The organism is Ancylomarina salipaludis, from assembly GCF_004122035.1.
Taxonomy (GTDB): Bacteria; Bacteroidota; Bacteroidia; order Bacteroidales; family Marinifilaceae; genus Ancylomarina; species Ancylomarina salipaludis.
This window is the reverse complement of the sequence record NZ_SAXA01000007.1, coordinates 115344-173014: the sequence shown is the minus strand read 5'-3', so window position 1 is coordinate 173014 and position 57671 is coordinate 115344. Positions and strand designations below refer to the sequence as shown.

The 57671-nt window shown below is 36.1% G+C and carries 50 protein-coding genes (2 of these 50 cut by a window edge); 16 read left to right on the top strand and 34 right to left on the bottom strand.

Annotated elements, in window-relative coordinates; genetic code table 11:
* Nucleotides 1-136, top strand: partial view of a putative quinol monooxygenase gene (locus tag EO244_RS09530; protein ID WP_129254441.1) — the 3' end only. 530 nt of this gene lie to the left of the window's left edge; only the last 136 of its 666 coding nucleotides appear in the window; its start codon lies beyond the left edge, outside the window; the stop codon is at nucleotides 134-136.
* Between the two features lie 75 nt (nucleotides 137-211).
* On the opposite strand, the gene brnQ is transcribed toward EO244_RS09530, so the two are convergent.
* The 11 genes from brnQ to EO244_RS09475 form a co-directional block, all read right to left on the bottom strand.
* The gene (gene brnQ, locus EO244_RS09525) at nucleotides 212-1501 is read right to left on the bottom strand and encodes a branched-chain amino acid transport system II carrier protein (protein ID WP_164977454.1); all 1290 of its coding nucleotides are present in this window, start codon (nucleotides 1499-1501) and stop codon (nucleotides 212-214) included.
* Nucleotides 1502-1622: 121 nt separating this feature from the next.
* Entirely contained in the window at nucleotides 1623-2249 is a 627-nt protein-coding gene (locus tag EO244_RS09520) for a carbonic anhydrase (protein ID WP_129254439.1), read from the bottom strand.
* Nucleotides 2250-2508: 259 nt separating this feature from the next.
* Nucleotides 2509-2727, bottom strand: a complete 219-nt coding sequence (locus EO244_RS09515) for a YwbE family protein (protein ID WP_129254438.1) — start codon at nucleotides 2725-2727, stop codon at nucleotides 2509-2511.
* Nucleotides 2728-2774: 47 nt separating this feature from the next.
* Nucleotides 2775-3320 carry a DUF1697 domain-containing protein gene (locus EO244_RS09510; protein ID WP_129254437.1) on the bottom strand — a complete coding sequence of 182 codons (546 nt, stop codon included), beginning with the start codon at nucleotides 3318-3320 and terminating at the stop codon, nucleotides 2775-2777.
* A 30-nt stretch (nucleotides 3321-3350) separates the two neighbouring features.
* Nucleotides 3351-5381, bottom strand: coding sequence for a PAS domain-containing sensor histidine kinase (locus tag EO244_RS09505; RefSeq protein ID WP_129254436.1), 2031 nt, complete (start codon nucleotides 5379-5381; stop codon nucleotides 3351-3353).
* A gap of 302 nt (nucleotides 5382-5683) precedes the next feature.
* A complete protein-coding gene (locus EO244_RS09500) occupies nucleotides 5684-7396 on the bottom strand; it encodes a dipeptidase (RefSeq protein WP_129254435.1) in 1713 nt (570 codons plus the stop codon).
* Nucleotides 7397-7717: 321 nt separating this feature from the next.
* A complete protein-coding gene (locus tag EO244_RS09495) occupies nucleotides 7718-8128 on the bottom strand; it encodes a T9SS type A sorting domain-containing protein (protein ID WP_129254434.1) in 411 nt (136 codons plus the stop codon).
* Between the two features lie 435 nt (nucleotides 8129-8563).
* A complete protein-coding gene (locus tag EO244_RS09490) occupies nucleotides 8564-9346 on the bottom strand; it encodes a LytR/AlgR family response regulator transcription factor (protein WP_129254433.1) in 783 nt (260 codons plus the stop codon).
* A gap of 72 nt (nucleotides 9347-9418) precedes the next feature.
* Complete coding sequence (locus EO244_RS09485; RefSeq protein ID WP_129254432.1) at nucleotides 9419-10462, bottom strand: histidine kinase; 1044 nt, start codon at nucleotides 10460-10462, stop codon at nucleotides 9419-9421.
* Between the two features lie 56 nt (nucleotides 10463-10518).
* Nucleotides 10519-11568, bottom strand: coding sequence for a sensor histidine kinase (locus tag EO244_RS09480; protein WP_129254431.1), 1050 nt, complete (start codon nucleotides 11566-11568; stop codon nucleotides 10519-10521).
* A 137-nt stretch (nucleotides 11569-11705) separates the two neighbouring features.
* Nucleotides 11706-13148 carry a coatomer subunit gamma family protein gene (locus tag EO244_RS09475; RefSeq protein WP_129254430.1) on the bottom strand — a complete coding sequence of 481 codons (1443 nt, stop codon included), beginning with the start codon at nucleotides 13146-13148 and terminating at the stop codon, nucleotides 11706-11708.
* A gap of 286 nt (nucleotides 13149-13434) precedes the next feature.
* Between EO244_RS09475 and EO244_RS09470 the strand changes: the two genes are divergently transcribed.
* Both EO244_RS09470 and EO244_RS09465 read left to right on the top strand, forming a co-directional pair.
* A complete protein-coding gene (locus EO244_RS09470; RefSeq protein WP_129254429.1) occupies nucleotides 13435-13812 on the top strand; it encodes an ISAon1 family transposase N-terminal region protein in 378 nt (125 codons plus the stop codon).
* Nucleotides 13790-14773, top strand: a complete 984-nt coding sequence (locus EO244_RS09465; protein ID WP_129254428.1) for an ISAon1 family transposase — start codon at nucleotides 13790-13792, stop codon at nucleotides 14771-14773. The genes EO244_RS09470 and EO244_RS09465 overlap by 23 nt, the downstream gene beginning before the upstream one ends.
* 166 nt (nucleotides 14774-14939) lie before the next feature.
* On the opposite strand, the gene rplI is transcribed toward EO244_RS09465, so the two are convergent.
* The 3 genes from rplI to rpsF are packed head-to-tail and all read right to left on the bottom strand — an operon-like array spanning nucleotide 14940 to nucleotide 16030.
* Nucleotides 14940-15383, bottom strand: coding sequence for a 50S ribosomal protein L9 (rplI, locus tag EO244_RS09460; RefSeq protein WP_129254427.1), 444 nt, complete (start codon nucleotides 15381-15383; stop codon nucleotides 14940-14942).
* A 24-nt stretch (nucleotides 15384-15407) separates the two neighbouring features.
* On the bottom strand, nucleotides 15408-15677 hold the full coding sequence (rpsR, locus tag EO244_RS09455) for a 30S ribosomal protein S18 (RefSeq protein ID WP_129254426.1): 270 nt from the start codon (nucleotides 15675-15677) through the stop codon (nucleotides 15408-15410).
* Between the two features lie 2 nt (nucleotides 15678-15679).
* Complete coding sequence (rpsF, locus tag EO244_RS09450) at nucleotides 15680-16030, bottom strand: 30S ribosomal protein S6 (protein WP_206734523.1); 351 nt, start codon at nucleotides 16028-16030, stop codon at nucleotides 15680-15682.
* A gap of 330 nt (nucleotides 16031-16360) precedes the next feature.
* Between rpsF and EO244_RS09445 the strand changes: the two genes are divergently transcribed.
* Complete coding sequence (locus EO244_RS09445; RefSeq protein WP_129254425.1) at nucleotides 16361-17488, top strand: universal stress protein; 1128 nt, start codon at nucleotides 16361-16363, stop codon at nucleotides 17486-17488.
* An 80-nt stretch (nucleotides 17489-17568) separates the two neighbouring features.
* Here the strand turns inward: EO244_RS09445 and cysK are convergent, their stop codons facing one another.
* From cysK to modA, 5 genes are all read right to left on the bottom strand, one after another.
* On the bottom strand, nucleotides 17569-18480 hold the full coding sequence (cysK, locus tag EO244_RS09440) for a cysteine synthase A (protein ID WP_129254424.1): 912 nt from the start codon (nucleotides 18478-18480) through the stop codon (nucleotides 17569-17571).
* 23 nt (nucleotides 18481-18503) lie between these two features.
* Complete coding sequence (epsC, locus tag EO244_RS09435) at nucleotides 18504-19343, bottom strand: serine O-acetyltransferase EpsC (RefSeq protein ID WP_129254423.1); 840 nt, start codon at nucleotides 19341-19343, stop codon at nucleotides 18504-18506.
* Between the two features lie 378 nt (nucleotides 19344-19721).
* On the bottom strand, nucleotides 19722-20810 hold the full coding sequence (modC, locus tag EO244_RS09430; protein WP_129254422.1) for a molybdenum ABC transporter ATP-binding protein: 1089 nt from the start codon (nucleotides 20808-20810) through the stop codon (nucleotides 19722-19724).
* The gene (gene modB, locus EO244_RS09425; protein WP_129254482.1) at nucleotides 20807-21511 is read right to left on the bottom strand and encodes a molybdate ABC transporter permease subunit; all 705 of its coding nucleotides are present in this window, start codon (nucleotides 21509-21511) and stop codon (nucleotides 20807-20809) included. The genes modC and modB overlap by 4 nt, the downstream gene beginning before the upstream one ends.
* A complete protein-coding gene (modA, locus tag EO244_RS09420; protein ID WP_129254421.1) occupies nucleotides 21504-22310 on the bottom strand; it encodes a molybdate ABC transporter substrate-binding protein in 807 nt (268 codons plus the stop codon). Before modA ends, modB begins: the two co-directional genes overlap by 8 nt.
* 524 nt (nucleotides 22311-22834) lie before the next feature.
* Between modA and EO244_RS09415 the strand changes: the two genes are divergently transcribed.
* Both EO244_RS09415 and EO244_RS09410 read left to right on the top strand, forming a co-directional pair.
* Nucleotides 22835-23494, top strand: coding sequence for a tRNA (guanine-N1)-methyltransferase (locus tag EO244_RS09415; RefSeq protein ID WP_129254420.1), 660 nt, complete (start codon nucleotides 22835-22837; stop codon nucleotides 23492-23494).
* Between the two features lie 179 nt (nucleotides 23495-23673).
* Complete coding sequence (locus EO244_RS09410; protein ID WP_129254419.1) at nucleotides 23674-24315, top strand: ferric reductase-like transmembrane domain-containing protein; 642 nt, start codon at nucleotides 23674-23676, stop codon at nucleotides 24313-24315.
* Nucleotides 24316-24433: 118 nt separating this feature from the next.
* Here EO244_RS09410 and EO244_RS09405 read toward each other — a convergent pair whose 3' ends face one another.
* Nucleotides 24434-26866 carry a TonB-dependent receptor domain-containing protein gene (locus EO244_RS09405; protein ID WP_129254418.1) on the bottom strand — a complete coding sequence of 811 codons (2433 nt, stop codon included), beginning with the start codon at nucleotides 26864-26866 and terminating at the stop codon, nucleotides 24434-24436.
* Between the two features lie 378 nt (nucleotides 26867-27244).
* On the opposite strand from EO244_RS09405, the gene ovoA reads away from it, so the two are divergent.
* Nucleotides 27245-29380 carry a 5-histidylcysteine sulfoxide synthase gene (gene ovoA / locus EO244_RS09400; RefSeq protein WP_129254417.1) on the top strand — a complete coding sequence of 712 codons (2136 nt, stop codon included), beginning with the start codon at nucleotides 27245-27247 and terminating at the stop codon, nucleotides 29378-29380.
* A gap of 160 nt (nucleotides 29381-29540) precedes the next feature.
* A complete protein-coding gene (locus tag EO244_RS09395) occupies nucleotides 29541-30038 on the top strand; it encodes a GtrA family protein (RefSeq protein ID WP_129254416.1) in 498 nt (165 codons plus the stop codon).
* A gap of 267 nt (nucleotides 30039-30305) precedes the next feature.
* On the opposite strand, the gene EO244_RS09390 is transcribed toward EO244_RS09395, so the two are convergent.
* Nucleotides 30306-30998, bottom strand: a complete 693-nt coding sequence (locus tag EO244_RS09390) for a DNA-binding domain-containing protein (RefSeq protein WP_129254415.1) — start codon at nucleotides 30996-30998, stop codon at nucleotides 30306-30308.
* 326 nt (nucleotides 30999-31324) lie between these two features.
* On the opposite strand from EO244_RS09390, the gene EO244_RS09385 reads away from it, so the two are divergent.
* Nucleotides 31325-32467, top strand: coding sequence for a saccharopine dehydrogenase family protein (locus EO244_RS09385; protein WP_129254414.1), 1143 nt, complete (start codon nucleotides 31325-31327; stop codon nucleotides 32465-32467).
* Nucleotides 32468-32544: 77 nt separating this feature from the next.
* Here EO244_RS09385 and EO244_RS09380 read toward each other — a convergent pair whose 3' ends face one another.
* Together EO244_RS09380 and EO244_RS09375 are read right to left on the bottom strand one after the other, a co-directional pair.
* Nucleotides 32545-32916, bottom strand: a complete 372-nt coding sequence (locus EO244_RS09380; protein WP_129254413.1) for a hypothetical protein — start codon at nucleotides 32914-32916, stop codon at nucleotides 32545-32547.
* Between the two features lie 188 nt (nucleotides 32917-33104).
* Nucleotides 33105-35582 (bottom strand): FAD-dependent oxidoreductase, encoded by a 2478-nt coding sequence (locus EO244_RS09375; RefSeq protein ID WP_129254412.1) that lies wholly within the window; start codon nucleotides 35580-35582, stop codon nucleotides 33105-33107.
* A gap of 405 nt (nucleotides 35583-35987) precedes the next feature.
* Between EO244_RS09375 and EO244_RS09370 the strand changes: the two genes are divergently transcribed.
* Nucleotides 35988-36677, top strand: coding sequence for an HAD family hydrolase (locus EO244_RS09370; RefSeq protein ID WP_129254411.1), 690 nt, complete (start codon nucleotides 35988-35990; stop codon nucleotides 36675-36677).
* A 67-nt stretch (nucleotides 36678-36744) separates the two neighbouring features.
* Here EO244_RS09370 and EO244_RS09365 read toward each other — a convergent pair whose 3' ends face one another.
* A complete protein-coding gene (locus EO244_RS09365; protein ID WP_129254410.1) occupies nucleotides 36745-39684 on the bottom strand; it encodes an FAD-binding and (Fe-S)-binding domain-containing protein in 2940 nt (979 codons plus the stop codon).
* Between the two features lie 251 nt (nucleotides 39685-39935).
* Between EO244_RS09365 and pta the strand changes: the two genes are divergently transcribed.
* The 3 genes from pta (at nucleotide 39936) to EO244_RS09350 (ending at nucleotide 42779) form a co-directional block, all read left to right on the top strand.
* A complete protein-coding gene (pta, locus tag EO244_RS09360; protein WP_129254409.1) occupies nucleotides 39936-40937 on the top strand; it encodes a phosphate acetyltransferase in 1002 nt (333 codons plus the stop codon).
* A gap of 53 nt (nucleotides 40938-40990) precedes the next feature.
* Nucleotides 40991-42196, top strand: coding sequence for an acetate/propionate family kinase (locus EO244_RS09355; protein ID WP_129254408.1), 1206 nt, complete (start codon nucleotides 40991-40993; stop codon nucleotides 42194-42196).
* Between the two features lie 130 nt (nucleotides 42197-42326).
* The gene (locus EO244_RS09350) at nucleotides 42327-42779 is read left to right on the top strand and encodes a nuclear transport factor 2 family protein (protein ID WP_129254407.1); all 453 of its coding nucleotides are present in this window, start codon (nucleotides 42327-42329) and stop codon (nucleotides 42777-42779) included.
* Between the two features lie 55 nt (nucleotides 42780-42834).
* Here EO244_RS09350 and EO244_RS09345 read toward each other — a convergent pair whose 3' ends face one another.
* Nucleotides 42835-43716, bottom strand: coding sequence for a lysophospholipid acyltransferase family protein (locus tag EO244_RS09345; RefSeq protein WP_129254406.1), 882 nt, complete (start codon nucleotides 43714-43716; stop codon nucleotides 42835-42837).
* A gap of 218 nt (nucleotides 43717-43934) precedes the next feature.
* Here EO244_RS09345 and EO244_RS09340 point away from each other — a divergent pair, with 218 nt between their 5' ends.
* Nucleotides 43935-44756, top strand: coding sequence for a YecA family protein (locus EO244_RS09340; protein ID WP_129254405.1), 822 nt, complete (start codon nucleotides 43935-43937; stop codon nucleotides 44754-44756).
* A 55-nt stretch (nucleotides 44757-44811) separates the two neighbouring features.
* Here EO244_RS09340 and EO244_RS09335 read toward each other — a convergent pair whose 3' ends face one another.
* Nucleotides 44812-45792, bottom strand: coding sequence for a chorismate synthase (locus tag EO244_RS09335; RefSeq protein WP_129254404.1), 981 nt, complete (start codon nucleotides 45790-45792; stop codon nucleotides 44812-44814).
* A 280-nt stretch (nucleotides 45793-46072) separates the two neighbouring features.
* On the opposite strand from EO244_RS09335, the gene EO244_RS09330 reads away from it, so the two are divergent.
* Both EO244_RS09330 and EO244_RS09325 read left to right on the top strand, forming a co-directional pair.
* Entirely contained in the window at nucleotides 46073-48199 is a 2127-nt protein-coding gene (locus EO244_RS09330; RefSeq protein WP_129254403.1) for a M3 family metallopeptidase, read from the top strand.
* A 195-nt stretch (nucleotides 48200-48394) separates the two neighbouring features.
* Complete coding sequence (locus EO244_RS09325) at nucleotides 48395-49972, top strand: beta-N-acetylhexosaminidase (RefSeq protein ID WP_129254402.1); 1578 nt, start codon at nucleotides 48395-48397, stop codon at nucleotides 49970-49972.
* 14 nt (nucleotides 49973-49986) lie between these two features.
* Here the strand turns inward: EO244_RS09325 and EO244_RS09320 are convergent, their stop codons facing one another.
* From EO244_RS09320 to EO244_RS09290, 8 genes are all read right to left on the bottom strand, one after another.
* Nucleotides 49987-51387 carry a bifunctional cytidylyltransferase/SDR family oxidoreductase gene (locus EO244_RS09320; RefSeq protein ID WP_241687966.1) on the bottom strand — a complete coding sequence of 467 codons (1401 nt, stop codon included), beginning with the start codon at nucleotides 51385-51387 and terminating at the stop codon, nucleotides 49987-49989.
* Nucleotides 51388-51441: 54 nt separating this feature from the next.
* Nucleotides 51442-52539: a CDP-glycerol glycerophosphotransferase family protein gene (locus EO244_RS09315; protein ID WP_129254401.1), complete on the bottom strand. Its 1098-nt coding sequence runs from the start codon at nucleotides 52537-52539 to the stop codon at nucleotides 51442-51444.
* A 96-nt stretch (nucleotides 52540-52635) separates the two neighbouring features.
* Nucleotides 52636-53433 (bottom strand): glycosyltransferase family 2 protein, encoded by a 798-nt coding sequence (locus EO244_RS09310; protein WP_129254400.1) that lies wholly within the window; start codon nucleotides 53431-53433, stop codon nucleotides 52636-52638.
* A 25-nt stretch (nucleotides 53434-53458) separates the two neighbouring features.
* Nucleotides 53459-54406 carry a UDP-glucuronic acid decarboxylase family protein gene (locus EO244_RS09305; RefSeq protein ID WP_129254399.1) on the bottom strand — a complete coding sequence of 316 codons (948 nt, stop codon included), beginning with the start codon at nucleotides 54404-54406 and terminating at the stop codon, nucleotides 53459-53461.
* Between the two features lie 12 nt (nucleotides 54407-54418).
* Nucleotides 54419-54607 carry a hypothetical protein gene (locus tag EO244_RS16925; RefSeq protein WP_164977453.1) on the bottom strand — a complete coding sequence of 63 codons (189 nt, stop codon included), beginning with the start codon at nucleotides 54605-54607 and terminating at the stop codon, nucleotides 54419-54421.
* Nucleotides 54568-55614 (bottom strand): CDP-glycerol glycerophosphotransferase family protein, encoded by a 1047-nt coding sequence (locus EO244_RS09300; protein ID WP_129254398.1) that lies wholly within the window; start codon nucleotides 55612-55614, stop codon nucleotides 54568-54570. The genes EO244_RS16925 and EO244_RS09300 overlap by 40 nt, the downstream gene beginning before the upstream one ends.
* Nucleotides 55615-55693: 79 nt before the next feature.
* Nucleotides 55694-56440: a lipopolysaccharide kinase InaA family protein gene (locus EO244_RS09295; RefSeq protein ID WP_129254397.1), complete on the bottom strand. Its 747-nt coding sequence runs from the start codon at nucleotides 56438-56440 to the stop codon at nucleotides 55694-55696.
* Nucleotides 56441-56509: 69 nt separating this feature from the next.
* Nucleotides 56510-57671, bottom strand: the 3' portion of a protein-coding gene (locus EO244_RS09290; protein WP_129254396.1) for a capsule assembly Wzi family protein. The gene runs 329 nt beyond the window's last position; 1162 of the gene's 1491 nt are visible here — the last part of the coding sequence; its start codon lies beyond the right edge, outside the window — the gene reads right to left on this strand; the stop codon is at nucleotides 56510-56512.

Here is a 57671-nt window from a genome sequence, read left to right as displayed (position 1 = left end):
GCGTTGGAGTAAACCAGGGCGTATAAATTTTTCTGATGAGCATCGAAAACTTTTGGAGTCTATTCTGCCTGATGCTGTTTTAAGTTTTCGAACATTTCGTATTCTTAATCCTTTAGGAAATTGGGTAAGCGTTTAAGTTCTGCATGATAGAGAATTGTAAAGCCATTCTACAGGATGAAATATTAGTGCCTGTAGAATGCTTTACTGTTCTTTAGGCAGCTCGGCTTGTTTTAATTTTATAAGTCATAGAAGTTGCTAGTCCACCAATTATAGCTGGTAGCAACCATCCCATTTCGTAGGTACTCATAGGAAAGGATAATAACCAATTCCGGGTTTGTGATAAAGCATCAAAGGATTGGCAGATAAATATAAGTATACTGAAAGCCAGAGTGCCACCTACAACACCAGAATAAACACCCTTGAAACGAATGTATTTATCAAACAGATTAAGAATGATCAGGACCAATATGGCTGGGTAGATCATATTTAAAATCGGACCAGAAAAGTAGACGATTTGTTCTACACCCAAATTGGCAAGCAGGAAACTGATTAGGGTGATGGTGATCACATTAAAACGATAGCTTAGTTTGTTGTTGGTCAGTTCGTTAAAGTATTCGGCAACAGTTGTTGTTAGACCTACTGTTGTGGTAAAACAGGCAAATATAACTGTCACGGCAACCATCCAAACCCCATATTGTCCGAACATTCGGTCAACCAGAGCCATAAAGGTTTCGGTTCTATTCATTCCTTCCGGAATATTGGCAGCACCATTGGCGCCAAGATATATTAAACCACCATATACAAAACCGATAATGCTCAAGGCAATCAGGCCGGACTTGATGGTCATTTTTATTTGTGATGAAGTATCAGTGTAGCCTTTTTCTTTTAAGCTTACAAGAATAATACCCGCAAATATAACTGCTCCTAAACCATCCAGGGTTTGATAGCCTTCGAGAAATGCATAGGTGTATACGTTTGTTAATTGTGCCTCTGCCATTGTTTCTACTGGCATTAGCATATTTTTTACAATAATCGATACCAAGGCAATAAGTAAGACAGGTGTCAGGTAGACGGCTATCTTATCGATAATACCCTTAGGATTGATTACAAAGAGTAGGGAAATACCAAAATAAATCAATGTAAAGATATATTGAGGCATTCCAGGAAAGATTGGGACTATACCCATTTCATAACTGACTGCGCCTGTTCTTGGTAGTGCCAATAGGGGACCTATAATTAGCATGATGATGATCCCCATGATGATACTAAACTTTGTTCCAACTTTGGAAGCAAAGGAATTGAATGTACCTCCCGATTTTGCAATGGCAATAATTGCCAATATTGATAAACTTACATCAGTCGTAAAAAATCCCATGATGGCTTGTAACCAGGAATCACCACTTAAAACACCCAACTGAGGTGGAAATATTAAATTTCCAGCACCAAAAAACATAGCAAACAATGCTACACCAATCACCATCACATCCTTAAGCTTCTTCATCATCATTTGTTATTAAAAATAGAGCGCGAATGTATCAAATGATTGATGAAAAAAAACAAACAATTATCAGTTATTTTAAATTCATAAGGAAAAATGGGGTGTGATAAACTAAGGGAGAAAATTACTCAAGACGGTATATTTCCATAATGTCTTTTAATATCTTATTAAAATCAATTTTCATATCGATAATATGGCCTGTGTGGATATCGAAAACCCAACCATGCACAGTGATTTGTTGATGTCTGAGTGCTTTTTGGACTTCTGCTGTTTTGATTAGATTCACGCATTGTTCCTGCACATTCAGTTCAACCAATCGGTTGTATTTTTGCTCTTCATCGGTTATGGCATTCAACTCATCTTTGTGCAAGCGGTAAACATCGCGAATATTTCTGAGCCAGGGATTCAGAATTCCCATGTCTTCAGCCTGCATAGCAGCTTTTACACCGCCGCAATTGTAATGTCCGCAGATCACCACATGTTTTACTTTAAGGTTGTTTATGGCATAATTGATGACAGACATGGCACTTAAATCGGTATTGGATACCATGTTGGCAATATTGCGATGGACAAACATATCGCCGGGTTCTATGCCCATTAAATCACCGGTTGTGACACGACTATCAGAACAGCCGATATATAAAATTTCAGGATTTTGTTCGCTAGCTAGTTTTTTGAAATATTCAGGATCTTTATTCAGCTTTTCAGCAATCCATTGCCGATTGTTATTAAAAATATGTTCGATATTCACCTCAGAAAATTTTGGTTAATGAATTTTGTTTTGGAGTGATGTTGTTGTCATTATTAAATCTTTTAATGTTGACAAGTTTGTGGTTTTCACTCTTCTGAGACTAAATATAGTAAAGTTCTTTTTGGTTAAGGTGAATTGATGTGATAAAAAGAGGAGATGGTCTTTTATAGTTTTTTGAATTACTAAAAGAACTGGAATTTGATACAAGAGAAAAAAACCGCTTTGCATATGCAAAACGGTCGATTGTTTTCATTATGAATTAATCTTCATCATCAAGAATATTTTTTACGCGCCCCACTTCACCTGTTTCCAATTGGACCTTGATGCCGTGAGGATGAGTGGGGGATTTAGTCAGGATGCGTTTCACTACACCTTCGGTTAATTCGCCAGTACGCTGATCTTGTTTTTGTACAATTTCAACATATAAGCCTATTTTGATGTTTTTTCTTTTTTTACCATCCTGGTGAAAATCTGCCATAATTCTGTTTTTTTGTTTGGATTGGCAAGATAGCTTTTCTATCCTTTTTATTCAGTACCGAGTTCTGAAAGTTTCAAAACGGTTTTCCAATTCCGTGTTGTAGCCTGGCAATCGAGTTTTTTTTCAAATAGGGTATTTGTTAATTTTGATTGGCTGTATTTTCCCTTGCAACAGATGAAAACATCCTGTCCAATAACGACGAATTCATCGTCACCCAAATCCATCGTTCTTAATTTGCTAATTAGCTCTTCTTCGGGACTTTTGTCCAGCAGTGTTAAATGAAGCTGATCTATGCTGATGCTGCTGTCATTAAAAAAAGGATTTTCTTTAATGGTTTGTGTCCACTCATTAAGTTTTCTGACCATTACAGGTACTTCGAATTGATAGTGATCCAATATTGCTTTTTGAATTGTTTCAGCGAGTTGTGAGTTATTTTTTTGTCCATCAGTATCAAAAATAATATTTCCACTTTGGATATAAGTGATACAGTTTGAAAAGCCAAGCTTTGAAAAGATAAGACTTAAATCTGCCATAAGTACTTTGCGCTTGCCACCTACATTTATACCCCTCAAAAGGGCGATGTATTTTGTCATGAGTTTTATTTTATAATCAAAAGTTTGTTATTAAGATTGATGGGGGAGTGTAAAATAAAAGACACTACCTTTTTCGTCTTCTGATTCCACCCAAATTTGACCTTCATGTTTTTCTACAAAATCTTTGCATAGAAGCAAGCCTAAACCCGTTCCTTTTTCACCTGAAGTGCCATAAGTTGTTAAATAATCAGTCGATTTAAAAAGTTTGCCTAAATTTTCAGGACTAATTCCAACGCCCTCATCTTTTACGCTAATGGAAATGTGTTTACTCGTATCAACAGCTGACAAATAAATATTCTTATTAGGATGTGTGAATTTTATTGCATTGGATATTAAATTCCGAAGAATGGTCATGAGCATGTTTTTATCAGCGTAGGCCAATTGATCTGCTGAGACTTGATTGTGAACCGTAATGTTCTTACTTTTCGCTGTTTCTGCTAACATGAACGTACAAGTATCAATAATTTCAGATAAATTGATATTCGCAGGCATAAACACGACTTCATTTCGTTGACTATTTGCCCAGGTTAGAAGGTTTTCCAATAAATCATAAGTTGTATTTGCAGTTTTTTGAATAACTTTCAATATTTCGGTTAAGCTTTGAGTATCTGTTAAATCGTAATTTGAAAGTATTAATTCGATAAGTTGCTTGAAGCTACCGATGGGGCCTCGTAAATCGTGTCCAATGATCGAAAAAAGTTTGTCTTTGGTTGCGTTGAGTTCTTCCAGCTGTTGTTTACTTTCTTTTAGTGCTTGTTCTGCTTTATTGCGTTTGGTTATGTCACGAAAACTCCATACTCTGCCAATGCTTTTCCCATCTAACTCCTGTGGTCGTGAATAAAACTCGAATTTCTTGCCATCTTTAAAATCGATAAGATCAAATGATTCATCATCTGTTAAGTATAAGTTTTCGACTTTGGACAGGAAATTTTCGGGCTCAGATAATTGATAGAGTACCGAAGCCAATAACTTTTCATCATCGCGTGTTGCAAGCACTTCATCTGAAATACGCCAGAGCTCAACAAATTTGTTATTAAATCGTTTAACTTTCCGTTTTTTGTCAATTACAAGAATGCCATCAACCGTTGATTCTAGTGTTGCTTTTACTAACGATAATGATCTTTTTAGTTTTTGTTCTGCTTTCTTTCTATCATTAATGTCTCGTGTTATTGCGAGTATACCTGTGATTTCATCATTTTGAAGACGTAAAGGAACACTGCTGGTTTCCAACCAAATGCGTCGTCCTTTTAAACCATTAACTTCAAATTCCAGCTTTCCACCTTCACCATTTAGTGTTTTGAAATTGAGCTCTTTAAATGCTTTTCTGTATTCTTTTTTTATCAGAGGAAGGATGGGTTGACCTAAAACCTGATTGAGATTATCTGCCTCAATCATATTAAGACCAGCTGGATTCATGTAGGTTAGTTTTCCTTCTTTATCGAGGATTTTTACACATTCGGGTTCCGTTTCGAGGATAGTACTAATGCGTTTTTCACTTTCTTTTAGAGCTTGTTCTGTTTTTTTTCGATCTGTAATATCATCTATAGTGACTATTACATGGGGATGCCCATCAATATCAAGAGGTTCAGCGCTAACACTAAGGCATCTGTCATCAGGCTTTCCATTGATGACCAAGGTTAAATTAAGTTCAGCGCCATGTATTTGTTTATTTTCCGAAATGATTTGTTCTATGCCCTGACGAAATGGACAAGTCGGGCATGAACTTGAAAATCCACAGCCTTTAGGTGTTTCAAGACTATGAATGCAGCCTAATCCACCTCCGGCCCAAAGACCAATAACTTCTGTTGGGTCCCGAAAAATCATAGAATAAATAGCCTGGTTCGCATGAACTATAGCTGTGTCTCGATCGAGAAGAAGTATGCCCATAGGTACAGCTGAAAATATCTTTAAGAAATTTTCGTGCTCTTTTAATAGTTTTTCTTCAGCCTTTTTTCGGGTTTCGATTTCTTCGGAAAGTTTTTTATTTGCAGCTTCTAAGTCTAATTTGGTTTGGATTTCTATCTGGTCAAGTTGATCGTCTCTCATATTAATATCTCGCATCTATAGTTACTTGTTTAAGAATCGTTTTGATACACTTATATTACAATCTATTGAGGATTTTTTATTATGTGTTCGACTTATATGATCATATTTCTCAATATGAAATTTAATGCTTATTAAAATAATCAATTCATAGTCATAAACAAAATATATCTTCATAGGATATCTGTAGTGATAAGTGGACGGAATGTATTTGTTTAATAAGCAGGTTTTATACTGATCCTGATAGATGGAGTTGAATTTTGAGTAAAAAAAAAGGAAGCCGTAGCTTCCTTTTTATATTCTTATTGATGAGTTCTCTATTAATGAGAAGCACCTTTAACTTTTAGTTGGTCGCCAGTATCGTTTGCTACAGCTCTTTTCCATTTTTCGCTATAACCTGGTTGTCTCATTTTAGGATTCTGCTTGTTACCATCCTTCGTTTTGATGTTACCATCCATAAACTTAGCAAATAAATAACCATAGAATTCTCTCCACTCGTTTGTCAGGTTATCACCTTGGTTACAAGAGAAATCTGTTAAGAACTCGATAGCAGCAGCTTTGTCAGCTTTAAACATGCCTTCAGCAGCCATATCGATGATCTTAGTGAAATTTTGGTATTTAGCTTCAAGCTCAACTTGTTTCGCTCTAATTTCTGGGTGAATTTCTGAGTAACGTGTGTAAGCAAAGTTAGTTACCTGGTTGAATACCCAGAATGCAGACTTATTAGTGAAATCCATCATTTTACCATTACCTACAGCAAATGATTTAGGAACACGAGTTGCTGAGCAATACATTGGGAAATAAACTGTTGAAGCAGCGTCGTCTACACCAAACCAGTTGATTCCACCTACAGCATCTGGTAACCAGTTACGAGACTGAGCAACGAAAGAGAAACCTGTTTGTTGAGTTGCAGTAGCACGCTCGTTGCAATAAGTTACGCCGTCAACTTCCCATGTTAATGGTCTCCAACGGTAAGGGTTACCATAAGGACCAGCACCCATATCTTTTGACATATCTAATTCAGTTCCTTCAAGGTGATCTCTCATGGCATCCTTAAGCTCCGAAAGTTCAACTTTATGGTCCGGCTTAATCCAAAGAGGCATACGGTTAGTCGCATATCCTTTTTTGTCAAGTTTGATATTTCCTTTTGCATAATCGAAATGCTTGTCCATATCCTTGCTTACACGGTTGAAGAATGTCCAAACACGCATTTCGCAGTAACGAGCACCACCGAAATCTACAGGACCATAAGAATCAGAAAAACTGAAATTTTTGTTTTTACCATCTTTAGGGTAAAGACCTTTTTCTTTGGCAAAAGAGATCATATCCTTAGCATAAACATTAACGATTTCAGGATTGAAAATCTTATCCATCTTATCAGATGAAATGGATGTTTTTCCTTCAAGAGGGAATTGGGTGATACGTGCGTGATTAGCGTGTCCACTAACGTAACCGTCAGGAATCATACGAGCAGCCCAAACAGCACCTTTTTCGCCGTTACCTTTACCAATCATCTCCAGAATCCAAACCTCATCTTTATCAGAAATGGAGAAAGATTCACCTGAGCTATAGTAGCCATAGGTTTCCACCAACTCAGTCATAACTTTAATCGCTTCACGAGCAGATTTAGCACGTTGCAGAGTTAGATATATCAGGCTACCATAATCGATAAGTGCACCTTCCTGAGAACCCAATTGTTCAACACCACCCCAAGTGGTTTCACCAATAGCCAACTGGAATTCATTCATATTACCTACCACAGAGTAAGTGTGAGCAACCTGAGGAATCTGACCTAAGTATTTTCCAGTATCCCACTCATAAACATCAATCATAGTGCCTTCTGCCCAATCAGCAGCAGGACGGAAGTAAAGCTCACCATATAAAACGTGTGAGTCTGCCGCATAGGTAATCATGTTAGAACCATCGGCACTAGCACCTCTGGTAACTAGGTAATTGGTACATGCACTGGCTGTTGAAGCTGTAAAAATAGCTAGCAACATGAATAGTGATGCGAAAATTGATAACTTTTTCATTCTAATTGTTTTAGCTGGTCTAAAGACAGTTAATATTTGTTTTTTGTAATAATGCATTTGTTAATATTCAACAGGTTGTGATACTTTAAAAAAACATCAAAACCGAATGAATTTGTACAAAAATAGCAAAAAATGGGAGACTAAAAAGTGATAAACACCCACTTGAGATGTGTTGGATAATATACCGTTATTGACTTATGCATAGCAATTGTGGAGTGAGTGCGAAAAAATGGGTAAAAAAATAAGTGTATCTCTTATTGTTGAGGGATACACTTACTTAAATATTGGTGTTTTATACAAACACAGCAGGAATCTGAATCTTTACTTTTTGAAGGCATAGCTTTTTGAGTTTTGGGTTCTATTCTCGGCAATTTGCATATTGTTTTCAGTAACAACAAGTTTTTTTGATTCAACCAGAAATGTTTCCTCTACTCTTGAGTTTTCACTCACTAACACCAAGCTGTATGCACCATCTTCCAAATGTGAAAGGTCGAATAGTTTTTGTGAGTTAGATTCAGCTTCGATTACTTGGCTATAGTAAATATTACCTGCTTCATCGTAAATTTTCAATCGTGCATCAGTTTCTGATGGGTTTAATATAGACACGATAGAATAATCGGTGTTTAAATACGGGTTGATACGAAGGTGCCCACCAGCAAAAGCAGAACTCAGACTTAAAACGAATAGGGCAACGAGTGCCAAGCCTCTTAATTGTAATTTTAAATTTCTCATCTTAATAAAAATTTTAGTTAATAATTAATTGTATCGTCAAACGCTTTAAGTGGTTTCGTTTGACATTGTAAATCTAGGAAGTATTTTTAGAATAGATCCAGATAAAATGGGGTAGTAGTAATGAAAATGCAATTATTTTCATTTCAAACGGTTTCGGGAAGCCCCGAAAATGTTTGCGTTTGAGAAGATTATTAAAGAAAATTATCATTAATAGATTTGTTTGTTCAGTTTGCCAATTATGATAACGTTTTCGTAAAATGTGGGGAAGGGCCTAAAACGTCAGTTTATGAGAAAAGTTGAATGATAAGGAAATTTTTTGACCATAAGTTTTAAAAAATAGACGATCCGGAATAAAAAAAATGCGATTGTTTATGAAAGAACAGATTCTGATTCTCATAAACAGTCGCAACTTGTATATTCTGATGTTTGTTTTGTCTAATCTCTTTGGTTCCCGCTAAACCAATCTTTAAAGTCATTGACTTTTTCACGCGATACAATAAGATCTTTATCGGAATCTTGATTGAGTTTGACTTTAAGCCTTGAGTTGGAATGTATGTTTACACCTGAAATGGCATTAATGTTGACTATAAAGGATCGACCAATACGGAAAAATTCTTTTGGGTTTAAAAGGTCTTGCAATTCTTCCATTTTATAGTCGATAATGTAGTGCTTGCCTTCATTAAGAAGTATAAAGACATCCCGACCTTCACTATAGAAAAGAGCTATTTCGTTGCAGGTGAATGATCGAAGTTTGTCACCAACTTTAATCATGAACCGGGTCTTGTAGTTTTTTTGAATTTTGGATAAAACCTGGCTTAGATCTTCAAAATTCTTAAGTTTGGATTCTGTTGAAAGTGTAGCACGCATATTTTCCAGTTTTTTCATACTGGTAAATAAGTTGTCGAAGCTAACAGGTTTTAGTAGGTAGTCTATGCTGTTAAGCTTAAAAGCATTTAGAGCATATTCATTATAAGCCGTTGTGAAAATAATTGGCGTTTGAACTTGTACGCGATTGAAAATTTCAAAGCTTAGCCCGTCAACTAAATGGATATCAAGAAAAATGAGATCGATTTTATTGTCTGGGTTTCCCAACCAGATACTCGATTCTGTTACCGAATCAAATCTTTCGACTATCTGAATGTTAGAATCGTATTTTTTGATTAAACGCTCAAGCTTTTCAGCGGCTAAAATTTCGTCTTCAATTATAATGACTTTCATGCTGCATTATGACTTTATGATTCCCTATAAAGGGATGTTTTGTGTTATTGTTTTTTCGAAATTGAATCTTCTTTAATCATTTTCTAATTCAATTTTGGGTATTTTGATCCGGCTTAGCATACCGTCTTCTACACAACTTGCTTTTAGATTGCTGTAAAAACTGATGCTGTGGTTAATGTTGTCTAGCAATGTTTTAGGATTTATATCACGTTTCAAGCGCGCCGACGATTTATAATTAAAACAAATATATTTTTTTTCTTCTTCAATGCTGATCTTTAATTCGCTATTGGCATTCACAAGTTGTGTTTGCTCTATGAGATTGATACTTTGCAAAATGGTGTTGGGAACGATCATGATTTGTTTTGCATCTTGCTTCAGCTGCCATTCGATATGCAGGTTTCCCGAATACAAATAGTTTTGAATTTCCTGATAGTGTTCAACTTTTTTAATTTCATCCTCAAGGCTGATAATTTCAGAATAACGGTTGCCAAGAATTCTACGGTAGAACAGTGCCAGATAATCGATGTGTTTTTCAGCCTGATCGATTTGATCTTTTCGGATCAGACTGATTATACCTTCTAATGAATGATACAAGAAATCAGGATTGATTTTATTTCTAAAGACTTCAAGTTCGTATCTGATATTTTTTCGGTTAAGATCTTCTTTCTGAAGGAGAAGAGAATTTTGTTTGTCAAGAAATGTGATACTGATGTAGAATAGATGGAAGAGGATGCCGACAAGAATAAAAACAATAAGGAGTGATATGAGTTGGGAGCCGAAGCTGCTCATGCCAATGTAATAATTGAAATATAGCCACAAACAGGCTGACACCTCTGAAATGGTGATAATGAAACTTCCTGAAAACATGAGTCCTGTTTTTATCCAGGGGGTTGAAGCAAATCGTTTCGTTTTTTCAAAAGTATTTATCCATAGGCGATAGGTTTCAAATAAGATATAGTTGACTACAATAAGAAAGACCAATTCGTCAGGTTGAAAATTACTGACAATTTCGGATAATCGGTCGAATACCAAAAGAAGCAGTATGTATACAAAAAGACCTGCAACCAAGGGTGCAAATATTCTGTATAGGGATTGATTTAGGTATTTGGTTTTCATTGTATGGGCTTAATATCTGTTTTATTTTCCAGTGAATAAGAATATATTATGGTTTGCTAGTTCATGTTCTGATTATTATTTGTAATGAGAGGTAAGCTTACTGTAAAGAAATCTGTTTTTTCAAGTTTGATATTTTCATTTGTAAAAAAGGCATAGCGTTGCTTGATGTTTTCGATTCCAATTTGAAATGATTCTGCTTGTTTGCGTAAAGGGTTAATATTATTGCTAACATGCAGGTAGTTGTTTTCACAGATTAATTTAACCTCTAAAGGCGAATTTTTAGAGATTAGGTTGTGCTTAATCGCATTCTCGACCAGCATCTGAATACTTAAGGGTGGTACGAGGCTATTCTGAACTATTTCAGGTAATTCAACACTTAGTTTGTACGAGTCTTGAAATCGCATTCTAAGAATATAGTTGTAGGCTTCAACAAAGGCCAATTCTTTTTTTAGAGGAATAAGAGCCTTATCGTTCTGATCCAGAATAAACCTATAACTCTCAGCAAATTTTCGAATAAATTCCTCAGCTTTTTTGGCATCTTTATAAAGTAGCGACGAAATGGTGTTGAGTGAGTTAAATAGGAAATGTGGATTAAGTTGCGATTTTAGAGCTTTGAATTGTAAATTCATTTGGTTATTAATCATCTCTACTGACTTTATTTCTTCCTTTTTAAGAGCATTGAAAGAGAAGATCATAAAATCGAGGCTGGTATAAATAAATACGAAAATGAATAGGATTAGTAAGGCTTTTAGAAATTCATCCTGATGCTCCAGCCAAAATGTTTTGTAAGTCATTCCCGTATGGATAATCATATCGAAAAGCTCAAGGTAAAAGACAATCAGAATACAACCTGTTATAAATAGACTAAGGCATTGTAAAAGAAAACGGATGCTGGGTTTCTTTTGCCAGCTGATAAGTTTATTAAGCAGTTCGCCCATCCCAAGTGCGGAGAAACCTGCTAATAATCCAAAAACTGCTGAGATGAAGAATAAGAGAAATTCCTTTTGAAGGGAAGGTAAATCACCCATCTGACTATAATAAACAAGAATGTAGCTAAGTATTCCCAGGATTGGACTAATAATGATGAACCGCCAATTTTTCGACATTGTATTGTAAGTGTTTGGAATATTTGAAAGGTACAAATTGAGAAACAAATAATGAACTCAATTTAAAAATAACTTCATGGCTTTAGTAAATGTAAAGCCATGAAGTGTAACAAACTAGAAAACTTACTATGAAAATCTTAATTTTGTTTATGAGAATAAATGGCTTTCATAATTCTGCCATAGTCATATTCGGAGTTTATTTCTTGAGTTGACTTTATTAATGCGTCCTGAATTTTTTCGTTATCAAGGTCTAGTTTTTCGACAGCTTCCATAAGAAAAGAGGCGTGTTCGTAGTCAGATGAAATGTTGCTTGATTTTTCAATCAACTCAATTTGTTGTTTAGTGGTCAAGTCCTCTTTGTTAAGCATCATTTTGTAGAGTTGGCTCAACTCATATGAGGATGAAATTTTCTCAGAAGCCTCCATCAAAAAATCAAAGCCTTCATCTCCAAGCTTATCATATTTCATAAAGTCCATTAATATTTCTTTATAGGAATAATCTGATGAGATATCATCCATCATTTCTTTGAATTTTTCTTTATTCTGAGGTGTTATCATTTCATGCTCTATCATGTTTTTCATGATCTGAGTATTCTCATAATCAGATGATATTCCTTTGCTTATTTCGATAATCTTATCAATGTTATCAAGATCAAATAGTTTTTCATTAATGACTGTTTTGATAATAATGCCTTTTTCATAATCAGAATCAATGTCATTGATTTTGTTTAGAATCAGATCCAATTTGAAGTTTGAGTTTTTACCCTCTGAAATAGCCAGTTTAATAAGGTTTGATTTTTCGAAGTCAGAATCGATGTTATTCAATGCTGAGATAAATAACTCAAAACTGGTTTCGTTTAGTTTATTATTTTTGAATACCGCATTTAATATTTGAGATAATTCATAATCAGAAGAAACCTTGTGCAGACTATTAAAGAATTCCTTTGAAAGCAAACTGTCGTCAATAAAAGCGTCGCTGTGATTTTTAAATATTTGCGATAACTCATAATCCGAATCGATATACGCAGGAAATTTCTCTAATAATTCTTGTTTTTCTTTCTTATCGAGTTGGTTATTATTAAGCAGGTAATTCACCATTTGTGATTTGAAATAATCGCTGTCGGTTTCTCTTAATTCAGAGAGGAAGGCTTCAATTCCTCCTTTTTGGTAAATTTTATTGATGCGATTTTCCAAATCCAATCCCGAGTTACGAACAACATGAGGCAAAACTTCAACCATCCACTCACGTCCCTTAGGTTCAAAATCGATTTGTTTGTTGCCTTCAAAATAAAGTCTGTCCAGTTTGTTATTGTTTGAACGGAAATAAAGTTTGCGTTTCATCCCAAAACTAACCATGCTTATTTTAAGATAGCCATCATCACTAATGCTAATCACATCGGTATAGTTATCATTGAATTTGATTTTACCATGCGTCGATACTTTGATGTTTTCAGCATTCCAACTTGATCTCATAGAGCTGGTTAAATCTTTATCCTTTACGGTTGGATTCGCAACTGACTGAGAGATTGAAAAAGTCAGAATCAGTGCAAACAGACTTGTGATTTTGAGAAGCGTTTTCATATAGAATGGTTTAGTTTTTCAATAAATAAACTTGTGATTCCTTTCAATTATGATGCTGCGAAGAAATTGTCTAAATACAGCATCTGTCAGATGTTTCAAACGGAGTCACATTTTATAAGAACAATATTCGGGAAAAGTTCAGGGAATTAAAAAGCAAATGACATCAATTGTAGAATATTTGTCATGAATTGTATAAAATGTGTAATTCACAAGAGCTTTAGGGATCAAGTTGAAAAGTTTGTGGAGCAGAATAATAATTGGATCTTTGTTGTCTTAAATTTACATCATGGATTCTACAAAAGATCATTATAAGCTCCTGCTTCAAGCTATATTACCAGAAGAAATCTTTAACTACTTTGAGATCACTCAAGTTATTATCGATACAAAAAGGCTGGATGTTCATCTGGATGAATTACATCAAAGCCCAGAAGAATATTCATCTGAGAAACTTATTTCGAAAGGCTTTCAGTCAGCTGTTATCATCCAGGACTTTCCCATTCGAGAACGTATGGTTTATCTGCATGTTCGCAAACGGAAATGGCTTGTTTGTTCTACCGGTCAAGTTATCAGTAGAAATTGGGATTTGGTAGCAAAGGGGGCTCGATATACAAAAGGGTTCGCTTCTTTTTTAAAAGAATTATTTGGAGAATTACCCGATCAGTAGTCAAAGTCTGGAAAAACATTATCATATTGATGGCAAACAATTTGGCCAGCAATACAAAGAACATTTAAGTGAGTTCAATCATTGGGATCAGAAATCACATGCTCATTTATGGATGATCTTTCCTGAGAATATGGGTGAAAAATTAAGTATTGACGAAACAGCATTGTCCAATGGAGAACTCTACACAATACTTACCAATAAGGCTGCTAAGGGGCGCAGCGGTTCTTTGGTCGCTATGATACAAGGAACACGATCCGAGAACATTATATCTGTTTTAAAGAAAATCCCCAATTCTCTCAGAGATCAAGTTCAGGAAGTTACCCTTGATATGGCTGGATCTATGAATAAAATAGTCAAACGAAGCTTTTCAAAAGCCAGCAGAGTGATTGATCGCTTTCATGTTCAGAAGTTGGCCTATGAGGCTTTGCAGGAAATGCGAATTGCTCATCGCTGGGATGCTATAAATGAAGAATCTGAGGCTTTAACGAAAGCTCTTTATAGAGGTGATAAATACCAACCGATCCTGTTCAGTAATGGTGATTCGAAAAAACAACTCTTAGCAAGAAGTCGGTATTTGTTTTTTAAATCTGCAAACAACTGGACCAGAAGTCAACAGCAACGTGCAGAAATTCTATTTGCTCAATATCCGGACCTAAAAGAAGCCTACGTGCTAACTCATAATCTAAGACTGATATTTACTCAAACCAAGGATAAAGGCGTTGCCTATACAAAATTGGCACGGTGGTATCAGAAGGTCGAAGAGGCAGGATACAAAGCCTTCAGAAGTATTAAAAATACAATTCAAGATCATTATCAGGGTATTTTGAACTACTTCGATAATCGCAGTACAAATGCTGCTGCAGAATCTTTCAATGCAAAACTCAAGGCTTTTAGAGCAACGCTTAGAGGGGTGAGAGATATTAACTTCTTCCTATTTAGAGTCGCTAAAATATATGCTTAAAGAAAATTGATCCACTGTGAATTCAACTTGATCCAGCTTTAGCCTGAAAGATAAGGACGGGCAGGGGGGAATTAAAAAACCACTCCCGGAAAAAGGAGTGGTTTTTATATGTTTGTTTGAAAAGATTTAAGTTGTGTCTTAACTTAAATTAATTGAGTTGTTCAGATTATTCTGATACAACTTCGAAAGCGATATCTACTTTCACTTCTTTGTGAAGTTTTACTGTAGCAGTATATTTACCGATTTCTTTAACAGCATCTTTGATTGCGATAACTTTTCTGTCAATCTCAAATCCTTTAGCTTCTAAAGCTTCAGCAATTTGAATATTGTTTACAGAACCGAAAATCTTACCAGTAGTACTAGTTTTAGCACCTACTGTTAAGCTAACAGCTTCAAGTTTTTTAGCAAGCTCAAGAGCTTCGTTTTTGATTTTTTCCTGCTTATGAGCACTTTGTCTCATATTCTCAGCATGCATTTTTTTAGCAGACTCAGTTGCTAAAACAGCCATTCCTGTAGGAATCAAATAATTTCTTCCGTAACCATTCTTAACAGTTACGATATCGTTCTTATATCCTAAAGTATGGATATCTTGTTTTAAGATGACTTCCATTTCGTTTCCTCCTTCTTTAAAAGATTATTTCATCATGTCAGTTACGTAAGGTAGAAGTGCCAAATGACGTGCACGCTTTACAGCTGTAGCTACCTTTCTTTGATATTTTAAAGAAGTACCAGTGATACGACGTGGTAAAATCTTTCCTTGCTCGTTTAAGAATTTCTTAAGGAATTCAGGATCTTTATAATCAATAAATTTGATCTTGTTTTTCTTGAAACGACAGTACTTTTTCTTTTTGATCTCTACCGTTGGGGGAGTCAAATATCTGATTTCTGATTGATTTTGTGCCATGACTATTTCTCCTCTTTAGATGCTTTAAGGTTTCCTTTTCTTTTAATTGAATACTCGTATGCGTATTTATCAAGTCTGAAAGTTAAGAAACGGATGATTCTTTCATCGCGTCTGTAGTTAAGTTCCAATTTCTCGATTAATTCACCTGGAGCTTCAAATTGTAGCAATTGGTAAAAACCAGTGCTTTTCTTTTGAATAGGATAAGCCAGTTTGCGCAGTCCCCAATTCTCCTCATTAGTAATCTTACCACCATTGTCAGTAATAAGAGCTTTGAATTTTTCTGCCGCTTCCTTTACCTGAGCTTCAGATAAAACGGGAGTTACAATGAAAACGGTCTCGTAATGATTCAACATAATTTAAAAATGTTTAATTAATAAACTAATTATTAATAGTTTTACTAAGCCGCAAAAGTAGTTAATCTTTTTTTAATATTCAAATTCCCTAAACCTTAAGTTTTTCTTGTCGATTGCTTCCTTTTCATCTTCCAAGGTTTTTTTTGAGCCTAGCTTATTTTTCATTAAATTGTATTATGAACTTAATGATAAGTGAATCAGCTATTGTGTCCCCAATAAAGATTGATTTCAAAGCTAAACTCACCGATTGTTAATTCTTTATTCGTTCCATTATTTTTTAGTCGTAATGGTAGAAATTTAAAAGTATGAACTATTTCTAAATCGACACACATGAAAGACAGGATTGTAACTTTAGCAACTTGCAGCTACACTCGGGCAGAATTATTAAAAAGCTGTTTGGAATCAGAAGGCGTTGAGTGTTTTTTGAAAAACATCAATTTATTGCAATCAGCAATAGGGAGTGGCGTCAAACTCAGGATTCGTGAGGAGGATTTGATTAAGGCTTTACAAATTATCGAAGATTTTAATTTGAGCTATGTTGAGAAAGAGCAGGACAACGAGGGGTTTGATTCTCTGATGGTTTTAAATCGGATAATGGTTCCTGTTGATTTTTCTGATACAACACCACGAATCTGTGATTATGCCTATAATTTGGCTGTAAAATTTCATGCTGATATTCTGTTGTTTCACACCTACTTTGCTTCTGCAATCGAAACGGTTCCTTTCTCTGATAGCTACACCTATAATGCGACAGTTGTTGAAGTTTTAGCTGAGGTAGAAAAGAATGCGACAAAGAAAATTAATGAACTCAAAGAGTATCTAAGTGCCCGGGTAAAAAAAGATAAGGTTGAAGGGGTTGAGGTAGATGTTGCTTTGTCAGGGGGGATTGCAAGTTCCGAGATCATTAATATGGCTAAAACATATAAACCAGATCTTTTGGTTATGGGGAGTCGTGGAGAGACAGCCGGAACGTCTAATCTTCTTGGTTCTGTTGTTTCTTCAATTATTGATAGTATTCATGTGCCGATGTTGATTTTATCTGATAAAGGAGAGAATCCTGATTTGGATAAGATTAAAGAGGTAATGTATGCGACAAATTTTGATAGGGCTGATTTTAAAGCGATTGCGACACTTAAATATATTGCGGCGCCTTTTTCGATGAATTTGCATTGTGTTCATTTTGAAGAAGATACTGAGGAGTATCCTTTGGAAGAACACCGAATGGGAATATTGAAAAAGTATCTGAAACGTACATTAGGAGATGATACCATTCAATGTCAGGTGTTTAAAATTGAAGATAAGATGAAGGGGATTGAAGACTATGTACGTGATAATAATATTGGTCTGATTGCTATTATGGCCAGAAAGCATAATCTGCTTGAGCGTTTATTTTTTGGACAGATGTCGCGTAAGCTTTTTGTAAAAACACATATGCCAATTCTTATTTTCCATCCATAAAATTGTCGTTCGTTTTTTTCGGTGTCGAAAAAAGGGTTATCGAAGCCATATTGTTTCGATAACCCTTTTGTTATTTTGTTTTAGAACAAGCCTTCAGTAGAAAGGTATCGTTCTCCTGTATCGTAGTTAAATGTTAGAATTCTGGCATTGGGTCCAAATTCCTCTTTTTTCTTATTTATAGCTGCTAAAGATGCACCTGTTGAGATACCGGCAAGAATTCCTTCTTCCTTGGCTAGTCTTCTAACCATAGAGAAAGCTTCTTCCTGTGATACTTTTATAGCACCATCAAGGACATCGAGATTTAAGTTTGCAGGAATGAATCCCGCTCCAATTCCCTGAAGTGGGTGAGGTCCTGGAGCACCACCACTAATTACCGGGGAAGCTTCTGGTTCTACTGCATAAACTTTTAAGTTTGGAAATTTTGCCTTTAATATTTCACCTACTCCAGTGATGTGGCCACCAGTTCCCACACCCGTTACAAGATAATCGATTCCATCAGGGAAATCTGTGATAATCTCCTGAGCAGTTGTTTGTCTGTGGATTTCAACATTTGCTTCATTGTCGAATTGAGAGGGCATCCAACTGTTTGCGTTGGCCTGTATGAGTTCTTCTGCTTTTGCAATGGCACCTTTCATACCCAATTCGCGAGGGGTTAAAACAAATTCGGCCCCATAAGCAGACATCAGTTTTCTACGTTCAATCGACATGGAATCAGGCATGACAAGAATTAGCTTGTAGCCTTTTACTGCTGCAACCATAGCTAAGCCAACACCTGTATTTCCCGATGTCGGTTCAATGATAGTAGCACCTTCTTTAAGAATTCCATCTTTTTCGGCCTGTTCGATCATCGCAAGCGCAATTCTATCTTTAATACTACCTCCAGGATTACTGCGTTCAAGTTTGATCCAAGCCGTTGTGTTTTGTCCTAGCACCTTGTTGATTTTTACAACAGGTGTTTTTCCGATATTTTCTAAAATAGTGTTTAATTTCATGATTGTTTATTTAGCTGTGAATTTTAAATTTGAAAATCGATGATATTGCTTTCATCGATATTTGATCTGACTTTGATTTTATGTGTGTGATAAACCAATGAATTTGAATCAACACTTGATGTCAACCACACATTACCTCCAATGATGCTATTTTTGCCAATGATGGTGTCTCCGCCGAGAATGGTTGCACTGGAATAAATGATAACATTGTCTTCAACGGTAGGGTGGCGTTTCTTTTTTGCCAGGCTCTTTTTTACTTGCAAAGCTCCAAGTGTAACCCCCTGATATATTTTTACATTATTTTTTATGATTGCCGTTTCACCAATTACAACTCCAGTACCATGATCTATAAAAAATGATTTCCCAATTTGTGCTCCGGGATGAATATCGATACCTGTTTTTGAATGCGCATATTCACTCATGAGTCTCGGGATAATTGGAATTCCGGCTTTGTGGAGTTCGTGGCTGAGTCGATAAACCATGATGGCAAAAAAACCAGGGTAAGAAACGATAACTTCTCCAAGGGTTCTTGCTGCCGGGTCGAAATCCTGAATGGCCTGGGCATCTAATAAAAGTTCTTTATAAACCCGAGGCAGGGTTATCATAAATTGCTTTGATAAATCATCAATTGACTCATTGAGTTTTTCTTTGATGGGAAGAAGCAAAAGTTTTAAGTGTGTTTCCAATTGCACCAGAAGTGCTTCTTGGGCGCAATGACTCTTCGATCGTCGAGCACTGATTGGAAACAAGGTATTCATGGCTTCTTCAACAAATTTTTGACTTAAATCTCTACTGGGGAGATCGAGCTCATTGATTTCACGTGAAGCTTGGAGTTCTTCCATAACCTTCGATAGATAGTTCATTCGTGTCAGATTATAATATGTAAATTGTAAAGGAGAATTTGGGGTGCAGAAAATCTGCCCAATTTAAATTGAAAGTCTATTAAAAAGGATAAAAGCCTATAGAACTAACAACAAGGGGTACAACAGCAGCAACAACAATTCAAGTTGCTGGTCGAGAAAGAAATGTTTGAATTGAAAGAGATCAGTCGGGTAGTCGCAAATAAAGACATCTCAAAAACAGATTGAGATGTTGAATACGGTGCGATATGACTATTGTGTTCTTTCATTTGGAAATAAATTCTGAGACAAATCTAAGGAATATTTTTTAAATTAATACTTCTTTGTCTGAATAGTTTTATGAAGTGTAATAATAAGAACTTGATACAAAAGTTTTATTATTTAAACATTCACTTTTAGTGCCATGGATTTAAATAAACACCAAACAGTTTCACCTTGAAACAATTTGAGCGATTGACGCGAGGTTTCAGTTATGGTTACCAATAGTTTAAAACCGACATCTACAAGACAATAGGTTTGATTTCCATGTTTGATGATCTGTAAAATAGTTCCTTCAAGTTGATTGCGAATGGAAACGTCTTTTACTTGATTTAAGGCTATCGCAATGTCCTCGGGACGAAGAGAAACATTGATTTCATCTCCTTTTTCGAAATGTTGCAATTTTTTATTTCGTTTGATTCTAATTTGGCCTTTGGGCGTTGTTTTACTCAATTCAAAGTAATCAGTCTCAATACGCTCAATCCTGAAAGAAATCATGTTATTTAGTCCGGATTCTTCCATGATATTGATAAGTAAATCCTGTTCGATCAGATCGAGATAGTTGCCTTGTGCTATAATTTGTCCATTTTTTACAAGGAGTAGTTTTTGACTTAGATTCAATAGATCCGGCAGGTCGTGACTGACTACCAGAATCGGGAGTTTGAGTTTTTGATTGATTTTAATAAGATAGGGGATGATCTGTCGACGCAAAGAGGTGTCTAGAGCAGAAAAGGGTTCATCCATAAGTAAAAGCCGAGGTGAAGACAGAAGGCTGCGACCAATGGCAACGCGTTGTTTTTCTCCACCGGAAAGTTGTTTGGGTAATTTCTTAAGTAAAGAACCAATTTCCAGAAGTTTAACGACTTCATCAAGGCTAATTTGTTGTTTGTTTTCACGAATATACCGAGTGGCAAAAAGTAAATTTTGTTGAACATTCATGTGCGGGAATAGGCGTCCTTCCTGAAATACGTAGCCTATTTTTCGTTTATGAGCAGGGGTAAACTGTTTGGTCTCACAATTGTCTAAAACATCATTACCAATTGCGATTTGGCCTTTATCGGGTTTTTCCAATCCGGCAATTAGTTGCAAAAGACTTGATTTGCCAGCACCTGAAGCACCAAAAATACCCGTGATTCCATCCGAAAAGTTGGCTTTCATATCTAGATTGAAGTTGTCTCTAGACCATTTTATGTCGATAGAAAGTGTCGTCATGCTTTGTGTTTTCGATGATGTAGTTTTTTGACCAATAGTTCGGAGCCTGCCATTGCAACAAAAGAAAAGAGAACGGCTATAATGAGTAAACGAAAAGCAGTTGTTTCCTGACCTGGAACCTGAATGGCAGAATACAGGGCTAAAGGTAAAGTTTGCGTTTCACCTGCAATATTTCCTGCAAAAATAATGGTTGCACCAAACTCTCCTAAAGAGCGAGCAAAGGCTAGTATAAATCCTGAAATTAGGCCAGGTAGAGCCAGTGGTAAAGTGATTCTAAAAAAGCTTTGCCAACGATTTGCTCCCAGCGTTTTTGCAGCTTCTTCATAGGCAGGATCAATCATCTCAATGGATAAACGCATACTGCGTACACTCAGAGGAAAAGCAACAATCATCGAAGCGATAACCGCAGCATAATAGGAGAAGGCTATTTTTATTTCAAATATTTCGTCCAGAAATTGCCCGATAAGACCATTACGGCCTAAAAGAAGCAAAAGAATAAAACCTGTTGCGACTGGAGGAAGGACTAAAGGCAGGTTGATAAAACCTTCCAATAGAAATTTGGCTTTAAATTTTCGTCTTGCAAGAAACCAACCTGTGAATATGGCAAATGGCAGGCAAAGCAAGGCACTCCAAAAAGCGACTTGAAGAGAGAGAGTAATGGCTTCCCATTCGGTATTTGTAAATTCGAAATAATTAGTCATGGATGATAAAAGCATAATCTTTCCAAATTTTCCTTGATTCAGGTTGTTTCAGAAAATTCTGAAACTTTTGAATTTTAGAATTGGTCTTTTCGCGATGAGCTGAATAATAGAGAATCGGAGATGAACAGTTCTCCGGGAACTCATATAAACAACGTACTTTTTTTGATTTTTTTGCATCCGAAAGATAAACAATTCCCATATCAACTTCACCCATTTCAACCATTAGTAAGGTTTCTCGTGCATTTTTACAGGGCAAAATTTTTGATTCAAGAGTTTCCCAAAGTTTATAATGACTTAGAATTTCTCTGGCATATTTTCCTGCTGGAACATGTGTGGGATCTCCTATTGCTAAACGATCGCAAGATAACAAAGGGATTTGATCAGGCGTGAAGGATTCTGGCTGGGGCATTTTGCTTTCATTGGGAACAATAATGACCATTTTGTTTTTAGCTAAGTTTAGTTTTGATTCGGAATCGAATAGTTTTTTTTCCAAAAGGTAGTTGATCCAGTTTTCATTGGCAGAAAAAAAGAAATCAACATCGGCTCCTTGTTCTATCTGTCGGGCAAGAACACCGGAGGATGCAAAATTTAAACTTAGTTTGACTCCTGTTTCTTTTTGATAGACTTCAGCGGTTTTGTTTAAAACATCTTGTAGACTTGCTGCTGCAAAAATATTGAGTCTATCAGCTTTCTTTTTAGAATTGCATGATGTTGATAATAAGCCTGTAATCAAACAAAAAAAGAGGGCGTATGTCCGGGTTGCATTCATAGCTCTAATATAGCTGATAAAATAATACATTAACAGGTTTCTAGTCTGTATAAAGTGAACTTTGTTTGTAATTGATCAATTGGCTTGTATTGCTAATCATTTTTTACTGTTTAATGGGAATTTTGGATGCAAAATATTTTGAAAATTTATTATTGTCTGACGTGTTTTTGATTTTGACGAATGATTGATTTCTTATTATTTTCTGATTTATTTTAAAGCCATAATTTTCTCTAAATTATTGGTGTCTGATTTTAGCATAGCAATGGATTCTTGTTTTTCTTATGGGTTGTTTTGTGAAATATAATATCATATGATAATAATAAGTATCTATTTGTTATTAAGTGTTTTATTATTGGTGTCTTTGTCATCTTTATTTAGAGTTTAAATAATTATTACAGAATCGAATAAGGAATTTGCGACCTAGGCTTTGTATTTTATTTTGTATCTTAAAGGATATTTTTTGTTTTTGATGAAAAAAAGAATTTTGATTACATATAGATTCGATATATTTTTATTTTCTTTGTGCATACAACTTTTCCAATTAATAATATCTGATGAATACAACAAAAATTTTTCCGACCCTAATTTTAATTTTTTGCTTATCCTTTGTAGTTTCTGCTCAGACTAATGATGCTGAGCAAACTCAAGCACAACAGACAGAAAATACGCAATCTGTTGTTAAACCTCGTACCTATATTAAAGATGCTCCTATTAAAGAGCAATTTGAATTTATGATGGAAAAATCATCCAGATGGAAGAGTTATAAGGTTATAGAAATTGCATGGTTGCAAAAATTTCAGTCAGGTTTTATTGATTCGCTAAATGCGATTAGAAATGATTATCTGGGTGCTGAGAAACTTATAGCAGAGAGAGACAAAACAATAAAATCGTTAGAGTTAGATCTGAAAGAGAAAAAGGATGCTTTAGCTACTATTCAGAATGAAAAAGATAGCATGTCTTTATTAGGAATTCAGATGTCCAAGGCGAGCTACAACTTATTTATTTGGAGCTTAGTTGGTGGTTTATTGGTGCTAACAGGTTTCTTTTTCTTATTATTTAAAAGAAGCAACTCGGTAACCAAAGAGACACACATTAGATTGGAAGAAGTAAGAGAAGAATTTGATACACATAGAAAGAACGCTTTGGTACGCGAGCAAAAACTGGCTAGAAAATTACAAGATGAAATAAATAAAAATCGTAATTTAGGTATGTAATATTACATCGTTCGAAATAAGTAAGAGCCTTGATCCTGAGATTAAGGCTCTTTTTTATACCTACATTTAGGTATTTTTTTCAGCTTTTATTATTAATAGGACTTTTTTATCTTTTTTTGTAAGGCATTTTTAAGCTTAAAAATGTCAATTTGTTTTTATTTCAAATTATAGAATCACAAATGTCTTTGAGAAGGAACTATATAGGAATTATCCCCATTGTACTTGTTGTCGTATTGGTTTTATGGAAATTGTCACAATTTATTGAGCTTGATTTTTCCGGGCAGGGTAATGATGTTCTTCGTTTTGCAGATGTAGAATTGTCCGAAGATGAGGCTGATCGTCTTGATCGTGATTTTATACCGGGGATTGAATATGTCAGCAATCTAACGGGAACCTGGGCAATTCGTTTCTTATTAGCAGCCTTTTTAATGTCACCTGTAAGTTTGTTTCTAGGTCGAGGTTTTCCATTGTATCTTCGTCAGTCTATTGGGATTACAACCGGTTTGTTCACAACGCTTCATGTGTTTGTGTTTATTTATTCCGAAAGCTTTTTATCTATTTTTACCCGAATTGAACTTATTTTGGGATTTTTAGCTTTTCTTATTATCCTCAGTCTGACGCTAACTTCGAATAAAAAAGCTATGAAATTGTTGAAATACAGGTGGAAGCGTTTGCATCGATGGGTTTATTTAGCAGCTGTATTGGTTATGCTTCATATCATTATTCTTGATCATTCGTGGCTGATTTATGGGGTTTTGTTTGGATTAGGTTTTGTTTGTAGAATAAAGGCTGTCAAACGTTTAATAAAATCGAGGGTGTAATTTTCTTGTAAAGAAAAGAGGCATCCCTAAGAACGCCTCTTTTTAAATATCTCGCAGTTGAATTTATAAATAAATCATCTCATCAACATATTATCACATTTTCTTATCACCGCATCAACTACATTTCAAATTCTTCCATATCACCCTCTTCCCCTTTGGCTCCACGTTTCTTTTTGTAATTGTTTATTTTATAGCTTAGGTTAAGCTTAATACTTGGCCATTGCATATCAAATTTGCTGTAGTTATAAAAACCAGAACCTTCACTAATGTTTTCGTGCTTAGCGGTATTCAGGACATTTCGTAATTGCAATGTTGCAGATAGCTTACGCTGCATAAAATCTTTCTTAAGGCCCAGGTTAGCAGTAATAAAGCCTTTGCGTTCACCTTGTGCTTTTTTACTTGCAGAGTTGTAGATGAAATTTACCTGAAAACGTGTGGTTTTGTTAAACATGAAGGTTGCATTGTTTCTTAAACTCCAATTGAAGCTTTTGGTTGAGAAATCCTGCACCAGTTCTACGTTATTACTGTCGTAAGTTGTGTAACTTCCTTCTTCTTTATAATGGTACACATTACCAATCAGGTCGTTTTTGAACCATTTGGCAAAGCTTAAGTTCAACATGGTTTCTACACCAAGAGAATAATCAGTCCCTACATTCTGAATAGTTGAAACCATAATGTTATTTTCGGGCAGTATAATACGTTCCATTACATTATTTGTGACGCGGTAATAGGTTTCGAATGAGATTGATTGTTCACCAATTCGTTTCTGATAGCCCAATTCGTATGAATCGATATATTCAGGCTTTAACCCAGGATTTCCTCTTCTCTTATTATTCGAGTCTGTCCAAGTATCAAAAGGCTCTAAATTCCAACCTCTGGGACGCTGAATTCTACGGGTGTAGCTGGCCATCATCTGATTACCTTCGTTCAGATCAATTTGTGTGTGAATCGTAGGAAAGAAATCCCATCTGTCAATACTAAAAGACTCTCCTGTGTTATTAACTTTTATTTCTCGATCTGTATATTCAGATCTTAAACCCAATTGATAGCCAATTTTACCCGACTGATCGGCAAAAAGGGCATATATGCCATGTGTATTTTTCGTATAGTCAACATTGTTGCTGTATTTGGGGTCTAAATTATAACCTGATCCTGGAGTAAACTGTTCAAGAGTCGTAATATCCTCACTTTGTCTGAACTGGCCTTGATAACCTGCTTCGAACTTCTTTTTACCTCCTAGGGGCAGTGTGTAGTCGCTTCGAACTTCTAAGTGATATCCAGGTCCTTTTTCAGTAGCGATTTTACCATCAGTTTGATCCCCTATAGAATTATTTGTTTCGGTAATAGACTCTTCATCACCATCACGGTATGAGTAATTTACTTGTGTCAGCCATAGATGCCCTTTGCCTTTGAAATTTCGTTGGTAGCTGAAGTTTGCATTATAAAAATCCATCACGCGATTGGTGTTGTTATCGCTATTGGTAATTTCTGTTGTTGTTTCTGTTATGGTTTTATCATTAAGCATACTTCCATTGTTCATATCTCGACCTCCATATCGAATTCCTAGAGTAATTAAGTTCATTGAATCAATTTGGAAGTCGAAGCCTGTTCTTAGCCCATAACTTAATCTTTCTCTGTTAATCTCACCATTTGAAAGGATCATTCTGGAATTAGTTATGTTTTCTTTTTTAATATCTCCTGAAAAACTGCGATTACCATAATCCATTCCAAGGTGGAAATTGAATTTATTTTTTCGCAGGTTGACTAAAAAATCTGCACCCCGGTTTTGATACGTACCTATATTCAGATTGACAACACCACTAGCTCCTTTGAGTTTGCCACTTTTTGTGATGATATTGATTATTCCGGATGAACCTTCAGGATCGTATTTGGCAGAAGGATTGGTAATAATCTCGATATTATCAATCACACTCGATGGCATTTGGGTAAGAATATCAGCTGCTTCCAAAATAGACGGACGACCATCAACAAGAACAGTGAAGTTACTGCTTCCTCTCAGGCTTACATTACCTTCAATGTCAACATTGATTGAGGGTACACTTTCGAGTACATCAACAGCATTTCCACTGGCGGTTGTTAGTTGACGGCTAACGGGTATGACTTTTTTATCAATCTGATATTGAACGGGTAAACGCTCGGCGCTAACGACAACTTCCCCCAGAGCTTCACTTGCTTGTGTTATGAATACATCTTTTAAATTGGTTATTCTGTGGTCGCGATTAATAGGAATATTTCGAATGGTTTTCTTATTGTATCCAATAAAAGAAATCTCAACATAGTACATGCCGGGTTTCAATTGTTTTAACTCGAATTCGCCCTTTGCATTGGTAATGGTCCCATTTATCAAGGTGGAATCTGTCATTGAAAATACAGAAACTGTAGCGTATTCTACAGCAGTTTTTAAGTCTTTATCTTTCACAATACCTTTTATTGTACCACCCATTGCCCCCTTTGAGTTTGGTACAGGTTTCATAGCCTGTGTCAGGCTGATTAGCATTGTGAAAACTAATAGTAATAGAGTTCTTTTCATGTTTTAAGCTCTTGTTTTAAGATGAACTGTATTCAGTTCTTCAGTTGTCGAATTCGTTAGTAGGTTGTGTTTCGATATGAAAAAAGATCCACAAGTTGGACTTTTTTATAGTAACATGTGTTTAGACAGAGAAAAATGCAAAAGGTTTAGTCGCATTTTCACTTTCGAATCCAAAATTATCATATTATGCGGATACATGTTTGCTGAATTGATTTTTTAATGGGTTTTAACAAATATTTAACGAATTGGTTTGTGCTCTGATCTGTCAGCTTTTAAGGTCTTTGTTTTCTTACAAGTCAATTGGTTTACTAGTAGACTTTCAATAAAATTCTTAACTTCATTAGCTTAAGAAACTAAAGTGAATTAAAAGCGATTATAATGAAGAATGTAACTGACTTAAAATCTAATCAAGATATACGTGTTACCAAAACACCTGTTTTAAACGAAGGCAGTCCTGAACTCAAAAGAAAAGAGATATTAGAGTATTTTCAGAAGACTTGGGAGCTGGACGATCGTTTATATGATTCTTTGAAAGGGGAGGACGCTTTTTATATGCGAGCCGATCCTTTGCGTCATCCTCTCATTTTTTATATCGGTCATACGGCAACTTTTTTTATCAATAAGTTGCTTTTGGCTGGTATCATCACCGAAAGAATCAATCCAGAATTCGAATCGATATTTGCGGTGGGAGTGGATGAGATGTCCTGGGACGATTTGAATGAGGCACATTACGATTGGCCCACTGTTCGGGACGTTCGTGAGTATCGTAAGCAGGTAAAAGCAAGGGTGGAAGATTTGATTCTGGAACTTCCTTTAATTATGCCCATCAATTGGGAAAATCCATTCTGGGTGATTCTAATGGGGATTGAACATCAGCGTATTCATATTGAAACCTCTTCGGTTTTAATCCGCCAATTACCCCTTGACAGGCTGCAGGAAAACCCTCTTTTTTCAATCTGTGAAGAGGCTGGGAGTGCTCCCGAAAATGAATTGGTGAAGGTCAGTCCGACCAAGGTCAGTTTGGGTAAAAAACGAGATGATGCTTTGTATGGTTGGGATAATGAATTTGGAACGCTTGAGACAGATGTTAATGCTTTTTCGGTATCCAGATTTTTGGTTTCGAATCAGGAGTTTAAAGCTTTTGTCGAAGATAAGGGGTATCAAACACAAATGTGGTGGACTCAGGAGGGCTGGAGTTGGGTTCAGTTTAAGTCTTGTGAATATCCGGTATTCTGGATAAAAGATGGCGAAAACTGGAAGTTACGTTGCATGTTACAGGAGATTGAGATGCCCTGGAATTGGCCGGCTGAGGTGAATTATTTGGAGGCAAAAGCATTTTGCAACTGGAAATCAGCTCAATTGGGAAAGAAATTGAGAATGCCGACTGAGGCAGAATACTATGCCCTTCGAAACAGTTTTAATATTCCCGATCAACCCTATTGGGAAAAGGCTCCGGGTAATATCAATCTGGAACATTACGCTTCATCCTGCCCGGTTGATACGTTTGATTTTGGTGGCGTTTTCGATGTGATAGGTAATGTTTGGCAGTGGACTGAAATGCCTATTTCAGCTTTGGATGGTTTTGAAATTCATCCCTTTTATGATGATTTTTCCACACCAACATTTGATGCCAGACATAATCTGATAAAAGGCGGTTCCTGGATTTCAACGGGGAACCTGGCCATTAAAGATTCGCGTTATGCATTTCGCCGTCACTTTTTTCAGCACGCGGGTTTCCGATACATCGAATCGGAGGAAGAGCTTGTGATTAAAGACGACTACTATGAGAGTGATGAATTGGTGTCGCAATATTGTGAATTTCAGTATGGGCAGACCTATTTTGGAGTAGAAAACTATTCTAAAGCTTGTCTCAAGCTATTACAAGAACATCTGAAAACGATTAATAAGGGGGCAGCTCTGGATTTGGGGTGTGCTACGGGACGCACCAGTTTTGAGCTGGCCAGGTATTTTGATAAGGTTACGGGCTTGGATTTTTCAGCACGCTTCATTCGCATTGGAACACAGTTGAAGGAAAGTGGTAAGCTGAATTACAGCCGAGTAGAAGAGGGGAAGCTCGATACTTTTCAGGAGGTTAAATTGTCAGATTATGGCTTGGATGCCTTTAGTGAGAAGGTCGAATTCTTTCAAGGGGATGCTTGCAATCTGAAGCCTTTTTTTACGGATTACGATTTGGTTATTGCCAGTAATCTCATCGATAGACTTTATAATCCGATTAAGTTTCTGCAGGATATCCATACCCGAATTAATACCGGAGGTTTACTTGTTTTAACCTCTCCATACACCTGGTTGGAAGAATTTACTGATGTGGATAATTGGGTGGGAGGCTATCGAAAAAATGGAGAACCTTATACCACACTCGATGGATTGAAAGAGCAATTGACTGATTATTTTGATTTGGTTGAAGAACCACAGGATATCCCTTTTGTGATTCGTGAAACAGCTCGAAAATATCAACACACGATTGCTCAAATGAGCATTTGGCGCAGAAAGTAATCGTTGTTAGCTTTATCTACTGGGGCTTCTTATTTATGGGAAGCCCTTTTATTTTGCGAATGAGACGATGATTAATTTACATGCCTTAAAAGGAATCAAAATTTAATCAGTATCAAAAATTAAGTTTGAAAAGCATATATTTGTCTTCCAAATTCCGAAAATGAACTTGTTTTATACAGTAATACGATCTATAGAGAAAGTTATCCTTTGGTTTTATCCGCCTTTCAAGAGGTTGATGCCGGAGCAAACATTTAAGTATGCAGCAACCGGCGGCGCCAATACGGCTTTGGATATCTTTCTATACTTTATTTTTTATCATTTTGTTCTCAATAAAGAGATTGTTGATTTAGGCTTTTATGCCATTTCACCCCATATCGCTGCATTCATCATGTCATTTTGCATTACTTTTCCCATGGGGTTTATCCTGGCTAAATACATCAGTTTTCCGGGGTCTTTTCTTCGAAAACGCATTCAGCTTTTTCGATATGGCTTAAGTGTGATGGGAAGTGTGCTGTTAAACTATTTTTTCCTAAAACTTTTTGTAGAACACTTTGGTTGGTACCCAACACCATCTAAAATGCTGACTACCCTAATTGCTATTCTATTCAGTTATACCGTTCAGAAATATTTTACCTTTAAAGTTGAAATTAAAGAATAGATTACAGACAACACTGTTTCTTGTTAATAAGGATTCTTCTTGCCAAGTATTCTAAGCTTTCTATTGTGTTAGGAAAATAAGGAAAGGATAGATATTAAGACTTTAGGTACAGGCATAGTAAAACAGAAAGTCTAGTAATATTCAAACAGAATCTGCTTGAGATTAGAAAATAATCTCGCCTGGATTAAAAAATAATCTCGGGCAGATTAATAACAAATCTCGCCTGGATTTACTTTGTTTCCCGACCAGAAAACTGGAAGTTTTATTCTAAAGGACCCAAAGTGGGGTGTCGAGTCTTCCCTTTTTCAACTGACTCGAATGTGTTGGTAGGCTTCTTAGTTCTAAAATATATTTACCTGCATTTAGTTCAGTGGGTATTTGAAAGAGCTGTTTGCTTATGGTATTATGGGCATAAACATCAATACGATACTCAGTCCCATCTTCGGCTAATAGAAATATGCCTTGCCTAGGATCTGACTCATCCAGCTTAAGATGATTGCCTCTTAATTCACCAATGGAACCCGGGCTGAGGATATCTGTACCTGGGGTTTTATTATGGTTGGTGAAGCTAAAAATATCAATCGTGTAGCTCCTGGAGTCACATTTATATAATTTGGTTTCTTTGGCTGCACGTTTTAGGATTACACCCGATGAGGTCTTAAACAGAAGGCTGTGGCGCTTACTGTCGAAGCTATCATCCCAATTATTAAAGACACCTCGCAGGCTGGGGCTAAAATTAACAAGGGGTGTATTGATACTATAACCTTTTTGAAGCAGATCGGGCAGGATTACTTCCAGTCGTTTAAAGATACTTTCAACTTCGTATGAGGTGATACCTGTACCTTCTTTTGCGATTTCATGTATTAAATCCGTTTTATTTATTATACCTATGGTCAGGGTTCTGCCAATGTAGTTATCAGAGCCTTTACTTAGGTGATTTTTGCTCAAATAGTATTCCATGATAAATGGTTTTATTTGGTTGAAATGCTAGTTATAATGGTTGATTATCAGATAAGAATTCCAAGACCTGTCACCTGTTAAGTTAAAACAATAATTGCATATAGAGAATTATTTCTTTATCTGTTTCTCAGGATTACTCGTATATCAAAGAATATTGGAGTCGTATTCATCTGGTGTGGTTTGTTGATTATTTGAGAGTTGTGCTTTTTTTTGTGATACGTGTATTTTTTTACCTTCAGGATATTTCGGATCTTTATAAGTGCTTGATAAGTCAGGCGTTGGAGTTGTTTGGTTTTTCTATGTTTGGGAATTAAAAATTGTTTTTTATGAGTCGAATAATAGTGATAGGAGCCGGTATGGTGGGGAGCGCCATGGCAATTGATATGGCAAAAAAACATCATGTAACACTCGCTGATATTAGTCAGCCCATATTGGATGCTGTTAAAAGCAGACATGCAGAGATTAAAATTCAACAGCTTGATGTGTGCAATAAAGCAGACTTGCAAACTCTTGTTAGGCCATTCGATTTGGCTATATGTGCTGTGCCGGGGTTCTTAGGATTTGAGACCTTAAAAGCTATTATTGAAGCAGAGGTAAATGTCGTGGATATTTCATTTTTTCCGGAAAATGCGTTTGACTTGGATGCCTTGGCTAAGACAAAGAATGTAACGGCAATTGTCGATTGTGGTGTGGCTCCCGGAATGGGGAACCTTATTCTGGGGCGATACAACGAAATAATGAAGTTGAGTGACTTTGAATGTCTGGTTGGTGGATTACCTAAAGAAAAAAAATGGCCTTTTTGTTATAAGGCACCCTTTTCGCCGATTGATGTGATTGAGGAGTATACCCGACCTGCAAGGTATGTCGAACATGGAGAGCTTGTTGTTCGTGACCCCTTAAGCGATTGCGAATATGTGGAATTTGATAGGGTGGGAACTTTGGAAGCGTTTAATACCGATGGCTTAAGATCCTTGATTTACACCATGTCGCATATTCCTAACATGAAAGAAAAAACCTTGCGTTATCCCGGGCATGTTGAGTATGTAAAGGTTTTAAAAGCCAGTGGCTTTTTCAATAGGGAAAAGATCGATTTTGGTGGGATCTCAATTTCGCCTTTAGATTTTACCAGCAAGATTCTTATTGATGAATGGAAATTGGGTGAAACTGAAGAAGAGTATACTGTGATGCGAGTGAGTCTGAAGGGTATAAATGGCAAGGGGCAAGGAGAGGAGATCATCTATAACTTGTATGATGACTATTGCAAGGCGACACAAACATCGTCTATGGCCAGAACAACCGGTTATACAGCAACTGCTGTTGCCAATTTGTTTTTAGAAGATTTGTTTACTGAAAAAGGAATTTTCCCGCCGGAATTGTTAGGTCAGCATGAAAGCTGTTTTAACTATGTTTTAAACTATTTGTCAGAAAGAAATATTCATTATAAAAAAAGCTTGCACCTGATACATTAAAGCTGTTAAAACAACAAGTCCCAGGCATAATAAAATACATATATTCGCCTAATAGTCAGTCATCGGAAGTGTGTTCTCTATTGGGTGATGATGCAAATTCGCGTTGTGTCATTTATGCCTTGGCTTGCACCATCAGAACCTCGGTTTAGTATCAATCCAACCGTGTCTCTTCCAATAAAATGATCAACTGGAGAGTATTCATAGATCATTGTACTGGATGATAATTCACGATAAATCTTGCTTATTTTGGCAAACTGAGGGGCTTCAAAAATCCAGGCACCTTCTTCGTCCCCAAAGTTACCTAAATCAATTCTGAGTGTATCCCCCATATTAATTTGAATTTCTTGTTGAATTTCAGACTCTACGATTCCAGCATTGTTGCCATTTTCTTTCTCAGAACAAGCAATAAGGAATACAATACTTATTAGAAGTATTAACTTAGTTTTCATTGTTTTAAGCTTTAGTTCATATTCCTTAGACGAAGAATATGCCAATAGGTTGCGTAATAATCTCCAGATTCAAGTTTACTATCCTATTTTACTAATGAGGTTCTGTTTGTTTAAGTTGGCATTTTATATAAAAAAAGGACCACCTTTCGGCAGTCCTTTTTGGGGGATTATGGTGTTCTTGTTTTGTCTTAAATAAACAAGTTGACATTTGATTGTTCAGCTTCTTCAAGGTAAGTGGCGACACCACCAATCTGAACCCCATCCAATAATTCAGCCTTGTCTACGCCCATCACGTCCATTGACATTTGGCAAGCGATCATTTCAACCCCATTGTCCATAGCCGTTTGCAATAAATCTTCCAATGAATCCACTTTTTTCGAAAGCATTCTCTTTTTCATCATTTTCGATCCCATGCCCATCATGTTCATTTTCGAAAGCTTCAGATTACCGGCATCGCTGGCCATCATTTTGCCAAACATCTTACCCATCATATCTTTCTGAACTTTAGGTTTGTCTGTTTTTTTGATGATATTCAGCCCCCAGAAGGTGAAGAAAAGTGTGACTTTACTTCCTGTAGCAGCTGCACCATTTGCAATGACCAAAGAGGCCAAAGCACGATCCATATCATCAGAAAAGACCACCATGGTTTTGTTTTTGGGTAAATTCATGCTGGTTACGGGACAGGCCTCAGTTTGTTTCTGTTTTTCAATGATTGCAGTGAAAATTCCCTTATCCGATTCGCATGAAATGAGCTTGTTGCCGGTCATGTTACACCAGGATGCCACATCCTTAACAAAACCCGGATCAGTTACTCGCTGACGAAGTCGCTGCCCGTCTTCGATTTTATCAATCTCTTTTTTTAGTTTGATAATGGGGCCCGGACATTGCAATCCACAGGCATCAATATCTATGGTTTTAATTTCTTTTTGATCTTTTGCAGTCTTATCTTTTCCACGATAAATATGACCATCGTTGGCAATATAACTCGATCCGAAGATATCTTCGTTACTCTGCTTACAGGTGGCGTGCTCATAGGTTTTATATCCCCCACTTAGGTTGACCACATCTTTAAAGCCTTTCTGCATTAGGATTCGTGCGGCAAAATACCCACGCAAGCCAACGCCGCAATAAATGATAATTTTTTTATCCTTTGGAATCTCATCAATACGTTCACGTATTTTATCCACTTCGATGTTAACAGCACCTTCAATTTGTCCCAATTCGAACTCGTCTGGTGTTCTCACATCCAAAATAAAGTTATCAGAGGCATCCATTTGGTGCAATTCATCCCAATGGATGATTTTAACCAAACCTTCGATGATGTTTCCGGCCGTAAAACCTGCCTGATTTACCGGATCTTTAGCTGATGAGAATGGTGGGGCATAGGCATGCTCAATCTCCTGAAGATCGTATATGCTTCCGTTGTTTTTAAGAACGGTAGCAATCATGTCGATGCGCTTGTCAACCCCTACATAACCAATGATTTGTCCGCCAAATAATTTTCCTGTTTCAGGATCGAACATGATTTTGATGGTTGTAGGCATGGCACCCGGGTAATAACCTGCATTGGAAGCACCGTGAGTAATATTCGAAATATACTTGATGCCTTCTTTCTTTAATACTTTTTCAGCCAATCCTGTTGAAGCAACCGTAATATCAAATACTTTAGCAATGGCTGTTGCAATGGCACCCTTATATTTTTTTGTATGCCCATTTACTAAATTATCTGCAAGCATACGGGCTTGTTTGTTTGCCGGACCGGCCAGGTAGGCGTTGGTGTATTTTCCTGTAATTGGATGTGGGAAAGCCATGGCATCGCCTAGTGCATAAACGTGCTCATTGCTGGTTTGTAAGTATTCGTTTACTTTAATACCGCCATTAGGAGCCAGCTCAATACCTGCTTCTTTTATCAATTTGGTTTCAGGACGGACACCGATAGATAAAATCACCATATCCGCATCTATTTTCCGACCTGATTGCAAATGAATATTCAATTTGCCCCCTTCGCGTTTGAATTCTGAAACCCCATCCTTTAGGTAAAACTCAACATTTTTAGTTTTCAGGTGCATGTGTACCTCAGCAGCCATTTCGTAGTCGAGAGGTGTCATTACCTGGTCAGCCATCTCAACAATGGTAACCAGCATTCCCATGTGATGTAAGTTCTCGGCCATTTCAAGGCCAATGAATCCTGCACCTACGACAACCGCTTTTTTAGGTTTTTTTTCATCGTAGAATGATTTGATCTTATCGGTATCTCTAACATTACGAACGGTGAAAATCGCCTCGTCCTTAATACCCGGAATAGGAGGCTTGATGGGTTCTGCACCTGGCGAAACGATTAGTTTATCGTAGCTTTCAGTATATGAGCTATTGTTGGTCAAATCTTTGACTTCAACCGATTTGTTTACAGTGTCAATTGCAATAACTTCGTTCTGAACACGAACTTCTACATTCAATCGAGCTTTAAAACTTTTTGGTGTTTGCAGTAATAGTTTTTCTCTTTCGGTAATAACACCACCAACATAATAAGGTAAACCACAGTTGGCATAAGAAATATGTTCGCCTCTTTCGAACATGATGATTTCCGCTGATTCGTCAATTCTTCTTAGGCGAGCAGCGGTTGTTGCTCCACCAGCTACACCTCCAACAATTAAATATTTTGTCATGTTATTCTATTTTATCTCTGTGTTTTTATCTTTATATCTAGATATCCATATATTTGGTGTGCAAATGTAGTATAACATTTGAATACCGCAGCATAAAATGCGGTTTTTGTAGTATGTTATGCAGTATGTTTGTGAACATATGTTCATATTTTGGAGTTTGTTTAGCTCCTATCAAATTGAGAAGAATTGATTTTTGATATCGGTCGTGTTGTTATGTGTGTTATGATCAGCGGTTTGCTTGTTGATAAGGTTGTGGATATTGTAATTAATTCTATTTATTTCGTCTAAATGTTCATTTGTTCTTTTATTATTGCCAAATAGCTCTATTTTTGCAGCAAATATGTGGGCTTGATTCTATGGATGGTTACATGTATTAATTTGAAATAGAATTACAGAAGGTAAGAGATGATTGATTTGATTGCATTTGATGCAGATGATACATTATGGGGGAATGAGAATTATTTTTATCAGACTCAGAATGAATATGCACAAATATTAAGTGATTATGGATGTAAAGAGGCCGTTTTAGAGCGATTACATTCTACAGAGATTAAGAATTTGAAACTGTATGGTTATGGTGTGAAGTCTTATACTCTTTCGATGATAGAGGCAGCTCTTAGCTTGTCTTTTAGAGAAATTCCCGGTGAATTGGTTGCTAAGATTCTTGCCCTTGGTGCAAAAATGTTGACTGAACCCGTGCAGCCTATGAATCAGGTTCAGGACGTTCTTGAGAAATTGTCTCGCAATCACAATCTGATTACAATTACCAAAGGTGATTTGCTGGATCAGAATAGAAAGATGAAGAAATCTGGTTTGGAAAAGTATTTCTCTGATGTGATTGTTGTGAGCGAAAAGAATGATGAGGCTTATCAGCAAATTATTGACAGCAAACAGATTAAAGCGGCGAATTTCCTGATGGTGGGCAATTCGATGAAATCGGATATTTTGCCGGTTCTTAATATTGGTGGTTATGGTGCCTATGTTCCTTACCAGTATACCTGGGAGCATGAGCAGGTTGTAGAACCCGTACAGCACGATAAATTATTCGAGTTGAAAGATATGAAAGAGATTCTGGACTTGAAATTCTTTAATTAGGAGAATATTTACAAATTAGATATATAAAATGCCTGCTTTCTTGAGCAGGCATTTTTTTTGTGCCATTTTACATAGTTAAAGCATCAAGCAAGATTTCAATGGGATGCTGAGCTTCCCGCTGACTTCCGTCCTTTATCTGGTGACGACAGGAAGTGCCTGAAGCAGCAAGTAGGGATGTGGCTTCAGTTTCCCGAATGGCAGGTAAAAGTTTGAGTTCTGCAATTTGCATACTAAGTTGGTAGTGCTCTGTTTCATAGCCAAAAGATCCGGCCATACCACAACAACCTGAATCAATTTCACTGGCTGAATAATTTTCCGGGAAGGATAAAACTTCTTTAACAGGCAGGGTAGAGGCCAGTGATTTTTGGTAGCAGTGTCCATGGAAACGGACTTCTTTGGTTTCACTGGTAAACTGTTCCTTTTTGATTCTCCCCGCTTGCATTTCTTGCCAAAGGAATTCTTCAATCATGAGGCAGTTTTCTGAAAGTTGAATAGCCGATGTTTTGAGTTCTTGATTAGCAAGATCTTTATATTCGTCTCTAAAGCTCAGAATAGCGGATGGTTCAATTCCAATCAGAGGCGTTTCTTTGCTAATAATGTCTTTCAAGAGCTTGATGTTTTTATTGGCTATAATCTGTGCCTGTTTAACCAAACCCTTTGACAGGTAAGTCCTGCCACTTTCAATATGTTTAGGGATAATGACTTTGTAACCTAATTTTTCAAGCAGCTGAATCGCTTTTATCCCAATATCGGTATCATTGAAATTTGTAAACTCATCGGCAAAAAAGTACACTAGTTTTATCTGTCTAGTATTCGATGAGTTTTGTCTTTTTGCCCAAGATTTTAATGTGGTTTGATGCAGTTTGGGTATGCTTCTTTCTCGGGCAAAACCCAATTGTTTCTTTATAAAGCTTCCGATTTTTGGGTGTTGATTCACGTAATTATATAGCCTAGGTGCAAAACTTCCCAGCTGATTGATCTTACTGATATTGGCTATGAGGCGGGTTCTTAATGGCACGCCATTGCTCTGATAGTAATGTTGTAAAAATTCAGCCTTTAGTTTCGCCATGTCCACATTCGATGGACATTCCGATTTGCAGGCTTTACACGACAGACATAAATCCAGGACTTCGTAAAGTTCTTTGCTGTTGAAAGGGTTTTTAGCTTCCGAGTATGATAAGAATTCTCTTAAGAGATTGGCACGAGCGCGTGTTGTATTCTTTTCATCCAAGCTCGCCTGATAGCTGGGACACATGGTCCGACCCGTTTTGTGTGTGTTTCGACAATCGCCCGAACCATTGCAACGCTCAGCAGCACGAATAATTCCCCCATCTTCAGAGAAATCGAAATAGGTGCTAAGCTCTTTAGTTTCCTGATTGTTATTGTAACGCAAATGAGTATTCATCTTAGGCGTATTCACAATTTTTTCAGGATTGAAAATGTGATGAGGATCCCAAACCTCTTTAATCTCTTTGAAGACCTGATAAATTGTATCACCAACCATTAAAGGAATAAACTCGCCTCGTAAACGACCATCTCCATGTTCACCACTTAACGATCCTTTGTATTTCTTAACCAGTTTGGCTGTATCTAAAGCAATGCTGTGAAATTTTTCTCTATCAGTTTCTTGTTTTAGGTTCAGAATTGGACGCAGATGGATTTCACCGGAACCAATATGAGCGTGAAAAACGCAGGAAAGGCCGTGTTGAATTAAAAGCTTTTTGAACTCAGCAATATATTCGGGGAGTACTTCGGGTAAAACAGAAGTGTCTTCAATTACTGAAACAGGTTTGGCATCGCCATGAAGATTTGATAGAACGCCTAAGGCTGATTTTCGAAGATCCCATACGCGTTTGATATTTTCTTTTCCTCTGACAATAGGAAAGTGGTAGCCGAGCTGATTTGTCTTAAAGTCAGCCTCCATGGCTTGAGCAATTTCATCAATCTCACCCTGACTTTCGCGGGCAAATTCAATTATCAATAAGGCTCCGGGTTGATCTTTAATAAAAAATCGGTTTTTAGCCTGGAGTATATTGCCTTCGGAAAGTTTCAGAATGGTAGCATCCATCAGTTCGACGGCACCGGGTTTGTATTTCAATGCAATTAAATTGCCTTGCATAGCCTCTTCAAGAGAGGTGAAATGGGCACATATTAATGCTTGCTCTTTAGGAGGAGCGGGGACTAAGTTGAGTTTGATCTCAGTCGTAAAAGCCAAAGTTCCTTCAGATCCGGCTAGTAGTTTGCAAAAATTGAAGGCTTTTGGGGTCGAATCGAAAGGTTGTGAGTCAAGTAGCAAATCCAGAGCATAACCTGTATTGCGTCTGTGGTTTTTGGTATCCGGGAATTCCTTTCGTATGGCGTCCTGTATTTGTTTATTTTCAAGCTTTTCACGAATATGTTGATAAATTTTAGTTTCCAAGCTGGCTTTGATGCCTTTGCTTTTGCACTTCGCATGAAATTCGTCATCGCTTAAAGCGGAAAAACTGGCTTTTGATCCATCGCTTAGCAGGGTTTTTATCTCCAAAGTATGATCGCGTGTGCTCCCATAGATTAAGGAGTGTGAACCGCAGGAATTATTACCCAACATGCCCCCAATCATACAACGAGAAGAGGTAGAAGTTTCAGGACCAAAAAATAAGCCGTAGTCATTTAAGTAGAGATTAAGCTCATCGAGGATAACTCCGGGTTGAACGCGCACCCATTTTTCTTCTTCATTCAATTCCAGAATTTTAGTAAAATGTCGGGAGATATCTACGATAATACCATCACCAACCACCTGACCCGCCAGGGATGTCCCGGCAGCTCTGGGTATCAGAGATAAAGCTTCTTTTCGAGCAAATAAAATGAGTTTTTTAATATCTGCTTCGTTTTTAGGATAGGCAACGGCCAGAGGTAATACTTTATAGGCTGACGCATCGGTTGCGTAGATCAGACGTGTACTTTGATCTCTATGAAATTCACCTTCGAATGTTGCTGAAAAGCTTTTAAATTTATCTGATGTTTGCATGAATAGTTATCAAGTTTAAAAAGATGTATCTGTTTTTTAGGCTTCGTTTTCCAAGGTGCCTAAATTAATATTTAACGATATAGATATTCTAGCTAAATTCCCTCTAAGATATTAAAAAATCCTCTTATCAAGAATGAATATTAATACAGTTTAAAATGTGTTAAAATGCCTGCTTTCGAAATGCATTTTGGGCATTTATATCTAATTTCGCAATGTCGAGATTACAAAAACACATAAATTACTGATTCACAATGGACTTATTGCAAAAGATTAAGGAGAATGCAAAGCTGCATGGAAAAAAAATTGTTCTTCCTGAAGGAACTGAAGAAAGAACTTTGCAAGCTGCAGATATCCTTTTGAAAGAAAAAATTGCACAAATTATTTTGATTGGAAATCCGGAAACAATCAAATCTGAAGCTGGCAGAATGAATTTAGAGAACATCTGCAATGCGATTATCATCGATCCTGAAAATCATGATAAGATGGAAGCATACGCTGAGATTTTGTTTGAGCTTCGTAAGAAGAAAGGGATGACCATGGAGCAAGCTATGGGGCTTGTTAAAGATCCGCTTTACCTGGCAACACTAATGATTAAAGCAGGTGATGCTGATGGTGAAGTTGCCGGAGCTTTAAATGCGACTGGTGACGTTTTACGTCCAGCGTTTCAGATTGTGAAAACAATGCCTGGTTGTTCAGTTGTTTCTGGTGCTTTTATCCTGATCTTAAAAGATAAAACATTTGGTGATAATGGTATGTTGGTAGTTGCTGACTGTGCTGTTCATCCAAATCCAACTGCAAGCGAATTGGCTGAAATTGCAGTTGCTACAGCAAAAACGACAAAAGCGATTGCGAATATGGAACCTCGTGTGGCTATGTTGAGTTTCTCTACTATGGGATCGGCTAAGCACGAAATGGTTGATAAGGTTGTTGAGGCAACTCGTTTGGCTAAGGAGATGGCTCCGGAATTTTTAATTGATGGTGAAATGCAAGCTGATGCAGCTATTGTTGAGGCAATTGGTGCAAGCAAGGCTCCAAACTCTCAGGTTGCTGGTAGAGCCAACGTATTGGTATTCCCAACGCTTGAAGTTGGAAATATTGCTTACAAACTGGTACAGCGTTTAGCGGGTGCTGAGGCTGTAGGTCCGGTATTGCAAGGTATGGCTGCTCCTATCAACGACCTTTCAAGAGGTTGTTCAGTGAGCGATATTGTAAATTTGGTTGCTATTACAGCAAATCAGGCAGCTGGCATGTAAGTTGAGAAATCAGAAAAGAAACTTATTCAAAACATATAAATAAACAAAATCCAATGAACGTTTTAGTTTTAAATTGCGGAAGTTCTTCATTAAAGTATCAAATTTTGAACATGGGCGAAGAGGCAACTCTTTTAGCTTCTGGTCTGGTTGAGCGTATCGGTCTTGAAAATGGTGTGTTAACTCACAAGCCTGAAGGAAAAGATAAGTTCAAAACGGTTCAGGATATTCCTAACCATAGTGTTGGCATTAATTTAGTGCTTGCTGCTTTGGTTGATGCTGATCATGGTGTAATCTCTGATATCAAAGAAATTAACGCAGCGGGACATCGAGTGGCTCACGGTGGTGAATATTTCCAGGATTCTGCTTTTATTACAGAAGAAGCGAAAGCTAATATTAAAGCTTGTTGTGAGTTGGCTCCACTTCACAACCCTGCTAACCTTGAAGGTATTTTAGCAATTGAAAAATTATTGCCAGGTCTTCCACAGGTAGCTGTTTTTGATACTTCATTCCACCAAACTCTTCCAAAAGAAGCTTTCATGTATGGTTTGCCATACGATTGTTACGAAGATTTGAAAGTTCGTAAGTATGGTTTCCACGGAACTTCTCACAAATTTGTTGCAAACAAGGCTTGCGAGATTTTAGGATGGAATATTGCTGATAAAAAAATTGTTTCTTGTCATTTAGGTAATGGTGCTTCAGTTTGTGCTATCGATGGTGGTAAATCTGTTGAAACTTCAATGGGATTCACTCCAAACGAAGGTCTTTTGATGGGAACACGTACAGGTAATCTTGACTTGGGTGCTTTATTATATATCGCTGAAAAGAAAGATCTATCTATTCAGGAAACAAATAATCTGATTAATAAAGAATCTGGTTTAGCAGGTATTTCTGGAATTTCTTCAGATATGAGAGATCTTGAAAATGCGGCTGCTGAAGGAAACGACAGAGCTCAACTAGCTTTAGATATGTTTGCTTACAGAGTGAAGCGTTTTGTTGGTTCGTATACTGCATCAATGGGTGGTGTTGATTTGATTCTTTTCACTGGTGGTATTGGTGAGAATGACTCAGTTTCACGTGAGAAGATAGCAGGTAACTTTGCTTATCTTGGTTTAGATTTTGATTTTGAGAAAAATAAAGGTCTACGTGGAAAAGATGCAATTATCTCTACTGAAGATTCTAAAGTGAAGTGTATGGTTGTAACAACTAATGAAGAATTAGTTATTGCTAAGGATACACAACGTATTGTTTCTGCACTTTAATTTGCCTAAATATATTTTCAGAAAAGACTATCTCAGTGGAGGTAGTCTTTTTTTTGTTTGTTTTTATCACGTATGGTTTTTATTTAACAATGTTGTATATTAGATTGTTATTAACTTAAAAAACTGACCTATGAAAAAAATAAGCACTTTATTCGTTATGCTTTTTATTATACAGATTACTTTCGCTCAGGATATTGAAGCTGAAAAGGAAGCTATAAGAAAAGTGATTCAGACTTCCTATGTTGAAGGTTTACAGAATGAGGGTAATCTGGCTAAAATAGATCAGGGCATTCATCCGGGCTTTGTACTTTTGGGAATAGGTGAGAAGGATGAAATGTGGAAACTCCCTATTGATAAATGGAAAGAGAAGACTGAGATAAAATTAAAAGAGGGCAAATTACCCAGAAAAGAAAAGCCAATTTCAATTAAGTTCTTGTCAATTGATGTAACGGGGACGGCAGCAGTAGCTAAAATCGAATTTTATGTGGGAGAAAAGCTAACCTATATTGATTACATCTCACTTTATAAATTTGATTGTAAATGGAAAATGGTGAATAAGATTTTTTATAAGCTGCCTGCTTAGCTACAGGTTTTAAAAAATAAGGCTATTAGAATTGAATATTCTAATAGCCTTATTTTCAGTGTAGTATCTCGTTTGAGTTTCGTTTTAGTTTCCAGCGTTTGTGTGTCCATAACCAATAAGCAGGATCGCGTTTGATTTGCTTTTCGAGAAGCTGAGTGTGTTTTTTACTGATCTCACCATACTGAGTTGAGCGAGGATTTTCTTCAATAATTTCCAGTGAAATTTCGTAATAGCCACGTTTTGTTCGATTCATGCGCATAAACACAACAGCATAATCGAATTCGATAGCATATTTCTCAGTTCCGAACATGATGGCTGTATCCTGATTTAGGAATTCTGTCCAAAACAGATTTTTATTCGATTTTTTAGGGCATTGGTCGCAGCCAAATCCAATAATCACATTTCGGTCAACATTTTTTTCGAAATAAGCCTTTGCCTCATTTTTTGGAATTAGTTCAATCCCAAACTTTGATCTTGAACTTCGGAATTTTTTATCGAAAAACGAATTGCTTAAAGGTTTGTATAAGGCTGCAGCCTGGTGTTTAAGTGATAGATTCAAGCATGCGGCTGCCATTTCCCAATTGTTATAATGACCACAAGCCAAAACGATACTTTTATTCTTTTTATATAGTTCGTCGAGAATTTCAGGGTTTGTAATCTTGCAACGTTCCATAGCTTCACTTTCGCTGATATTAAAACATTTGATGCTTTCTGTAATGAAATCACAAAAGAATTGGTAGAATGTTTTTGCGATTTCGTTTATTTCAGTTTTACTTTTCTCGGGAAAGGAGTTATGTAAATTCGAAATGACTACTGTTTTTCTATAGCTTAACAGACGATAGGAAAATAAGTATAATAAATCAGATAGTTTATATAGAATGTTAATAGGGAGTCGTGATAATGGTAGCAATATCACATAATAGAGTATTCTGGTCATAAGTTAGCTTTAGTCATATTTTTTTAGGGAGCGCAATATAGAGAAGTATCGCTGAAAAATGAAAGATAAATTGCTTAGAACTATTAGAAATAGTGGGGTGTCATCATAATAATGATGATTGATAAGTGACTTAAAAGAGAGGGCAAATTATTAATTTAATAGTCAAATATGATAATGGAAGTTTTATAAAAATATATCTTTGTGGCAAATTCAGAATTATGATTAGATCTACAGAACAAGCATTTAAAACTATCGATACAAAGGCTCAGGGAATTCCTTATGAGGCGATTGACTACTTAAGAAATTTGGATTCAAATGAGGACCTTATCAAGAAATTGAAATATGCTTTTGAGAATGCCTATAATGGTAAAGTGTACTTTTCTGATGATTTGAGAATTATGCTTCCTGCTCCGCTTTGGTATGCTGTTGTTGCTGAAAAACACTTGCATATGGATTATGCGGATGATTTATTAAACTTATTCAGTGTTGAGGAAGATTGGGACTTGATGAACGAGCAAGCCGTTTATTTAGTGGGACAGATGGCCAAGAAGTATCCTACTGAGTTTGTGAATAAGGTTTTGGAATACATCGAAGGAAATATCGATAAGGAAAGTAAGACACCATATATTTTTAGTTTCGAAGCTTTGTATTACGCAACAGATGAACAGTTCGACCGCATATTTGCGATTCTCGATTTGGAAAACTTTCAGTGGTTAGATCATTATATCAGAATTCTGGGTGATATTCAACACCCGGGAACATTAGATAAGTTTAAAGCCATGTTGCCAAAATTTGAAGGAAAACATACGGCTGTAGAACTGCAGTTTTATATTGATGTGATGGAAGGGAAAGTAACTGATTTTGAAAAAGGTGTTGCCTTTTGTGAAATGCGCGATACTGAATGGAAAAATCATTATCAACAGATGGAAGCTATCTTTGCACAATCTGAGGCTCCGATTCAAATCAACCAAAAAGTAGGACGTAATGATCCCTGTATTTGTGGGTCAGGAAAGAAATTCAAGCATTGTTGCATGAACTAATATAGAGCAGATACAAAACAAAAGCCTTGATTAAAAAATCAAGGCTTTTGTTTTATTAGCGTCTTGCTTTGTCAAGCATCATCAGGTCGGCGAGTGCTATAGCTGTTACCGCTTCAACAATTACTGGTACCCGGAGTGCAATACAGGCATCATGTCTTCCTTCAATCAAAAGGTCTTCCATTGCTGATTTAGAAATATTCATAGTTCGCTGACTCACACCTATTGATGAAGTTGGCTTGATGGCAACTCTAAAGATAATTTCATTCCCGTTGGTAATACCACCATTAATACCCGCAGCATGATTGGTTTCTGTTTTCCCATCAGGAGTCAGGATATTATCGTTATGTTCCGATCCGGTCATTCTAGCAGCTTTGAAACCCGATCCAAACTCAATTCCTTTCGTTGCCGGAATTGCAAAAACCAGATGAGATATCATCGATTCTACTGAATCAAAGAAAGGTTCGCCCCATCCAATAGGCAGGTTATTGGCTCGACACTCAACAATTCCACCTATAGAATTATGGTTTTTGATAGCTTTATCCAAAGCGGCATCGAAATCGGTTGAACCACCAATTTCGGTTAGATTTGCTTCGATATTGACATCACCAAGAATTTTTTTAGCGACTGTTCCGGCAACAACTAATCCCAGAGTAATACGTCCGGAAAAGTGTCCGCCACCCGTGTAATCATTGTTTTTTCCAAACTTGTGTTGCGCCACAAAATCGGCATGACCGGGACGAGGCGTATCAAGCAAGTTGCTGTAATCTTTCGATTGGGTATTGGTATTATGGAATAGAATAATAATAGGTGCACCAGTTGTCTTACCTTTAAAAGTCCCACTTAGTATGCTTGGTAAATCTTTTTCTATACGGGGCGTTGTGCCTTTAGCACCTGACTTACGTCGACTCAAATCAGGTAATAAATCGTCTTCGGTAAGGGCAATGCCCGATGGACAGCCATCAATTGTTATACCGACACCTTTGCCGTGAGATTCTCCGAATATGCTGATTTTAAAAATTCTTCCGAATGTGTTCATAGGGGTAATCGTTTGTATAATCTGGATGAGATCCAGTTGTGGTTTAATAATTTGGTAATAGCAGAAACAAAGATAGTCAATTTGTGATTGTGCTAATGTGTGATTAAAGTAAATTGGTGCTTTATAATGTATAGTTTTATTTCAATTGAAAAGTTTATTGTTTTTATATCGAGAATATATTACATGTTAAGGAAATTAAGCTTTAATAATGATAAGAATTGGCTTTTTTGTATTTTAGCCAGCTAGAAAATAAATATTACTAACATAAAACAAACACAAGGTGAAAAGAACATTTCTTTCATTATTTGCAGCGAGTGTTTTACTAAGCTCATGCAATTGCGACAAGTGTGATAAAACTGAGACAAATGGAAATCCATTTTTCTCAGAATATAACACACCACATCAAACAGCTCCGTTTGATCAGATTAAATTTGAACATTACAAGCCAGCTTTTCTTGAGGGTATGAAGCAAGAGCAAGCTGAAGTTTTGGCTATTGCGAACAGCACTGAGGAGCCTACTTTTGCAAACACAATTGAAGCTTTTGAAAAGACAGGAGAATTATTGTCTAAAGTGAGTAATGTTTTTTATGCACAAAAAGCTTTTAACAACAACGATTCCATTGCAAAATTGGCAAAGGAATTATCACCTTTAGAGACTAAGCATAGTGCTGATATCAGTCTTAACGAAAACTTGTTTAAAAGAATTAAAACGGTTTACGACAAAAAAGACGATTTGAAGCTTTCTGTTGAGCAGAACACTTTATTAGAAAAAATGTACCAGAGATTTGTGCGCAGTGGTGCAAATCTTGATGCTGACCAAAAAGCAAAATTGCGTGTTATTGATGAGAAGTTATCGATGTTAACCATGCAGTTTGGCGATAACGTATTGGCTGAAACCAATGCTTTTGAATTGGTTATTGACAATAAAGACGACTTGGCAGGTTTACCTGAGTCAGTTATTGGTGCAGCTGCTGAAAAGGCCACAGCTGCAGGTAAAGAAGGCAAATGGATGTTTGGTTTGGATAAGCCATCTATGCTTCCTTTCCTACAGTACTCTGATAAGCGTGACTTGAGAGAGAAATTGTACATGGGGTATGTAAACCGTGGTAACAACAACAACGAGTTCGATAACAAAAAGATTGCACAAGAAATTGCGAACTTAAGAATCGAAAGAGCAAAGTTGTTCGGATTTAAAAACCATGCAGCTTACGTACTTGACAAGAATATGGCTAAGACTCCTGAGAAAGCGATGGAGTTATTGAACAAACTTTGGGATGCTGCTTTGCCAAACGCTAAAAAAGAAGCAATTGAGTTACAGAAAATGATTGATAAAGAAGGTGGCAAGTTTAAGTTGGCTTCTTGGGACTGGTGGTACTATTCTGACAAAGTGAAGAAAGCGAAATATGCTTTGGATGAGGAAGAATTGCGTCCTTATTTCGAGATCAACAACGTGCGTGATGGTGCTTTTGCCTTGGCTACAAAGCTTTGGGGTATCAAGTTTGTTGAGCGTAACGATATTGCTAAATTCCACGAAGAGTGTCAAACTTGGGAGCTACAGGAAGCTGATGGAACACATATTGGTATCTTCTACCTGGACTATCATCCACGTGCTTCTAAGCGTCCAGGTGCTTGGATGGACTCGTTCCGTAAGCAATCAGGTTTGGGAACTGATAAGGAGATTACTCCAATTATCATGAATATTTGCAACTTCACCAAGCCTGTAGGTGACGGACCAGCTTTGATTAGTCCTGATGAGGTTGAGACTTTATTCCACGAGTTTGGTCATGCACTTCACGGATTCTTATCTAAGTGTCGTTACAACACATTGTCTGGTACTTCTGTATCACGTGACTTTGTTGAGCTACCATCTCAGGTGATGGAAAACTGGTGTTTCGAGCCAGAAATGTTAGCAATTTATGCAAAACATTATAAAACAGGTGAGGTGATTCCAACTGAATTGGTTGAGAAGATTCAGGCTGCTGGTAAATTCAATCAGGGATTTGCTACAGTTGAGTACCTTGCAGCTTCCTTGCTTGATATGAAATACCATACTTTAACTGAGCCATTAACTGAAGATGTCATGACTTTTGAGAAGAATTACCTTGAAGGTATGGGATTGATTCCTGAGATCTATTCAAGATACCGTTCTACTTATTTTAACCATATATTCTCCGATCCTGTAGGTTACTCTGCAGGTTACTATGCTTACATTTGGGCTGGAGTACTTGATTCTGATGCTTTCCAGGCATTTAAGGAAACATCATTATTCGATCAGGCTACTGCAAAAGCATTCCGTGACAATGTATTATCTAAAGGTGGAACAGAAGATCCAATGGTACTTTACAAGCGCTTTAGAGGTGCTGAGCCAAGTATTGAGCCTTTATTGAAAAAGAGAGGCTTGAAATAAGCCTATCTACATAAATTTGAACAATCCGATTCACGCAAGTGGGTCGGATTTTTTTGTTTTTGAGTAAGCTTAATTATGAGTATTAAAGAAATATTAGCAGTAGTAGTGTTTTGTTTGTATATTAAACAGATAGAGAAATAACTTAGACCTAGGATTCAATTGGTTTTCAAGTTTCGTTAATATGACAAATAAATTATGAAAATAAGAGTGTCTTTTCTGTACTTTATTATTTTGTCTAATCTTGCTATGGGACAAAATATTCTACCAACTCCTATGCATTTAGAACGTTTAAATTCAGATTTCGTATTTGGGAAAGAAGTTCGGGTAGGATATGATAAAGGGTGTTTAGAAACGGCTCAATATCTTGTTACGAAGTTAAATAAATATGTGAAAATAAGACTCAATGAATCGAACAGTGGTGATATTATTCTATCTAAAAATAACACCTATGAAAAATTGGGTGAAGAAGGCTATCATTTAAGAGTTTCACAATCTCAAATTGATATAAATTCGGTAAGTGAAACGGGGCTTTTTTATGGAATTCAGACTTTTCTTCAGTTATTGCCCATAGAAATTCAGGCTGATAAAATGTTTGATTTGAATGGATTTGTAATAAAAGGAATAGAAATAACTGATCGACCTAAATATGTTTGGCGTGCTTTTATGCTTGATTCTGGTAGACAATATCAGAGACCTGATTTTATAAAGAGCTATCTTGAATATCTGGCGATGTTGAAGATGAATGTTTTTCATTGGCATTTGACTGAAGGACAAGGTTGGCGAATTGAAATAAAAAAATATCCTAAACTAGCTAAAATAGGTTCGAAGGTTGCTTTTGGGAAAGAGCAACAAGGTAATTATACTCAGGAAGAAATAAAGGATATAGTAGCTTTTGCCAGCAAACTGCATATAACGGTAGTCCCTGAAATTGATATCCCAGGTCATTCCGAAGCAGCTTTGATTGCCTATCCTAAATTGTCTTGTTTTAATAAAATACCCGAATCTGTAATGAGTTTTTCACCAAATCTCTTTTGTGGAGGAAGAGAGGATACCTATCAGTTTCTCCAGGATATACTTGATGAGGTTTGTGAATTATTCCCTTCAAAATATATTCATTTGGGTGGTGATGAGGCACCTAAAGATAATTGGGATAAATGTCCCGATTGTAGATTTAAGGTTAAGACTGAAAAGCTGAGAAATTCACATGATCTCCAGTTGTATTTCTCTTCTAGATTGGCAAATTACTTAAAGAAGAAAGGGCGCAAGGCAATCTTTTGGGGAGATATTTTACATCGTAAAGGAATGAACCTTCCTGATAATGTTGTTATTCAGTGGTGGAACTGGAATAGTCATAAGGATAAAGCATTAAAAAATGCAATTGAAAGGGGGCATCAGGTTATTTGTAATACGAATTGCTGTAGTTATTTAAACTATACGCTAACGCCCTGGACCAAATATAAAAAGAAAGTCACTTTTGATTTGAGAGATACTTATGAAGGAAACCCAAGCGATTTAAGAAATCCCAACGAATTGGTTTTAGGAATGAGTTGTTGTTTGTGGGCAGATCGTGGTGTGCAAGAGTATATGATTGATAGGCGTGTATTTCCCCGAATATTTTCTTTATCTGAGCAAATGTGGTATAGTGGGGAGAGGTTAAAATTCGATGAATTTTATTCAAAAGTTAGGGCAAAATATCCATTGTTGAGAGAGCTGAACATTGATTATGGTCCAGCTCTCAAAGAAGAAGTGCCACTTGGTTATAAGTGGGATTAGTCTATTATAGAGTGTTATTTTTTTACATAAATAATTTGTCCTGTGAAATCACTCAATAATGTCTGGATGGATACTTTTGCAACTTCTTTAGATTTTAACAAACTACCTTCGGGTTCGATACCAAAGTTTTTAATTCGCATAGGAGTTTGTGTTCTTTCGGGATTAATACAGTTAACTTTAATATCAAAGTTTTTCCATTCTTCGGCAATGGCTTGTGTGAAGTTTACTACAGCCGCTTTTGTTGAAGAGTAGATACTATATGATGAGCGTCCTCTTGTGTATGAGCTTGATGTAAATAACAAAAGTTGGCCTTGTGTCTGTTTAAGGTATTTGAAACTCTCAGTAGCTACATTTATCATGCCTATATAGTTAACTTGAGTTATTTCTTGTATGCTCTCAGGATCAAGGTTCATAAGAGGTTCCTTATTAAGAATCGCTGCCGTATTTATAACGAAATCAATTTTGCCATTTTTATCGTAAACAGACTTAAGAGCCTTGCTAACTGCCTTTTTATCTTTGACATTGACATTGTTATGCGTTCGACTAAATGCGTATACTTTTGCTCCAATCTCATTGAATATATTTACAATATCCTTCCCAATACCATAACTACCTCCAAAAACGACAATCACTTTTGATTTTAAAGTCTCTTTTTGATTTTGTAATAATTCCTGAGTATTTAAATCCAAATGTTTTAATTGGAATAGCTTATCTGCAATAAATAAGTCAAGTTCATATGTTACCTTGATATTACTTTGTGATCCTTCGACTACATAAACTTTTTCCTGTGGTAAATATTTTAATACAACACCACAATCATCTGTTGACGTAAATGCAGGGTCTTGCGCTGCCAACTTGTATGCATTCCGGATAGTTGATAGTTTAAACGCTTGAGGTGTTTGTCCTTGTCGCAGTTTAGAGCGCCTAGGGATATTTGTAATAAAGTTAGCTTCGTCAACCTCAATAATAGTGTCTGTAGCTGGTATAGCAACATCAACTGCGTTGTATTTTTCCATTGCGGATATGACCTTATCTATAATTGAAAGACTGACAAATGGTCTTACAGCATCATGAAAAATAAGATTAAAATGATCAGAATTTGGCTCATGTTCATAGGCTCGAATTGCTGCCAAACTAGAGTCTGATCTTTCTTTTCCTCCCTGTAGAATTTTTTTTACTTTTTTATATTGATTTTTGATTACAATATCTTCAATTTGCTGAACATACATAGGATTTATAACTATAGCGATCTCATTGATTTGTTCAGATTTTTCGAAAATATCGATACTGTGTTCAATAATCGTTTTTCCCGCTATTTTAATAAACTGTTTTGGTAATTCTCCTCCCAAACGATTTCCATTTCCCCCAGCTAACAGAACACAAATGTTTGTCATTTTGTTTTTATTTATGTGCATGTAAAATGCATTTTATTAAAGTTGATAAAATAATACCTTCCCAATAAATACAACTTAACTGTACAGAGCTGATTCTTGTTCAAGTATATTTACCATACGGACTGATACTTTTCCATCTACAGGGCCAATAATTTCGTAAGTGCATTCTGCTCTACGAGCTTTATATCTCTCGGGATTTTGTATTTCAGTGTCAACGACTTTTTTTAGATCTTTGTATTTATTTACGTTTTCGCCAATATTCCGAAATTGGTCCATAGAACTTTCCATCCTTTTTTTCAATTTATGTTTTCCAAACAAACGATAGCTTAAACGAAGTTTAATAAATCGATTTAAGATAACAGGTTTGTCTAATGCCGCGAATTCAAAAACAACCGAAGATTCATCAGAAATAAGAATATCAGATATCGCATAAAATGGAGAGATATTATAATCTTCAAATTCTGCAAAATATACATTGGAATATTTTTTCCATTTATTCAGTTTTTTTCTTTGAGCCTTATATCTTTTTCGTAGATATGTGTAGTGATGAGCTTTAACAATAATGTTATAATCAGAAAACTCTTCCGGAAATTTATTGCCCATGTTTTCTATAGAACTTGGATAGAAAGTTGGAGCATACAGGATGGTCTTTTTTTTAGGGTCTAAACCATATTCTTTTTTGAGATTGATAATTTCTTTTTCAGTTAATGCTAGAACAGAATCAAGTTTTGAAAACCCAACATTGTTTAATAATGTTTTGCTTTGAGGATATAATTCTTTGAGTTTTTTTAATCTAAACTCGCCTTCTACAAATCGAATGTCATATATGTTTTTATCTTCAGAAAAATTGCCAGTTTTTGTGCCAATACCATGGGCGATAAAGACTGACTTCTTATATGAAATATCTGTCGAAGGCAAAGAATTCCCACTTATAAGATATTCTATTTCGGTATTTTCAAGACCTTTAGTACCTATTTGATAAGGAATACTTTCTTTTTTGCAGATATTTATAATATCCTCATTTTGATTGAAAATATCTCTCTTTGCGCTTTCTTTAAAGACGAAGAGATATTTCAAATTTCTTTTCTGGAGCTCATTTGCTACCGGAAGAAATTGTGGTAGGTAATAAATTTGTTCTGTATAAAAGACTGCAAATATCTTAGTAGTTGGCATATAAAGAGGTATAGTGAAGTTTTAAAACAAATAAAAGTTGATAATAAATATTGCTATTCTAATTGCTTTGAGCTTAGTCAGATAAACGATTAGGTTCTAATCGATAGTTTCACCTTTCTGTAATCTCCAGCATTTAAGATATCTCCAATAGACTTCAAGTGCTTTCATTTTGGCAATTATAAACCCTTGACGGCCATCTAAGAACCCTAAGTTTAATAAGTAATGGAATATAAATCGGTAAGTAGGTTTAATAGCCAAATGAAATGGCGTTATTTTAACCTGTTTGTCAAATAATTGTTTAGCCTTTATTGTCGAATATTGATCTGTTTTTCTAAACATAACAGTTACACCTTTGTAAGTGTTGTGAATCAGATAAACATTTTTTAAAACAATTTCCTGGGTTTCGGTGATGTCAGGAAGTTCATGTACCGCATTTTTGTATTTAAAATGATTGAAATTATATAAGAAATGAACAGGTTTACCTCCCCAGTTACTGTGTTTAATCAATCGGCCCATAAACATATTTTTAAGGGCTGTTTTATATACAATTTGTCTGGAGCAATCATCCTGATTAAGAATATCGTATATCTTTTGTTTTAAACTTGGTGTAATGATTTCATCAGAATCAATTCTCATGACCCAATTATTGGAAACTTTAGATAAAGCAATATTTCGTTGATCTGAAAAATCCTTAAACTTATTGTAATATATTTTGTCGGTGTATCTCGATACAATTTCGATTGTTTTATCGGTACTATAACTGTCTATAACAATAATTTCATCAATAAAATCAAGAGATTTAAGTGTTTCTTCAATATTCGACTCTTCGTTATAACAAATTATAGTTGCCGATATAGGCAACTTTTCACCAAATTTGTAGTTCTTGCGATTCATTTATATTATATCTATTGATTTTGTTCTAAGCTTGTTGTTTAATTAAATCCGAAAAATATTGTATTGTTTTAATTAAACCTTCTTCCAATTGAATTTTAGGTTCCCAGTTGTTCAGTTTTTCTTTTGCTAAGCTGATATCAGGTTGACGTTGCATCGGGTCGTCCATAGGTAATTCTTTGTGAATAATCTTAGATTTTGATTCAGTCAGTTCAATGACTTTTTGAGCCAATTCGAGTATCGTAAACTCATTGGGGTTACCAATATTAACAGGTCCAATAAAATCGCTGGGTGAATTCATCATCCTGATTGCCCCCTCAATTAAGTCATCGACATATTGGAAACTTCTGCTTTGAGAACCATCACCATATATGGTAATATCTTTATCTTTTAAAGCCTGCATGATGAAATTAGAGACAACACGACCATCGTTAGGATGCATGTTTGGACCATAGGTGTTGAAAATCCGCATGATTTTTATATCTACCTGATTTTGTTTGTGGTAATCCATAAACAAAGTTTCGGCGCAACGTTTACCTTCATCATAGCAGGAACGAATACCAATAGGGTTCACATTACCCCAATAATCTTCTGTCTGTGGGTGAATTTCAGGATCACCATAGATTTCACTTGTTGATGCTTGTAAGACACGAGCTTTTATGCGTTTGGCTAAACCCAGCATATTTATAGCACCCATAACCGAAGTTTTGGTTGTTTTAATGGGGTTGTATTGGTAATGAACCGGTGAAGCTGGGCAAGCTAAATTATAGATCTGATCCACTTCTGCAAAGTAAGGCTGAATAACATCGTGACGTACCAGTTCAAAATAGGGATGAGAAATAAGGTGTTCGATGTTACGCTTGTTACCTGTGAAATAGTTGTCGAGACAGATTACATCATTGCCTTCTTTTATAAGGCGATCACATAGGTGAGATCCAATAAAACCAGCACCTCCGGTAACAAGTATACGTTTCATGTGTCTATATTTTTATTTTGAAATAAAGGTTGCCTGCTCAATCTCAAGCGTTAAGAAGTTGAGTGGCTGTCCGATTTCATCTGTTAAAATTTCATTATTTGTATTAGAAGCAATTGCCTGTTTAATTATAACGCAGTTCAATTTACGAATATAAGGATTCTCTACAGTTTGATTTTGCCATATTTTTTGTAAACCTTCCATTTACGCAGAATCGAGAGTTTTCTTTTTTCGGGAACGCCATTTTGGTTGACCCATTGTTTGACTGCCTCAACCATTCTTTGTGCTGACTTACCGTCTCTTAAAGGATGATAGTTTTCGATAATCCATTTCCTATCTGCTTGATTGATATCCGAATTCAGTACAGATTCAACTGTTTTACACAGAAGATGAGGAGCCTCAATATTCGTCCATTTTATGTTATCCGATGTAGACTTAAATGTGATAACTGGCTTATCCAGAAGCAAAAATTCGTAAACAACCGAAGAGGTGTCACTAATCATTAGATCAGAAAGAATCAGATATTTACTAATATTGGGATCATCAACAATTATAAGGTTCTGATAAGATTTGGCAATTTCATTATACTTGGCTTTCACATCCTTATTCGTGAGGTCGTGAAATTTGATTTGAATCAGATAATCAGGATTTTTTGCTAATTCGATTATTTGGTCAGATATAAGTTCTGCTGATGTTAAACTAGGCGAAAAAGTTGGAGCATAAAGGATAATTTGTTTTGCTTGATGCTTTTCCAGAAGGTTTAATTTCTCTGTATCAAAGTTATCTTTTTGAAGAAAAAGAGCGTCTAATTTTGACCAACCTGTTTCAATCACATCGAAATCTCCGTGTTTAGCTGCCAATTCATTAAAACGATTTGTAAAATATGGTCCCTGAGTCAAATACAAGTCAAAATAGTTTCTAATTCTAAAGTGTCCTTTTTTCTCACCGGCTAAGCCGTGAAATATCTGAGTTTTAACACCTCTTAAATAATGAGGAACAACATTCCCGGGCACAAAAATAGCATCACTTTTAAAATCAGATATTTCTTGTAAAGATGATGTGTAAGAGGTATCATCTTTAAAAGGGAAATGTTCTACGATCTCCGGATCGACATACCATAAGATATCTTCTTTCAAACGAATTAATTCGTTATGAATAGGACGTAAGATACCAAATGAATAGGGTCTTTTGCAAAAGAGAACAGTTTTCATATTTTAAATGTTTGAGCCATTAATTAAACTCTGTTTGGGATATAAGTACTTTTCTGAAGATAGAATTTCAAACTATTATCTACTTCTTTTTAAAGAAACTCTTAAATTTCTTCTTCCTTAGTTTTTTAGCCTTGTGAATTCTGTCGAAATTAATAATTTGTTTTTCGATATAATCTTTGTCCATATTGCTTAGTTGGGCATATTTGTTGGCAATAATCTTAAGGAATTCTTCTTCAGCCCATAATTGGGAGAAATTTTTCAGTTTATCTATAGTTGTAAGTTGCTTAAATTTTAATCTGTTAATATCAACGATTGAAAACTGATTTTCTTTATCAGATTGTTTTATAAGAATATTACCGGGAGAATAATCTTGATGTAAAACCCCCTTTTGGTGATTATTAAAAGTGAATTGGGTAAAGTCTTCTAAAAGAGAATTCTGATAAGGAATTTTTCCAGTCGTTAGTTCTCTGATTGTAAAATCATATTCAAATTGCAATGAAATATAATAGCTGTGATATATAAGACCGTTTTTGTAGCAGATTATAGAGGCTACTGGCTCGGGTGTGCTGATGCTTAATTCCTGAAGTTTAATAGCATACCTAAAAGAGTTCTCAGCTTTTGATTTTCTAAAGTAGGTATAAGCTATTTTATTAATTAGATGAGGAATTTTAAAGGATTTTACATTAAGCTTCAGGCCTTCTGTTTCAATTATTTTAATCTCATTCCGCCCTTTGTATATGGATGTTCCAAGTTTATCGAAATTCTCAGGAAGCCTTTCCAGAAAGTTCTTTAAATGTTTGTATTTTGGACTAATGTCTATTCGCATAATGTAATGATGTCAGGCTGTTTTTAATCTGATCCGTAAAATTACAAATAATTTAAGGCCTATTGGTTTCTATTTCTTTAACAAATTTGAAATAATACCTGTTCTGGATAGTTTAAGCATAAATCCTAAGTTGTTTTTGTAAATATCTCCTGTATCATAAGCGATACTTGCTTGAATATCGAAAGGTATTTTGTTTTGGGGAAGGGAGAGTTCTAACAAGAAGTGTTTTTGATATTCTTGCGGATCAACTGTATATTTTCTTAAAATCACCCACTCTTCTACAGGTTTATTTCGATCTTCAACAACTGGATAAACTTGACCATAGTTTTTGTACATGGTTGCCTTAAATAAATATTTTAAGCCCTGATATTGTCCTGACAGACCAACATTAAAGGCTTTAATTGTTGTATTTGCAAAGCTAATGCTGTTGTCGGGTTTGATAGTTGTGGGAGAAATCAAAGGAATACCAACCCCTCTCTGATAGTTAGACCATCCTGATCGGTAAAGACTATGGTTAAAATAACTGTCGAATCCAATAACATTCAGAGTGGGGGTTATTTCAACACTACCTTGATCCAGGCTAGAGTAATATTCCAATAGGAATGCATTGATGATTTTAACCTTGTGCAATTGTAGGTGTAATCCGTAATAAATATCCCTAACATTGTAAATTTTTCTAACTTCTCCACTTTTGTCTTCAAACATATTTTTCATGAAGAAAGTCAAGTTGAATTGGTTGGATTTATAATTCAGTTTGGCTTGATTTTGCCCGACATGATTTCCTAAGGAATTATCAGCTTCAATATTACTGGTCCCCCCATCTTTAGAAGTCAATAAATCACCATTTTTAGCTACAAAAACTTTAGCAAAGGTTTTAAAACCTCCTTGTAATTTACCGTAAGTGGGAGATGTTCCTGCCCATTGTGCATAATGATCAATACCAACTTCCAGTGATAATCCTTTGTCTTTACCAAAACGAAGGAAGAAGTTCTTGTGATGTAAGTTGACATGATTGACATATCTGTCGTCAATTAGCCATCCGTTAGACAGAACTGCCTTTGTTGCAACCCAACCTTTTGTAAAAGGAACATTAAGATATTCTGTTGTACCGATTTCAATTTTAGGATAGGGACGTGCATTTCCTGACATGATCAGATTTCCATTGGTAAAGGATAACCCATCTAATTCTAGTTCAGGATTTTTTGCACCAACAAATAATTGAATTTTATTC

What these genes read in the sequence shown, in the direction of transcription:
- brnQ (WP_164977454.1), bottom strand. Translation starts at nt 1,501, where the DNA reads ATGAAGAAGCTTAAGGATGTGATGGTGATTGGTGTAGCATTGTTTGCT.
- EO244_RS09515 (WP_129254438.1), bottom strand. Translation starts at nt 2,727, where the DNA reads ATGGCAGATTTTCACCAGGATGGTAAAAAAAGAAAAAACATCAAAATA.
- EO244_RS09510 (WP_129254437.1), bottom strand. Translation starts at nt 3,320, where the DNA reads ATGACAAAATACATCGCCCTTTTGAGGGGTATAAATGTAGGTGGCAAG.
- EO244_RS09505 (WP_129254436.1), bottom strand. Translation starts at nt 5,381, where the DNA reads ATGCGAGATATTAATATGAGAGACGATCAACTTGACCAGATAGAAATC.
- EO244_RS09500 (WP_129254435.1), bottom strand. Translation starts at nt 7,396, where the DNA reads ATGAAAAAGTTATCAATTTTCGCATCACTATTCATGTTGCTAGCTATT.
- EO244_RS09495 (WP_129254434.1), bottom strand. Translation starts at nt 8,128, where the DNA reads ATGAGAAATTTAAAATTACAATTAAGAGGCTTGGCACTCGTTGCCCTA.
- EO244_RS09490 (WP_129254433.1), bottom strand. Translation starts at nt 9,346, where the DNA reads ATGAAAGTCATTATAATTGAAGACGAAATTTTAGCCGCTGAAAAGCTT.
- EO244_RS09485 (WP_129254432.1), bottom strand. Translation starts at nt 10,462, where the DNA reads ATGAAAACCAAATACCTAAATCAATCCCTATACAGAATATTTGCACCC.
- EO244_RS09480 (WP_129254431.1), bottom strand. Translation starts at nt 11,568, where the DNA reads ATGTCGAAAAATTGGCGGTTCATCATTATTAGTCCAATCCTGGGAATA.
- EO244_RS09475 (WP_129254430.1), bottom strand. Translation starts at nt 13,148, where the DNA reads ATGAAAACGCTTCTCAAAATCACAAGTCTGTTTGCACTGATTCTGACT.
- EO244_RS09470 (WP_129254429.1), top strand. Translation starts at nt 13,435, where the DNA reads ATGGATTCTACAAAAGATCATTATAAGCTCCTGCTTCAAGCTATATTA.
- rplI (WP_129254427.1), bottom strand. Translation starts at nt 15,383, where the DNA reads ATGGAAGTCATCTTAAAACAAGATATCCATACTTTAGGATATAAGAAC.
- rpsR (WP_129254426.1), bottom strand. Translation starts at nt 15,677, where the DNA reads ATGGCACAAAATCAATCAGAAATCAGATATTTGACTCCCCCAACGGTA.
- rpsF (WP_206734523.1), bottom strand. Translation starts at nt 16,030, where the DNA reads ATGTTGAATCATTACGAGACCGTTTTCATTGTAACTCCCGTTTTATCT.
- EO244_RS09445 (WP_129254425.1), top strand. Translation starts at nt 16,361, where the DNA reads ATGAAAGACAGGATTGTAACTTTAGCAACTTGCAGCTACACTCGGGCA.
- cysK (WP_129254424.1), bottom strand. Translation starts at nt 18,480, where the DNA reads ATGAAATTAAACACTATTTTAGAAAATATCGGAAAAACACCTGTTGTA.
- epsC (WP_129254423.1), bottom strand. Translation starts at nt 19,343, where the DNA reads ATGAACTATCTATCGAAGGTTATGGAAGAACTCCAAGCTTCACGTGAA.
- modC (WP_129254422.1), bottom strand. Translation starts at nt 20,810, where the DNA reads ATGACGACACTTTCTATCGACATAAAATGGTCTAGAGACAACTTCAAT.
- modB (WP_129254482.1), bottom strand. Translation starts at nt 21,511, where the DNA reads ATGACTAATTATTTCGAATTTACAAATACCGAATGGGAAGCCATTACT.
- modA (WP_129254421.1), bottom strand. Translation starts at nt 22,310, where the DNA reads ATGTATTATTTTATCAGCTATATTAGAGCTATGAATGCAACCCGGACA.
- EO244_RS09415 (WP_129254420.1), top strand. Translation starts at nt 22,835, where the DNA reads ATGAATACAACAAAAATTTTTCCGACCCTAATTTTAATTTTTTGCTTA.
- EO244_RS09410 (WP_129254419.1), top strand. Translation starts at nt 23,674, where the DNA reads ATGTCTTTGAGAAGGAACTATATAGGAATTATCCCCATTGTACTTGTT.
- EO244_RS09405 (WP_129254418.1), bottom strand. Translation starts at nt 26,866, where the DNA reads ATGAAAAGAACTCTATTACTATTAGTTTTCACAATGCTAATCAGCCTG.
- ovoA (WP_129254417.1), top strand. Translation starts at nt 27,245, where the DNA reads ATGAAGAATGTAACTGACTTAAAATCTAATCAAGATATACGTGTTACC.
- EO244_RS09395 (WP_129254416.1), top strand. Translation starts at nt 29,541, where the DNA reads ATGAACTTGTTTTATACAGTAATACGATCTATAGAGAAAGTTATCCTT.
- EO244_RS09390 (WP_129254415.1), bottom strand. Translation starts at nt 30,998, where the DNA reads ATGGAATACTATTTGAGCAAAAATCACCTAAGTAAAGGCTCTGATAAC.
- EO244_RS09385 (WP_129254414.1), top strand. Translation starts at nt 31,325, where the DNA reads ATGAGTCGAATAATAGTGATAGGAGCCGGTATGGTGGGGAGCGCCATG.
- EO244_RS09380 (WP_129254413.1), bottom strand. Translation starts at nt 32,916, where the DNA reads ATGAAAACTAAGTTAATACTTCTAATAAGTATTGTATTCCTTATTGCT.
- EO244_RS09375 (WP_129254412.1), bottom strand. Translation starts at nt 35,582, where the DNA reads ATGACAAAATATTTAATTGTTGGAGGTGTAGCTGGTGGAGCAACAACC.
- EO244_RS09370 (WP_129254411.1), top strand. Translation starts at nt 35,988, where the DNA reads ATGATTGATTTGATTGCATTTGATGCAGATGATACATTATGGGGGAAT.
- EO244_RS09365 (WP_129254410.1), bottom strand. Translation starts at nt 39,684, where the DNA reads ATGCAAACATCAGATAAATTTAAAAGCTTTTCAGCAACATTCGAAGGT.
- pta (WP_129254409.1), top strand. Translation starts at nt 39,936, where the DNA reads ATGGACTTATTGCAAAAGATTAAGGAGAATGCAAAGCTGCATGGAAAA.
- EO244_RS09355 (WP_129254408.1), top strand. Translation starts at nt 40,991, where the DNA reads ATGAACGTTTTAGTTTTAAATTGCGGAAGTTCTTCATTAAAGTATCAA.
- EO244_RS09350 (WP_129254407.1), top strand. Translation starts at nt 42,327, where the DNA reads ATGAAAAAAATAAGCACTTTATTCGTTATGCTTTTTATTATACAGATT.
- EO244_RS09345 (WP_129254406.1), bottom strand. Translation starts at nt 43,716, where the DNA reads ATGACCAGAATACTCTATTATGTGATATTGCTACCATTATCACGACTC.
- EO244_RS09340 (WP_129254405.1), top strand. Translation starts at nt 43,935, where the DNA reads ATGATTAGATCTACAGAACAAGCATTTAAAACTATCGATACAAAGGCT.
- EO244_RS09335 (WP_129254404.1), bottom strand. Translation starts at nt 45,792, where the DNA reads ATGAACACATTCGGAAGAATTTTTAAAATCAGCATATTCGGAGAATCT.
- EO244_RS09325 (WP_129254402.1), top strand. Translation starts at nt 48,395, where the DNA reads ATGAAAATAAGAGTGTCTTTTCTGTACTTTATTATTTTGTCTAATCTT.
- EO244_RS09320 (WP_241687966.1), bottom strand. Translation starts at nt 51,387, where the DNA reads ATGCACATAAATAAAAACAAAATGACAAACATTTGTGTTCTGTTAGCT.
- EO244_RS09315 (WP_129254401.1), bottom strand. Translation starts at nt 52,539, where the DNA reads ATGCCAACTACTAAGATATTTGCAGTCTTTTATACAGAACAAATTTAT.
- EO244_RS09310 (WP_129254400.1), bottom strand. Translation starts at nt 53,433, where the DNA reads ATGAATCGCAAGAACTACAAATTTGGTGAAAAGTTGCCTATATCGGCA.
- EO244_RS09305 (WP_129254399.1), bottom strand. Translation starts at nt 54,406, where the DNA reads ATGAAACGTATACTTGTTACCGGAGGTGCTGGTTTTATTGGATCTCAC.
- EO244_RS16925 (WP_164977453.1), bottom strand. Translation starts at nt 54,607, where the DNA reads ATGGAAGGTTTACAAAAAATATGGCAAAATCAAACTGTAGAGAATCCT.
- EO244_RS09300 (WP_129254398.1), bottom strand. Translation starts at nt 55,614, where the DNA reads ATGAAAACTGTTCTCTTTTGCAAAAGACCCTATTCATTTGGTATCTTA.
- EO244_RS09295 (WP_129254397.1), bottom strand. Translation starts at nt 56,440, where the DNA reads ATGCGAATAGACATTAGTCCAAAATACAAACATTTAAAGAACTTTCTG.